The organism is Isoptericola sp. NPDC019693, assembly GCF_044389085.1.
In the GTDB taxonomy this organism is placed as follows: Bacteria; Actinomycetota; Actinomycetes; order Actinomycetales; family Cellulomonadaceae; genus Isoptericola.
Genome location: NZ_JBIRXP010000005.1, coordinates 273334 through 330104, shown reverse-complemented (window position 1 = coordinate 330104; position 56771 = coordinate 273334). Strand labels below are relative to the sequence as shown.

At 74.6% G+C, this 56771-nt stretch carries 48 protein-coding genes and 3 tRNA genes (1 of these 51 running past the window's edge); 29 read left to right on the top strand and 22 right to left on the bottom strand.

Annotated features, from left to right (window positions below; all coding sequences use genetic code 11):
- The 3 genes from orn to ACH436_RS16635 form a co-directional block, all read right to left on the bottom strand.
- On the bottom strand, nt 1-615 hold the 5' portion of the coding sequence (gene orn / locus ACH436_RS16645) for an oligoribonuclease (protein WP_430561301.1). Its footprint begins 24 nt before the window's first position; the window shows 615 of its 639 coding nt (coding positions 1-615); the start codon lies at nt 613-615; the stop codon falls past the left edge of the window.
- A gap of 187 nt (nt 616-802) precedes the next feature.
- Nucleotides 803-982 (bottom strand): hypothetical protein, encoded by a 180-nt coding sequence (locus tag ACH436_RS16640; RefSeq protein ID WP_430561300.1) that lies wholly within the window; start codon nt 980-982, stop codon nt 803-805.
- A 190-nt stretch (nt 983-1172) separates the two neighbouring features.
- Nucleotides 1173-1246, bottom strand: a tRNA-Arg gene (locus tag ACH436_RS16635).
- A 137-nt stretch (nt 1247-1383) separates the two neighbouring features.
- On the opposite strand from ACH436_RS16635, the gene ACH436_RS16630 reads away from it, so the two are divergent.
- The 6 genes from ACH436_RS16630 to ACH436_RS16605 all read left to right on the top strand — a co-directional run bounded on the left by ACH436_RS16630 (nt 1384) and on the right by ACH436_RS16605 (nt 8575).
- Complete coding sequence (locus ACH436_RS16630; RefSeq protein ID WP_430561299.1) at nt 1384-1845, top strand: hypothetical protein; 462 nt, start codon at nt 1384-1386, stop codon at nt 1843-1845.
- Between the two features lie 109 nt (nt 1846-1954).
- Nucleotides 1955-3619, top strand: coding sequence for a GTPase (locus ACH436_RS16625; RefSeq protein WP_430561298.1), 1665 nt, complete (start codon nt 1955-1957; stop codon nt 3617-3619).
- On the top strand, nt 3616-5205 hold the full coding sequence (locus ACH436_RS16620) for a GTPase (protein ID WP_430561297.1): 1590 nt from the start codon (nt 3616-3618) through the stop codon (nt 5203-5205). The genes ACH436_RS16625 and ACH436_RS16620 overlap by 4 nt, the downstream gene beginning before the upstream one ends.
- Before the next feature lie 49 nt (nt 5206-5254).
- Nucleotides 5255-5683, top strand: a complete 429-nt coding sequence (locus ACH436_RS16615) for a single-stranded DNA-binding protein (protein ID WP_430561296.1) — start codon at nt 5255-5257, stop codon at nt 5681-5683.
- A gap of 128 nt (nt 5684-5811) precedes the next feature.
- Nucleotides 5812-7494, top strand: a complete 1683-nt coding sequence (ettA, locus tag ACH436_RS16610; protein WP_430561295.1) for an energy-dependent translational throttle protein EttA — start codon at nt 5812-5814, stop codon at nt 7492-7494.
- Between the two features lie 112 nt (nt 7495-7606).
- On the top strand, nt 7607-8575 hold the full coding sequence (locus ACH436_RS16605; RefSeq protein WP_430561294.1) for an aminoglycoside phosphotransferase family protein: 969 nt from the start codon (nt 7607-7609) through the stop codon (nt 8573-8575).
- A gap of 127 nt (nt 8576-8702) precedes the next feature.
- Here ACH436_RS16605 and ACH436_RS16600 read toward each other — a convergent pair whose 3' ends face one another.
- A complete protein-coding gene (locus tag ACH436_RS16600) occupies nt 8703-8927 on the bottom strand; it encodes a hypothetical protein (RefSeq protein WP_430561293.1) in 225 nt (74 codons plus the stop codon).
- 148 nt (nt 8928-9075) lie between these two features.
- On the opposite strand from ACH436_RS16600, the gene ACH436_RS16595 reads away from it, so the two are divergent.
- The 3 genes from ACH436_RS16595 to ACH436_RS16585 are packed head-to-tail and all read left to right on the top strand — an operon-like array spanning nt 9076 to nt 13339.
- Complete coding sequence (locus ACH436_RS16595) at nt 9076-11082, top strand: dynamin family protein (protein ID WP_430561292.1); 2007 nt, start codon at nt 9076-9078, stop codon at nt 11080-11082.
- On the top strand, nt 11079-12791 hold the full coding sequence (locus ACH436_RS16590) for a GTPase (protein ID WP_430561291.1): 1713 nt from the start codon (nt 11079-11081) through the stop codon (nt 12789-12791). The genes ACH436_RS16595 and ACH436_RS16590 overlap by 4 nt, the downstream gene beginning before the upstream one ends.
- Nucleotides 12792-12835: 44 nt before the next feature.
- Nucleotides 12836-13339 (top strand): acyl-CoA thioesterase, encoded by a 504-nt coding sequence (locus tag ACH436_RS16585; RefSeq protein WP_430561290.1) that lies wholly within the window; start codon nt 12836-12838, stop codon nt 13337-13339.
- Nucleotides 13340-13496: 157 nt separating this feature from the next.
- Here ACH436_RS16585 and ACH436_RS16580 read toward each other — a convergent pair whose 3' ends face one another.
- The gene (locus tag ACH436_RS16580) at nt 13497-15515 is read right to left on the bottom strand and encodes a glycoside hydrolase family 6 protein (RefSeq protein WP_430561289.1); all 2019 of its coding nucleotides are present in this window, start codon (nt 15513-15515) and stop codon (nt 13497-13499) included.
- A 269-nt stretch (nt 15516-15784) separates the two neighbouring features.
- Here ACH436_RS16580 and ACH436_RS16575 point away from each other — a divergent pair, with 269 nt between their 5' ends.
- Together ACH436_RS16575 and ACH436_RS16570 are read left to right on the top strand one after the other, a co-directional pair.
- Nucleotides 15785-16183, top strand: coding sequence for a hypothetical protein (locus tag ACH436_RS16575; RefSeq protein ID WP_430561288.1), 399 nt, complete (start codon nt 15785-15787; stop codon nt 16181-16183).
- On the top strand, nt 16180-16404 hold the full coding sequence (locus tag ACH436_RS16570) for a helix-turn-helix transcriptional regulator (RefSeq protein ID WP_430561287.1): 225 nt from the start codon (nt 16180-16182) through the stop codon (nt 16402-16404). The genes ACH436_RS16575 and ACH436_RS16570 overlap by 4 nt, the downstream gene beginning before the upstream one ends.
- A gap of 49 nt (nt 16405-16453) precedes the next feature.
- Here the strand turns inward: ACH436_RS16570 and ACH436_RS16565 are convergent, their stop codons facing one another.
- Entirely contained in the window at nt 16454-17551 is a 1098-nt protein-coding gene (locus ACH436_RS16565) for a LacI family DNA-binding transcriptional regulator (protein ID WP_430561286.1), read from the bottom strand.
- Nucleotides 17552-17631: 80 nt separating this feature from the next.
- On the opposite strand from ACH436_RS16565, the gene ACH436_RS16560 reads away from it, so the two are divergent.
- A complete protein-coding gene (locus ACH436_RS16560) occupies nt 17632-20424 on the top strand; it encodes a substrate-binding domain-containing protein (protein WP_430561285.1) in 2793 nt (930 codons plus the stop codon).
- A 136-nt stretch (nt 20425-20560) separates the two neighbouring features.
- Complete coding sequence (locus tag ACH436_RS16555; RefSeq protein ID WP_430561284.1) at nt 20561-23296, top strand: glycoside hydrolase family 48 protein; 2736 nt, start codon at nt 20561-20563, stop codon at nt 23294-23296.
- 136 nt (nt 23297-23432) lie between these two features.
- Here ACH436_RS16555 and ACH436_RS16550 read toward each other — a convergent pair whose 3' ends face one another.
- Genes ACH436_RS16550 through ACH436_RS16540 form a run of 3 tightly spaced genes read right to left on the bottom strand, consistent with a single transcriptional unit; the run spans nt 23433 to nt 25813 of the window.
- Nucleotides 23433-24407 (bottom strand): DNA topoisomerase IB, encoded by a 975-nt coding sequence (locus ACH436_RS16550; protein ID WP_430561283.1) that lies wholly within the window; start codon nt 24405-24407, stop codon nt 23433-23435.
- A 48-nt stretch (nt 24408-24455) separates the two neighbouring features.
- Nucleotides 24456-25379 carry an acyl-CoA thioesterase gene (locus ACH436_RS16545; protein ID WP_430561282.1) on the bottom strand — a complete coding sequence of 308 codons (924 nt, stop codon included), beginning with the start codon at nt 25377-25379 and terminating at the stop codon, nt 24456-24458.
- Nucleotides 25380-25414: 35 nt separating this feature from the next.
- Entirely contained in the window at nt 25415-25813 is a 399-nt protein-coding gene (locus tag ACH436_RS16540) for a globin (protein WP_430561349.1), read from the bottom strand.
- Nucleotides 25814-25950: 137 nt separating this feature from the next.
- Between ACH436_RS16540 and ACH436_RS16535 the strand changes: the two genes are divergently transcribed.
- Entirely contained in the window at nt 25951-26199 is a 249-nt protein-coding gene (locus tag ACH436_RS16535) for a glucose PTS transporter subunit EIIB (protein ID WP_430561281.1), read from the top strand.
- Nucleotides 26200-26226: 27 nt separating this feature from the next.
- On the opposite strand, the gene ACH436_RS16530 is transcribed toward ACH436_RS16535, so the two are convergent.
- Entirely contained in the window at nt 26227-27297 is a 1071-nt protein-coding gene (locus ACH436_RS16530) for a mechanosensitive ion channel family protein (protein ID WP_430561280.1), read from the bottom strand.
- A 305-nt stretch (nt 27298-27602) separates the two neighbouring features.
- Between ACH436_RS16530 and malQ the strand changes: the two genes are divergently transcribed.
- Nucleotides 27603-29723 carry a 4-alpha-glucanotransferase gene (malQ, locus tag ACH436_RS16525; RefSeq protein ID WP_430561348.1) on the top strand — a complete coding sequence of 707 codons (2121 nt, stop codon included), beginning with the start codon at nt 27603-27605 and terminating at the stop codon, nt 29721-29723.
- A gap of 69 nt (nt 29724-29792) precedes the next feature.
- Here malQ and pepN read toward each other — a convergent pair whose 3' ends face one another.
- Nucleotides 29793-32360, bottom strand: coding sequence for an aminopeptidase N (gene pepN / locus ACH436_RS16520; protein WP_430561279.1), 2568 nt, complete (start codon nt 32358-32360; stop codon nt 29793-29795).
- A gap of 234 nt (nt 32361-32594) precedes the next feature.
- Between pepN and ACH436_RS16515 the strand changes: the two genes are divergently transcribed.
- Nucleotides 32595-33773 carry a hypothetical protein gene (locus ACH436_RS16515; protein WP_430561278.1) on the top strand — a complete coding sequence of 393 codons (1179 nt, stop codon included), beginning with the start codon at nt 32595-32597 and terminating at the stop codon, nt 33771-33773.
- Nucleotides 33774-33881: 108 nt separating this feature from the next.
- On the opposite strand, the gene ACH436_RS16510 is transcribed toward ACH436_RS16515, so the two are convergent.
- Nucleotides 33882-35894, bottom strand: coding sequence for a M13 family metallopeptidase (locus ACH436_RS16510; RefSeq protein WP_430561277.1), 2013 nt, complete (start codon nt 35892-35894; stop codon nt 33882-33884).
- Between the two features lie 87 nt (nt 35895-35981).
- On the opposite strand from ACH436_RS16510, the gene ACH436_RS16505 reads away from it, so the two are divergent.
- Nucleotides 35982-36449, top strand: coding sequence for a ribose-5-phosphate isomerase (locus ACH436_RS16505; protein WP_430561276.1), 468 nt, complete (start codon nt 35982-35984; stop codon nt 36447-36449).
- Nucleotide 36450: 1 nt separating this feature from the next.
- Entirely contained in the window at nt 36451-37473 is a 1023-nt protein-coding gene (locus ACH436_RS16500; RefSeq protein WP_430561275.1) for an Fpg/Nei family DNA glycosylase, read from the top strand.
- Between the two features lie 28 nt (nt 37474-37501).
- Here the strand turns inward: ACH436_RS16500 and ACH436_RS16495 are convergent, their stop codons facing one another.
- Complete coding sequence (locus ACH436_RS16495) at nt 37502-38803, bottom strand: GNAT family N-acetyltransferase (protein ID WP_430561274.1); 1302 nt, start codon at nt 38801-38803, stop codon at nt 37502-37504.
- Between the two features lie 166 nt (nt 38804-38969).
- Between ACH436_RS16495 and ACH436_RS16490 the strand changes: the two genes are divergently transcribed.
- Complete coding sequence (locus ACH436_RS16490; RefSeq protein ID WP_430561347.1) at nt 38970-39386, top strand: MGMT family protein; 417 nt, start codon at nt 38970-38972, stop codon at nt 39384-39386.
- Nucleotides 39387-39413: 27 nt separating this feature from the next.
- On the opposite strand, the gene ACH436_RS16485 is transcribed toward ACH436_RS16490, so the two are convergent.
- Entirely contained in the window at nt 39414-40550 is a 1137-nt protein-coding gene (locus tag ACH436_RS16485; protein ID WP_430561346.1) for an LLM class F420-dependent oxidoreductase, read from the bottom strand.
- 205 nt (nt 40551-40755) lie between these two features.
- On the opposite strand from ACH436_RS16485, the gene ACH436_RS16480 reads away from it, so the two are divergent.
- Nucleotides 40756-41145 carry an MmcQ/YjbR family DNA-binding protein gene (locus ACH436_RS16480; RefSeq protein ID WP_430561273.1) on the top strand — a complete coding sequence of 130 codons (390 nt, stop codon included), beginning with the start codon at nt 40756-40758 and terminating at the stop codon, nt 41143-41145.
- Nucleotides 41146-41172: 27 nt separating this feature from the next.
- Here the strand turns inward: ACH436_RS16480 and ACH436_RS16475 are convergent, their stop codons facing one another.
- The 5 genes from ACH436_RS16475 to ACH436_RS16455 all read right to left on the bottom strand — a co-directional run bounded on the left by ACH436_RS16475 (nt 41173) and on the right by ACH436_RS16455 (nt 44846).
- Nucleotides 41173-42192 carry a DUF1648 domain-containing protein gene (locus ACH436_RS16475; protein WP_430561272.1) on the bottom strand — a complete coding sequence of 340 codons (1020 nt, stop codon included), beginning with the start codon at nt 42190-42192 and terminating at the stop codon, nt 41173-41175.
- Entirely contained in the window at nt 42189-42545 is a 357-nt protein-coding gene (locus ACH436_RS16470; RefSeq protein ID WP_430561345.1) for a GntR family transcriptional regulator, read from the bottom strand. The genes ACH436_RS16475 and ACH436_RS16470 overlap by 4 nt, the downstream gene beginning before the upstream one ends.
- A 118-nt stretch (nt 42546-42663) precedes the next feature.
- Nucleotides 42664-43275 carry a serine O-acetyltransferase EpsC gene (gene epsC / locus ACH436_RS16465; RefSeq protein ID WP_430561344.1) on the bottom strand — a complete coding sequence of 204 codons (612 nt, stop codon included), beginning with the start codon at nt 43273-43275 and terminating at the stop codon, nt 42664-42666.
- Between the two features lie 70 nt (nt 43276-43345).
- Entirely contained in the window at nt 43346-44281 is a 936-nt protein-coding gene (cysK, locus tag ACH436_RS16460; protein ID WP_430561271.1) for a cysteine synthase A, read from the bottom strand.
- 494 nt (nt 44282-44775) lie between these two features.
- Nucleotides 44776-44846 (bottom strand) — tRNA-Gly (locus ACH436_RS16455).
- A 151-nt stretch (nt 44847-44997) separates the two neighbouring features.
- On the opposite strand from ACH436_RS16455, the gene ACH436_RS16450 reads away from it, so the two are divergent.
- Nucleotides 44998-45071: transfer RNA gene (locus tag ACH436_RS16450), tRNA-Pro, on the top strand.
- Nucleotides 45072-45132: 61 nt separating this feature from the next.
- On the opposite strand, the gene ACH436_RS16445 is transcribed toward ACH436_RS16450, so the two are convergent.
- Entirely contained in the window at nt 45133-45933 is an 801-nt protein-coding gene (locus tag ACH436_RS16445) for an alpha/beta fold hydrolase (RefSeq protein ID WP_430561270.1), read from the bottom strand.
- Nucleotides 45934-46155: 222 nt separating this feature from the next.
- Here ACH436_RS16445 and ACH436_RS16440 point away from each other — a divergent pair, with 222 nt between their 5' ends.
- Together ACH436_RS16440 and tig are read left to right on the top strand one after the other, a co-directional pair.
- A complete protein-coding gene (locus tag ACH436_RS16440) occupies nt 46156-46668 on the top strand; it encodes a DUF4190 domain-containing protein (RefSeq protein ID WP_430561269.1) in 513 nt (170 codons plus the stop codon).
- A gap of 226 nt (nt 46669-46894) precedes the next feature.
- Nucleotides 46895-48277: a trigger factor gene (gene tig / locus ACH436_RS16435; protein ID WP_430561268.1), complete on the top strand. Its 1383-nt coding sequence runs from the start codon at nt 46895-46897 to the stop codon at nt 48275-48277.
- A 46-nt stretch (nt 48278-48323) separates the two neighbouring features.
- Here the strand turns inward: tig and ACH436_RS16430 are convergent, their stop codons facing one another.
- Complete coding sequence (locus tag ACH436_RS16430) at nt 48324-49316, bottom strand: DMT family transporter (protein ID WP_430561267.1); 993 nt, start codon at nt 49314-49316, stop codon at nt 48324-48326.
- A gap of 34 nt (nt 49317-49350) precedes the next feature.
- Between ACH436_RS16430 and ACH436_RS16425 the strand changes: the two genes are divergently transcribed.
- The 4 genes from ACH436_RS16425 (at nt 49351) to clpX (ending at nt 52888) form a co-directional block, all read left to right on the top strand.
- Nucleotides 49351-49929 (top strand): TetR/AcrR family transcriptional regulator, encoded by a 579-nt coding sequence (locus tag ACH436_RS16425; protein ID WP_430561266.1) that lies wholly within the window; start codon nt 49351-49353, stop codon nt 49927-49929.
- A 136-nt stretch (nt 49930-50065) separates the two neighbouring features.
- Nucleotides 50066-50686 carry an ATP-dependent Clp protease proteolytic subunit gene (locus ACH436_RS16420; RefSeq protein ID WP_430547200.1) on the top strand — a complete coding sequence of 207 codons (621 nt, stop codon included), beginning with the start codon at nt 50066-50068 and terminating at the stop codon, nt 50684-50686.
- 83 nt (nt 50687-50769) lie between these two features.
- Nucleotides 50770-51456 carry an ATP-dependent Clp protease proteolytic subunit gene (locus ACH436_RS16415; RefSeq protein WP_430549947.1) on the top strand — a complete coding sequence of 229 codons (687 nt, stop codon included), beginning with the start codon at nt 50770-50772 and terminating at the stop codon, nt 51454-51456.
- Nucleotides 51457-51613: 157 nt separating this feature from the next.
- The gene (gene clpX, locus ACH436_RS16410) at nt 51614-52888 is read left to right on the top strand and encodes an ATP-dependent Clp protease ATP-binding subunit ClpX (protein WP_430561265.1); all 1275 of its coding nucleotides are present in this window, start codon (nt 51614-51616) and stop codon (nt 52886-52888) included.
- Between the two features lie 36 nt (nt 52889-52924).
- Here clpX and ACH436_RS16405 read toward each other — a convergent pair whose 3' ends face one another.
- Nucleotides 52925-54718 carry an AMP-dependent synthetase/ligase gene (locus ACH436_RS16405; protein ID WP_430561264.1) on the bottom strand — a complete coding sequence of 598 codons (1794 nt, stop codon included), beginning with the start codon at nt 54716-54718 and terminating at the stop codon, nt 52925-52927.
- Nucleotides 54719-54859: 141 nt separating this feature from the next.
- Between ACH436_RS16405 and ACH436_RS16400 the strand changes: the two genes are divergently transcribed.
- Together ACH436_RS16400 and ACH436_RS16395 are read left to right on the top strand one after the other, a co-directional pair.
- A complete protein-coding gene (locus ACH436_RS16400) occupies nt 54860-55249 on the top strand; it encodes a chorismate mutase (RefSeq protein ID WP_430561263.1) in 390 nt (129 codons plus the stop codon).
- Between the two features lie 131 nt (nt 55250-55380).
- Nucleotides 55381-56622 carry a hypothetical protein gene (locus ACH436_RS16395; RefSeq protein WP_430561262.1) on the top strand — a complete coding sequence of 414 codons (1242 nt, stop codon included), beginning with the start codon at nt 55381-55383 and terminating at the stop codon, nt 56620-56622.
- The last annotated feature ends 149 nt before the right edge of the window (nt 56623-56771 follow it).

Genomic DNA, 56771 nt, shown 5'->3' with positions numbered 1-56771 from the left:
GACGGACGTCTCGCTGACACGCTCGGCGACCGCCCGCGCCGTCTTCGTGTCCGGGCCGGGCTGCGGCACGAACAGGGCCTCGCGGTAGTACCGGAGCTCGTCGATGCTCTCGAGGATGTCCGCGAGCGCCCGGTGCCCGCCGTCCTTCTTGGGGGCCGCGAAGTACACGCGCGGGTACCAGCGGCGGGCGAGCTCCTTGATCGACGACACGTCGACGATCCGGTAGTGCAGGTGACCCACCAGCCCGGGCATGTCCCGGTCGAGGAACATCTTGTCCGTGCCGACGGAGTTGCCGGCCAGCGGCGCCTTGCCCGGGTCGGGCACCCACTCGCGCACGTAGTCGAGCACCGCCTGCTCGGCGTCGGCGAGCGTCATGCCGCCGTCGAGCTCCTCGATCAGGCCGGACGTCGTGTGCATGTCGCGGACGAAGTCGTTCATCTGCTCGACGGCGGCCGCGGGCGGCGCGATGACGACGTCCACCCCCTCGCCGAGCACGTTCAGCTCGGAGTCCGTGACCACGGCGGCGACCTCGACCAGGGCGTCCGCGCGCAGGTCCAGGCCGGTCATCTCGCAGTCGATCCACACGATGCGTTCGTTCGGGTTCGCGGGGCTCACGGGGCAAGCCTACGGTCCGCGCGCCGCGGCGACCGCTGACATGACTTCTGACATGACCGCTGACATGACCGCTGACATGACGAGGGCCCCGCTGCTCCGGACGGTTCGTGGAACGGTCCGGGCCGCGGGGCCCTCGTGGCGGTGTCGTCGCCGGGTCGATACCCGGCGGGCGCTCGCCCGGCGGGTGTCATGCGGTGAGCCGGTCGAACAGCATCCGGGAGAGTCCGGTGCGCTGCCGACGGGCGTGCGGCTGCCGGAGCTGCTTGCGCTGCTTCTGCAGTCGGCGGACGGTGCGTTCGCGCTCGGCCTCCTCGAGGCGCTCGCGCTGGATGACCTGCACGAGAAGCAGGTTTTCCGGGGGGAACATGGTGATGGTGTCCTTCGTGACGTGGGGTCGTCGGTCCGGGCCAGGGACCACCCGTGCGACCGGTGTCTGACCGGCCGCGCGTCACCGCGGTGCATGGACGAGTCTGCCGGGACGTCGTCGTCCGGCGCACGGCTTTTTCCCAGGGCGTGGGCACAGCCCACGATGGCCGTGCGCCATCGCTGCAGATCGGTGCCCCCGGCAGGATTCGAACCCGCGACCCGGTCATTAGAAGTGACCCGCTCTATCCAGCTGAGCTACGGAGGCAAGCGGCCCGAGTTTAGCCCAGCACGTGCTGGTCGCGGCCGCGCGGGCGGGCCGTGTGGGGCTGGCGATCGGACGACGGACAGTCACCGTGACCGGACACGGGACGCGGGTGTGGCGGTTCGCTACGCTCACGGCTCGTGACCGCAGACGACCGCCGAGAGCGCTCCTCGGTGAGTCGCCGGAGGTCGAGACGCGACGCGGGCCAGCTCGTCGGGCTCGGGGTGGTGCTCCTCGCCGGCGGCGTCTGGCTGAGCCTCGGCGGCTCGTTCGTCGGGGGTGGGGCGGTGGTCCTGTTCGCGGTCGCCCTCATGATCTCCGGGCTCGTGATGCGAACCGACGCCCGGACCGACGGCGGGAACCCGACCATGACGGCCGGACGACTGGTCGCGATCGGTGTCGCCTCGTGCCTGATGGCGCTCGCCTCCGCGGGCTTGGTCGTCCTGGCAGTCGTGCACCCGGAGGAGCTCTCGTACCGCACCTCGCCGTGGGTGACGTTCTGCGCGGGGGTGGCGGGGTTCGGCTTCTTCGGAGCCGGGACCGTGGTCGCGGTGATCCGCGCGGTCCGGGGAGGGCGGCGCGGGGGCGAGGGCCGACGCTGACGGCCGTCAAGACTGCGACCGGTGGGCAGAGGTGTCCGGGCGGTCGGCGTTCTCGCCCCGCACGGCGCGCGCGTTTGGCACGGAACGCGCCAGCGGGAAGGATGTGCCCGTGACACCTTCCCTGGAGACCCGCGCCTCCCGCCGCGCCGCGAGCAGGAAGGACGGCGGGGCGGGCGAGGAGATCGGCGTCACCGTCCACGACGTCGCACGAGACCTGCGTCGTGACGTCGCGGCGGTCGAGCTCCCGCTCCCGATCGAGGGGGCCGAGGAGGCAGCGGCGTCCCGCGACCGGCTGCTCGCACAGCTCGACGAGCACCTGCTGCCGCGGCTCAAGGAGCTCTCCTCGCCGGCGGTCGTCGTCGTGGCCGGGTCGACCGGTGCGGGCAAGTCCACGCTGTACAACTCGCTCCTGGGCGAGGCGGTCTCCGAGGCGGGCGTCCTGCGGCCCACGACGCGCGAGCCGGTGCTGGCCCACCACCCGGCGGACGCGGACGTCATGGCGCCCGGCCCGGTCGCGGAGCTGTCGCGGGTGGTGCAGCACGAGGGCGTGCCGCGCGGGACGGCGCTGCTGGACGCGCCCGACCTCGACTCGTTCGTGCAGCAGAACCGTTCGACGGCGCAGCAGCTGCTCGAGGCCGCGGACCTGTGGCTCTTCGTCACGACGGCCGCGCGCTACGGCGACGCGCTGCCGTGGCAGGCGCTGGCCCGTGCCACGGAGCGAGGCGCGTCGGTGGCGATGGTGCTCAACCGGGTGCCGAAGGAGACGCTGACGACGGTGCGCGGCGACCTGCTGCAGCGCCTGCGCGAGCACGGCATGACCGACGTCCCGCTGTTCGTGGTCCCCGACGTCGGGCCCCACGAGGGGCTGCTCGACCCGTCGGTGGTGCAGCCGGTGCGTCGGTGGCTGACCATGCTCGCCGGCCCGGACCGCTCGCGGGCCGTCGTCGTGCGCACCCTCAAGGGCGCGCTGGGTGCGCTGCCCGGCTGGGTCACCTCGCTCGCGGACGCGATCGACGCGCAGCAGGAGGCGACGCACGTGCTGCGCCGTCGCGTCACGGAGGAGACCCCCGCGGCGGAGCAGCTCGCCCGTGACGCCGTCGGGGCGGGCGTGGTGGCCGGGGCGTCGGTCGAGGCGCGGTGGCGGGAGCTGTCGGGCACGGTCGGCGTCGACCGGGTCAAGGTCCGCGGCGACCGCGCCCGCAGCACGCGCCGGGCCGGTCGCGCGCGGGAGGCCGCGCTCGAGGGTCTCCGCTCCGACGTCGTCGACGCCGCGACGCGCACGCTCGCCGCGTCCGGCGCCCGGGTGGAGGAGCGGCTGCGCGCGGTCCTCGCCGGGCCCGGCGCACCGGCCGGCGGCGAGGCCGTCGCGCCCGACGGCGCGGTGCGCACCGCGGCGCGCGAGGCCGACGTGCCGGGACGGGTCGCGCAGTGGGCCGATCGGTCGGACGCCGTCGTCGGTGAGCTCGCCGCCGACCCGGCGGCCGGCCCGCGCGTCGAGGCGGCCGTCAAGGCGTTCGGCGCCCGGGGGCTCGCGACGCTGTTCCTCGCCTCGGCCGCGGGCAGCGGCGACGCCGACCGCCTGCTGGGACGTGTCCTGGGGGACCTGGCGGAGGCGCCCGTCGCCACGTTGCGCGAGGACCTCGGCGACCGTGCGGCCGCCGTCGTCGACGCCGAGGTGCAGGCCGTCCTGGACGACCTCGGTCCGTCCGAACCCGCCGACGACGCGGCCGCGGGGCTGCGCGTGCGGCTCGCCGAGCTCAGGAGGCTGACATGACCGAGAGCCCGTCCCACGACGCGACGCTGCGCGCCCGCACCGAGGACCTCGCGCAGGCCCTCGAGATCGCCGGGCCGCGCCTCGACGACGCCACGTCGCGACGGGTCACGGCCGCGGTCGAGGGGGTCCGCGAGCGGCTCGCGCTCGGCGTCGACCACACCGTCGTGGCGTTCGCCGGCGGGACGGGCTCGGGCAAGTCCAGCCTGTTCAACAAGGTGTCGCGCCTGAGCTTCGCCGACGTCGGGGTGAAGCGGCCGACGACCGCGCGCGTCACGGCCTGCTCGTGGTCGGACGGCGCGGAGGCGCTGCTCGACTGGGTGGGCGTGGACCGCGAGCGCCGCATCACCCAGGGCGGGGAGCTCGACGGCGAGGACGAGGAGAAGCTCGCCGGGCTGGTGCTGCTCGACCTGCCCGACCACGACTCCGTCGAGCCGGCGCACCGCGAGGTGGTGGACCGGGTGCTGCCGCTCGTCGACCTGCTGGTGTGGGTGGTGGACCCGCAGAAGTACGCCGACGACGCGCTGCACTCCGGCTATCTCCGGGAGTCCGTCGGCTCCGAGTCGTCGATGGTCGTGCTGCTCAACCAGGTGGACACGGTGCCGGACGCGCAGCGGGGGAACCTGCTGGCCGACCTGGCGCGCCTGCTCGAGGACGACGGGCTGACCGGCGTGTACGTGCAGGGGGTGTCCGCGAGGACGGGCGAGGGGATCGACCGGGTCCGGGGGCTGCTGGAGGAGGCGTGCGCGCGCAGGTCGGTCGCGGCCGGACGCGCGGCGGCCGAGCTCGACGCCGCGGCGCGGCTGCTCCTGGCGCAGACTCCGGCGGAGGTCCCGTGGCAGATGGGCCCGGCCGTCGAGCGGGAGCTGGACGCGCTGGTGGCCGCGACGGGGCTGGACGCGGTCGCGAGCCAGGTGGGCAACGCGGTGCGCAACGGCTACGGCCGGCCCGAGGTGCCCCCGCCGGACCGCGACGCGGTGGCGCTGTCCCGTGCGCGCTGGCTGACCCGGGCGGGTGCGTCGCTGCGGCCGGGCTGGCAGCGGTCGCTCGCGTCGTCGGTCGCCGGGGCGGACCAGCTGCGCACCGCGGTGGCCGGGGCGTTGCGCGGCGTCGCGCTCGACACCCGGGGCCCGGCGGCGGCCCGCGCGCTGCGCCGTACGGCGTGGGTGCTCGGCGGCCTCGCCGCGGTGGCCCTGGTGCTGGGTGTCCTCGCCCTCACGGGCGTGCTCGACCTCGCCACCCCCTGGCCGGCCGTGGTGCTCGCGCTGGCGGGCGTCCTGGCCGTGGCCGCGGTGGTGGTCGCCCTCGCCGGGGCGGCGTCGCGCCGGGCCCTGGCGCGCAAGCGGGAGCAGGCGGTGGCGTCCGCGGGCCGGGCGGCGCTGGAGCGGGTGCTCGCCGAGGGGCTCGGCGAGCCGACCCAGAAGCTGCTCCACGACCACCGTCGGGTGCGTGAGCTCGCCCAGGCGGCGACCGAGCTGCCGACGTCGCAACCGCTCACCGGGTCGTTGAGGCTGCCCACAGGCCACGAGCTGGAGCCGTCGTCCACAGCAGGGCAGAAGACGGGGGCGCACCGGGCCTCGGGCGACTGATCCTGGGGGCCCGTCGGCGCGTGCCGACGGCCGGACCCAGGAGGAGCGCATGAACGAGGTCAGCATCACGGTGAACGGGTTCGTCGGGACGAAGCCGACGCTGAACCGGTCCGACGGCGGGGTGGAGTGGACCACCTTTCGGGTGGCGAGCACCCGGCGGGTGCGCGACCAGCGCAGCGGCGAGTGGTCCGACGGCCAGACCCTGTGGTTCACGGTGAAGTCCTTCCGCTCCGGCGCCCGCAACGTGGCGGAGTCGTTGGCGCAGGGCGACCCGGTGGTCGTCACCGGCCGTCTGTCCACCGAGGAGTGGACGGACAAGGAGGGCAAGGACCGCTGGCAGCTGGTGATCGACGCGTACGGCGTCGGGCCCGACGTGACCCGCGGGCTGGCCCGGTTCACGCGCGTGGTCGACCGCACGGAACCCGAGGACGCGCCGGAGCCCGATCGGGAGCCCGAGCCGGTGCCGGTCGGCGTGTGAGGCCCGGGGTCGCGTAGGCTGGTGGACCGGCCGCCATGCCGGTCCTCCAGCCCGCCCGCTGGAGCCTCGAACCTCTCGGACCCGATCCCTCGGGTCCGCCGCGCGATCGAACGGTGGAAGCAGAGCCAGTGGCTGAGTTCATCTACTCCATGTACAAGGCGCGCAAGGCGCACGGCGACAAGGTCATCCTCGACAACGTCTCGCTGAACTTCCTGCCCGGCGCCAAGATCGGCGTCGTCGGGCCCAACGGCGCCGGCAAGTCGACCATCCTCAAGATCATGGCCGGCCTCGAGCAGCCGTCCAACGGCGAGGCGCGCCTCTCCCCGGGGTACACGGTCGGCATCCTCATGCAGGAGCCGCCGCTCAACGAGGACAAGACGGTGCTCGGCAACGTCGAGGAGGCGGTCGGCCCGCTCAAGGCGAAGATCGACCGCTTCAACGAGATCTCCGCGCTCATGGCCGAGCCCGACGCCGACTTCGACACCCTGCTGGCCGAGATGGGCACGCTGCAGGAGGAGATCGACGCCGCCGACGCGTGGGACCTCGACTCCCAGCTCGAGCAGGCGATGGACGCCCTGCGCTGCCCGCCGCCGGACGCAGACGTCAAGGTGCTCTCCGGTGGTGAGCGCCGCCGCGTCGCGCTGTGCAAGCTGCTGCTGGAGAAGCCCGACCTGCTGCTGCTCGACGAGCCCACCAACCACCTGGACGCCGAGTCGGTGCTGTGGCTCGAGCAGCACCTGGCCACCTACCCGGGCGCCGTCCTGGCCGTGACCCACGACCGCTACTTCCTCGACCACGTCGCGGAGTGGATCTGCGAGGTCGACCGCGGCCGCCTCTACCCGTACGAGGGCAACTACTCCACCTACCTGGAGAAGAAGCAGGCCCGCCTCGAGGTGCAGGGCAAGAAGGACGCCAAGCTCGCCAAGCGCCTCAAGGACGAGCTCGACTGGGTGCGCTCCAACGCCAAGGGCCGCCAGACCAAGTCGAAGGCGCGTTTGGCCCGCTACGAGGAGATGGCCGCGGAGGCGGAGCGGACGCGGAAGCTCGACTTCGAGGAGATCCAGATCCCCGCCGGCCCGCGCCTGGGCAGCGTGGTCCTGGAGGCCAGCAACCTGCAGAAGGGCTTCGACGGGCGCCAGCTCATCGACGGCCTGAGCTTCACGCTGCCGCGCAACGGCATCGTCGGCGTCATCGGCCCGAACGGTGTCGGCAAGACCACGCTGTTCAAGACGATCGTCGGCCTGGAGCCGCTGGACGGCGGCGACCTGAAGGTCGGCGAGACCGTCAAGATCTCCTACGTCGACCAGTCGCGTGGCGGCATCGACCCGAAGAAAACGCTGTGGGAGGTCGTGTCCGACGGGCTCGACTTCATCAAGGTCGGCAACGTCGAGATCCCGTCGCGCGCCTACGTGGCGTCGTTCGGCTTCAAGGGCCCGGACCAGCAGAAGCCCGCGGGCGTGCTGTCCGGCGGTGAGCGCAACCGCCTCAACCTGGCGCTGACGCTCAAGCAGGGCGGCAACCTGCTGCTGCTCGACGAGCCCACCAACGACCTCGACGTCGAGACCCTCGGCTCGCTGGAGAACGCGCTGCTCGAGTTCCCCGGCTGCGCCGTCGTGGTCTCCCACGACCGGTGGTTCCTCGACCGCGTCGCGACGCACATCCTCGCGTACGAGGGCACGGAGGAGGACCCGGCGAACTGGTACTGGTTCGAGGGCAACTTCGCCTCGTACGAGGAGAACAAGGTCGAGCGCCTGGGCGCCGACGCCGCGCGCCCGCACCGCGTGACGTACCGCAAGCTCACGCGCGACTGAGCCCGCGCTCTCCGCGCACAGCGCGACGCCCCCGGCATCCCACGGTGCCGGGGGCGTCCTGCGTCCGGGAAATGCGTGGGGCACGGGTCTGCTCGTCGGCGATACTCCTGCGATGGACGTGACCACCGCCCGCACCCGACCCGTCTGGCCCGACCTGCCCGCCGTCGTGCGCGCGGGGATCGAGGCGCGGCTCGGGGCGCCGGTGACGGGGTGGACCAGTCACGACGGCGGGTACTCCCAGGGCCTGGCGTCCACGCTGCGCACCGACCACGGAGCGGTGTTCGTCAAGGCGGTCGGTCCCGAGCACTCCTTCACGGTGGGCCTGTACCGCCAGGAGGCGGAGCGCTCGGCCCTGCTGGGCGAAGGCGTGCCCGCGCCGCGCCTGCAGTGGCTCGCCGAGCTCGGCGTCGAGGAGGGAGCCGACTGGGTCGTGCTGGCCTTCGACGCCGTCGAGGGCCGTGCGCCGGCGCACCCCTGGCGCGAGGACGAGCTGCGCGCGGTGCTCGACCTCGCGGTCGAGGTGGGGACGCACGCCCTCGGCGCGGAGGTGCTGCCCGAGTTCGCCGACGAGCTGCCCGCGCAGCTCGTCGGGCGGCTCGCGGCGGAGCGCCCGGGTGGCCTCGCGTCGTACGACCCGTGGCTCGCCGGGCAGCTGGACCGCCTCGCGACCATCGAGCTCGAGGCGCCGGCGGCCGTCGCCGGCGACCGCCTCGTCCACGGGGACCTGCGCGGCGACAACGCGGTGCTCGTCGAGGGCGGGCGTGGGCGCGGCCCGAACGGGCTGCGCGCGCTCGCCGTCGACTGGGCGTACCCAGGACGGGGCGCGGGGTTCTGCGACCTGGTGGGCATGCTGCCTGCCGTGCAGGTCGAGGGCGGCCCGACGCCGGAGGAGGCGCTGCGCCTGCGCCCGCTGCCGGCAGGGACCGACGCCGACGCCGTGACGGCCTACCTCGTCGCGCTCACCGGGTACTTCGTGCACTCGTCGCTGCAGCCGCCGGTCCCGGGGATCCCGCACCTGCGGGCGTTCCAGCGCGCCCAGGGCGAGGCGTGCGTGGCGTGGCTCCGCCGTCGCCTGGGCTGACGGGCCGGACAGGAGGCGCGTCAGGACGACGCGAGCGGTAGCTCGCACACGTCCGAGTAGCCCTGGCTCTGCACGCCCGCGGCGGAGTACGACCGCGCCCGCATGTTCTCGACGGCGACCATCTCGGTCAGCTCGACCATCGCGGGGGAGCCGTCTTGAGGGTGGGGTCGAGCGACTTCCACCGCCCGATCTTCATCTCGAGCCCGAACATGGCGCGCATCGCGCGCGGGTGGTGAGCGAGGACGTACGCGCTGTCGGGCACCTGCCCGAACGTGCGCCGCGCGTACCAGGCGACGGCGCGGCCGTACAGGTCCGTGAGCTCCTTGCGGGGGATGCGGAACGTGCTGGTCACCTGCTGCCTCCAGGGGTCCGGTGGGCCGGCGCGCGGCACGCCGTCGTGCCGTCCCATTCCACCGCGGATCGGGCCGTCCGGGGCGGTCGGGTGCGTCATCTCACAGGTCGGCTCTGCACGGATCGTCCCTGATGGGCACACTGGGCACATGACCGACCCGGACACGCCCCCCGTCCCCGACCTGCGGGACGAGGCAGCGGCCCGGGAGCTGGTCGACGCGCTCGAGACGCTGCGGGCGCGGCTCGGCGCGCTGCGCCTGCCGCTGGAGACGCCCGGTGTCGGCGCCGCGCGGGCCGACCTGCACCAGGCCACCGACCAGCTCGACGACTACCTGCTGCCGCGCCTGCGGGCGGAGCGCGCGCCGCTGCTGGTCGTCGTCGGCGGCTCGACGGGCGCGGGAAAGTCCACCCTGGTCAACTCGCTGCTCGGTGAGCCGGTCTCGGCACCCGGCGTCCTGCGCCCCACCACCCGCGCACCCGTCCTGGTGCACCACCCCCTGGACGCCCGCTGGTTCACCACGGACCGGGTGCTGCCCGGCCTGGCGCGCGTGACGTCGGCGGGGCACCCGTCAGACGCTCGGCCCACCGAGCCGAGCCCGCGGACCGACCCGCCCGGGGCCGAGGGGTCCGCGGCGTTGCGGCTGGTCGCCAGCGAGGCGCTGCCGCAAGGGCTCGCGCTCCTGGACGCGCCGGACATCGACAGCGTCGAGACGGCCAACCGTGAGCTGTCCGCCCAGCTGCTGGGCGCTGCCGACCTGTGGCTCTTCGTCACGACGGCCGCCCGGTACGCGGACGCCGTGCCGTGGGACCTGCTCGCCCAGGCGGCGCGGCGCCGGGCGCAGGTCGCCATCGTGCTCGACCGTGTCGACCCCGGAGCGGAGGTCGTGGCCGACGACCTGCGCCGCATGACGGAGGAGCACGGGCTGGGCGACGCGCGCGTCTTCGTGCTCGGCGAGGCGGCCGAGCAGGGGCCCGGCGCCCTCGTCGACGGCCTGCTGCCGGAGGCCGAGGTCGCCGAGGTCGCGACCTGGCTGTCGGGGCTGGGCGGCGACCCGGAGGCCCGGGCACGTGTCATCGCCGCCACGCGCGACGGCGTCGTCGACGACCTCGTCCGGCGCGCCGTCGCGCTCGCGGAGACCGCAGACGGGCAGGAGGTGGCCGACGCCCGGCTGCGCGACGCCGTCCGCAGGTACCACGCGGAGGCGCTGGAGCAGGTGGAGACCGCGACGTCCGACGGCGCGCTGCTGCGGGGAGAGGTGCTGGCCCGCTGGCAGGACTTCGTCGGGACGGGCGAGTTCTTCCGCTCCGTCGAGGCGGGCGTGGGGCGCGTGCGGGACGCGGTGGCGCGGTTCTTCCGCGGCCGCCCCAAGGAGGCGCCGCAGGTGGAGCAGGCCATCGCGCACGGGCTGGAGTCGGTCATCCTCGACGCGGCGGAGCAGGCCGCCGAGCGCACCTTCGCGGCCTGGCGGGGCGACGGCGCGGGCGCAGCCCTCCTGGACGGCCTCGACCTGGCGCGGGTGCCCGCCGCGCTGCGCACCGAGGTCGCGGAGCAGATCCGCGGCTGGCAGGACGACGTGCTGTCCCTCGTGCGCGAGCAGGGAGAGTCGCGACGCGGCACGGCCCGCGCGGTCTCCTTCGGCGTCAACGCGCTCGGCGTCAGCCTCATGGTCATCGTCTTCGCCTCGACCGCCGGCCTGACGGGCGCGGAGATCGGCATCGCCGGCGGCACCGCGATCGTCGCCCAGAAGCTGCTCGAGGCGGTCTTCGGGGACGAGGCGGTGCGTCAGCTGGCGGCGCAGGCGAAGGAACGGCTGAACGGCCGTGTCGACGCCGTCCTGCGGGGCCAGGCCGCCCGGTACACGGCGCAGCTCGACGCCCTGGGCACCCGGGAGACCGGCGCCGGCGGCGTCCGGGACGCCGCCCACCGCGTCGCCGCCGCAGCCCGCGCCGAGCGTGCGGCGCGGGTCGCGCCGCCGGAGGGCGCCACCCGCCCGTGGAGCGGCGGGTTGCTGCGCGGCGCCGGCTCCTTCCGGCCGCCCGAGACCCCCGCGGGGCCCGAGGCGACGGCCGCCCCCGACGAGGAGGCCACGGCGCGGCGGGGTGGTTGGTGGTCACGGCGACGGTCGCGCGGGCGGCGCGAGGAGGGGGAGCAGTGAGTCGGATCGACCTCGCGGACCGGACCGCGGCGCTGGAGACGGCGATCGTGGCGGCGAGCGGCCGGCTCGACCGGGAGCTGCTCGACGACGCCCGCGGCGTGGTGAAGCGCGCCCGCGTCCGCGGCGGGCTGTCCGCGGAGCACACGGTGGTGGCGCTCGCGGGAGCGACCGGCTCGGGCAAGTCGAGCGTGCTCAACGCCGTCGCGGGCTCCGAGATCGCGACGGTGGGCGTGCGCCGGCCGACCACGTCCCACGCCGTCGCGGCGGTCTGGGGCGACGGCGCGGGCCCGCTGCTCGACTGGCTCGAGGTCAAGCGGCGCGAGGAGATGGCGGTGCCCGATGACGACGAGGCGGAGCGCCCCGCGCGGCGCGGGCTCGCCCGGCTGCGGGGTCGGCGCGCCCCCGCGGGGATCTCGACGGGGCTGGTGCTGCTCGACCTACCCGACCACGACTCGGTCGTCGTCGAGCACCGGGTGCGGGCCGAGCGTCTCGTGGAGCGGGCCGACCTGCTGGTGTGGGTGGTGGACCCGCAGAAGTACGCCGACGCTGCCCTGCACGAGCGCTACCTGCGCCCGCTCGCCGGGCGGTCCGAGGTGGTCGTGGTGGTGCTCAACCAGACCGACCGGCTGGCCGACGCGGAGACCGACGCGATGCTCGCCGACCTGCGCCGGCTGGTCGCCGCCGACGGGCTCGACGGCGCCCGCGTGCTCGCGGTGTCCGCTGCGACCGGGCGGGGGATGGACCAGCTCAAGGGCCTGCTCGCGGAGGCAGCCGCGCGTCGCGAGGCGGCGACCGCGCGGCTCGCGGCCGACGCCCGCGCCGCGGCGCAGCGCATCGCGGACGCCTGCGGCCCCAGCCCCGCGTCCCGGGCCGGGGAGCGGGCGGCCGACGAGCTCGTGGACGCGCTCGAGGCCGCCGCGGGGGTGCCGACCGTCGCCGACGCCGTGGCGGCCACGCACCGGCGCGACGCGCACCTGGCCACGGGCTGGCCGGTGACCCGGTGGGTGTCGCGTCTGCGGCGGGACCCGCTGCGGCGCCTCGGGCTGCGGCGACGGCCCGACGGGTCGGCCTCCGACGGCGCGGCTGCCGAACGCCCCGAGCTGGTGCGCAGCTCCCTGCCGACGACGCGCCCCGCCGTGCGTGCGGCCGCGGCGTCGGCCGTCCGCCGGTACGTCGACGAGGTGACGAGCGGCGCCCCCGACCCCTGGGTGCTGGTGGCACGCGCCCGCGCGCAGGACGCGATCGACCGGCTGCCGGGCGACCTGGACCAGGCGGTCGTCGGCACCCGGCTCGAGGCGGCGCGCCGGCCCCGCTGGTGGGCCGTGGTGGGGGCGCTGCAGTGGCTGTTCCTCGCGGCCGCGGTCGTCGGGCTGCTCTGGCTCGCTGCCGCCGCGGTGGTGGAGTACTTCCGGCTCCCGCCCCTCGTCCTGCCGGTGCTGACGCTGGACCTCACGAGCTCCGGCGGGGGAGTGCTCGAGATGCCGTGGCCGACCCTGCTCGCGCTGGGCGGGCTCGTCGTGGGCCTGCTGCTCGCGCTCGTCGCGCGGGCCTTCACGGCGTGGGGCGCGCGGCGCCGCGCGGCCCGTGTGCGCCGTCGGCTGCGCGAGTCCGTCTCGGCGGTGGCCGACCGGATGGTGCGCGTGCCGGTGGGGGACGAGCTCGCGGCGCTGGCCCGCTGCCGGGCGGCGGCGGCGATCGCGGCGGGCTGACCCGGATTCCGGCGCGCGGCCGGGGCCGTGCGACGATGCGGACCATGACCCGTCTGCACGTGCCCGTCCCTCTGCGCTGGTCGGACCTCGACGCCTACCAACACGTCAACAACGTTGCGATGCTCCGCCTCCTGGAGGACGCGCGCATCACGGCGTTCTGGCGGCACCCTGAGGCCGCGGACGGCGAGGAGTGGCCCACGGCGGTCCTCGACACGGGCCCGCACGCCACGTCGCACACGCTCGTGGCCGGGCAGCAGATCGAGTACCTGCGCCCGCTCGCCTTCTCCCGCACCCCGGTCCGGGTCGAGATGTGGATCGGTTCGATCGGCGGGGCGAGCCTGGAGGTCTGCTACGAGGTGCACGACGGCGTCCCCGGCGGCTTCGACCGCACGGGGCCGGCGTCCGGTGGCCAGGCGTACGTCAAGGCGGCGACGACGATCGTCGTCGTCGACGCCGCGACCGGTGCCCCGCGCCGCATCGCGGACGAGGAGCGCGCGGCCTGGAAGGCCTACCTCGAGGAGCCGGTGACCTTCCGACGCCGCGGCTGACGTCGAGGTAGTCCGAGCCGTGCCGAGGTAGTCCGCACTGTGCCGAGGTAGTTCTCCCCGTGTCGAGGTAGTGGTCTGGTCCACTACCTCGACGCGGTTCGAACTACCTCGGCACGGGGAGAACTACCTCGGCAGGATGGTGACTACCTCGGCGAGGTCAGCTGCAGGACAGCGGGCCGGCCGCGGGCGCGGTGCCGTTGGCGACGAAGCCCACCGTCGCGGACGCACCCGGGGCCAGGTCGGCGTTCCACGCCGCCCCGGTGATGGTGCCGCCCGAGAGCACACCGCCCCACAGGTTCGTGGTGGACAGCCCCGCCGGTGCGGTCACCGACCACCCCGGGGCACCGTCGTCACCCGCGGTGACCACGATCTGCCCCTGGTAGCCGCCCGACCACGAGTTCGTCGTGGAGTACACCGCCGTGCACGCACCCTCGACCGGACCCGGACCACCGTCGTCCGCGCCCGTGGTCACGCTCACCGGGGCGGACGCCGCCGAGACGTTGCCCGCCGCATCCCGCGCCGTGACCGTGATCTCGTAGGTGGTGTCCGGGTCCAGGCCGGTCAGCGTGGCGGACGTCGTCGTGGACGTCGTCGCGGCCTCGCCGTCGACCAGCACGCTGTAGCCCGTGACCCGGGTGTCGTCCGTCGACGCCGACCAGCCCACCGTCACGCTCGTGCCGTCCGCCGTCGCCGTCACGCCCTGCGGCACGCTCGGCGCCTCGGTGTCGGGGTCCGGGTCCGTGCCGGGGTCGGTGCCGCCGTCGCCGATGGCCGGGTACGCGTTGGTGACGAGCATCTCGAACTGCGCGTCGAACCACTTGCCCGACAGCGGCGCGTCGGGCAGCGCCCCGGTGAGGAGGCCGCTCAGCTTGGGCGAGTTGAACGTCGGGTCGCACATCCGGTCGAAGTGCTTGCCCTCGTCGTTCGGGATCTCCTTCGACGACCCGTCGGACTCGCCCGGGGGCTTGACCCACACGAACGCGTCGAGGTGCGACTCGGGGTAGCCGGCCGGAGTGGCCTGCGGCCGCTCGCCGATACCCGCACCGGCGGGGTTGCACCACGCGCCGCGGTGGTTGCGGCGGTCGACGCGGGACTCGTCGACGTAGGTGTTCAGGTCGGTCGACGTGCTCTCCGCCGTCGGCCGGTCGGGCCCGCCCCAGCCGTTGCGGGAGGTGTCGATCAGCATGCCGATCGAGGACGGGAAGCCCTCGGCGACGAGCAGGTCGTACAGGTGCGCGGTCCAGTCCGTCTCGTCGAAGTCGGCGTTCCACTCGTAGAACTCCGCCTGGCGCACGAAGCCGCCGCTGCCGAAGTTCCCGTCCTCGAGGAACGGCTCGGCCAGCGGCGTCGAGTTCGCCGTGTTGGTGACGAAGCCGGCCACCGAGTCGAAGCCCGCCTCGGTGCTGCCGACGACGTCGGCGAAGAGCTGCGCCGCGGGCTGGGCGTTGTTCGGCCAGCCGAGCCAGCCGGCGTGCGCGGCGTCGATGTAGCTGTACACGTTGCCGACGTCGTGCAGGCGGTCCAGCGCGTACGCGACGCCCTCGCGGTAGTACGGCGCGGCCTGCTGGCACAGCGGCTCGCTGCTGTTGGTCACGAGGTTCGGCAGCGAGTCCGGCTCGACGGTCGCCACGATCCGCAGGTCGTCGTAGGCGGGGTCGTCGAGGATGTCGACGATGGCGTCGATGTACTCCGTCTTGTAGCGCTCCATCCCGGCGTCCGTCGCGGGCAGCTCGCCGTTCGACGCCAGGGCGTAGCAGTCGCGTCCGGGCAGGTCGTAGATCACGACATTGAAGACGAGTGGTGTGTCGCCCTGCTTCTGCGCGACGGCCGCGTCGAGGTGGGTCCGCAGCCCGGGCCCGTCGGCGTTGCCCTCGATGGCGCTGATGCGGTCCATCCAGACGGACGTCGGCTCGTTCGCGATGGCGCGCATCGAGTCGCCGAGTGAGCCGCCGGCCCGGTCCGCGGCGGCCGTGACGTTGTCCGACCAGTACGCGTTGACATACTGGTCCGCGCCCGCGAACGGGTTGTCGACGCGGGGCTCGGCGGCACCCGCCGAGTTCGCGGCCGCGAGCGGCGCTGCGACGAGCGCCGCGACCGCGGCCGTGGTGGCGGTGGCACGGCCGCGGTGCCGTCCCCGTACCGGCGCACCCTTGCGCCGTTCCCTAGCTGATCGCACAGGAGCCTCCTGGATCGTCAGTGTCCGGGCACCGTGGCGGCGGCGGTGCCGCCCGGCGAGCCCGGCGTCGGGCCGTCGGCGCCGACGACCCCAACCTGGCAACGGCCGGCGCCCGGGGACAGCGCACGAAACGTTTAAGCGACGTCCTCGCGGCGGTGAGGACGCTCCGCGGCACCGAGACGGAACGGGCGAGGGCCCGTGGGTGCGGACGAGGAAACCCTGACAAGCGTGCTTGTCATTAAGGCAAGCGTGCTTTACCTTCGTGGCCCATGACGAACATGAGGGTGCGGGACTGGACAGGCGTCGTGACGGGCACCGTGGCGTGCGTCGCGGGCGCGGTCGCGGCCGGAGTGCTGCACGCGCGCGACTCGCTGCCGGCGTGGGCCGGGTGGGCGCTCGCCGTCGTCGCGATCGGAGGGCTGGTGCTGCTGGTCGCGACGACTGTACGGACTCTGCTGCGCGGGGATACCGAGGGGGTGGAGCGTCAGGATGCGGCGCGTGCCTCGATGGTGGCCGTCCTGGCGACCGTCGTCGCGGGTTTCGGGTACTCGCTGCTGGAGGCGTTCGCCGGTCTGCCGCGTGTCACCGCCGCGGTACCCGCCGCGTTCGCGGGTCTGACGTGGATGATCGCGTTCTCCTGGAACCGAGCGGCCGGTGAGCAGCGGTGATCGCCAACCGGCTCCCCGTGCTGCGCGCGGAGCGTCGGTGGAGTCAGTCCGAGCTCGCCGAGCGGATCCACGTGTCGCGCCAGACGGTCGTCTCCTTGGAGAACGGTCGGTACGAGCCGTCCCTGAAGATCGCGATGCGTCTGTCAGCGGTGTTCGAGCGGTCGATCGAGGACATCTTCACCGCCGACCCGGAAGACATCTCGCTCGTGCGCAGGGAGTGACAGGGCGACCATCATCGGCTGCGGCTTGACCGCCCGCGGCGCGGCGGCGTCAGGTACCCGGTAGGGCGGCAGCTCCCGAGGCCGGCGCGGGGGCGGTCGATCCTCGGATCACGAGACGCGCGACGGCGGGCGGTGTGGCGGCGCCGGCCTCTCCGCCGCCCAGCAGCGGGCGGACGACGACGGCGGCCGCGGCACCGAGCTCCGCCCAGGGGCGGGCCACGGCGGTCACGGCGGGGTGCACCAGCCGGCAGGTGGCGGAGTCCTCGAGCACCAGCACGGACAGGTCCCACGGCACGGTCAGGTCGCGGCGGCGGGCGGTCTCGAGCACGGCGAGCAGGGCGACGTCGCCGTCGGCGACGACGGCGGTGGGGCGGTCGCCGGTGGCGAGCAGCCGTGCCGCACCGGCCGCGGCGTCGTCGACCGTCCGATAGGCGACCCGCTCGACCGGGGTGCCGCGTCCCGCCTCCGTGCGGGAACCCTCGGGCGCGCCGAGCGCGTCGAGGAGCGTCGCCGCCGGCTCGCCGTGCTCGTCGCGCGCGAGGAGCGCGACGCGCGTGTGCCCGAGCTCGCGCAGGTACTGCGCGGCACGCTGCTCGGCGTTCCCGGCGAACCAGACCGCCGCACCGGCGCCGGGCCCGCTCGCGCGCGGCGGGCCGAGGGGCACGAGGGGGACCCCGCCCCGGTGGGCCGCGCGGTCCCGCGGGTCGTCGCGCGTCAGCCCCGCCACGACGAACGCGGCATGGCGCCGCTCGGTCCACGCGTGCTCGAGGTCGCGGGCGGCGGCGTCGCGGTCGGGGGCGACGTCGACGACGACGTCGGTGGCGGGCGCGTCGTCGCCCACCCGGAGCGCCGACCGCAGCCCGAGGGCGACGTCGGTGGCCCGGGCGGCCTCGGCGGGCCCGACCGCCTGGACCGACACGCTGTGCGGCGCAGAGCGCAACGACCGGGCGGCGGCGCTCGGGCGCCAGCCCAGGTCAGCGGCGGTGCGCAACACGTGGCGGCGGGTGCGGTCGGAGACTCCGGGCCGTCCGTTGAGGGCGTAGGAGACGACGGCGATCGACACGCCCGCGGCGCGGGCGACGTCGGTGATGGTGATGCGTCGGCTGCCGACGGCGGGCGCGGGCCCCGGACGGCTTGGCGTGGTCACGCTCCCACACTGTGCCGGGAATCGGTGCACAATGCACCCGGGAACGTGCACGGTACTCGACGGCGAGGACGGTGGTACGGATGACGACGGTCGGTGCTCAGGGAAAGGGCCCCGTCGGCGGGCCGCGGACGATCGGGGTGGTCAGCCCCGTGCTCGGTGGCTACTACTTCGGGCGGGCGCTCGCGGGCGCGGCCCGGGTGCTGCGTGCGGGCCGCCACCGGGTGGTGGCGCTGCAGACCTATCCGGCGGACCTGGACCGCGCCGAGTTCCCCGCCGCACCGCGCCGGCGCACGCTGGTCGGCGGGGCGAGGTGCGACGGCCTCATCGTCGTCACGAGCGCGCTCGAGGACGACCGGCTGCGCGAGATCCACGACGCCGGGACGCCCCTGGTGCTCGTGGGCGTCGGCCCGGTCGAGGGGGTGTCCGCACCGAGCCTCGGCCCCGACAACGCCGGGGCGGCGCGGGTGGTCGTCGACCACCTCGTCGCGCACGGCCACCGGCGCATCGGATTCCTCGGCGCAGCGGACCAGACGGACACGCGCGAGCGGTACGACGCCTACCGCGCGGCGCTCCTGGCGCACGGCATCGAACCGCGTCCGGAGTGGCTCTACCGCACCCGCGACAACCAGGAGGCGGGCGCCCAGGTCGTCGCGCGGCGGCTGCTGGAGGCGGGCGACGGGACGCTGCCGACGACGGCCACGCTGGCCGCGACGGACCGCAACGCCGTCGGGTTCATGCGCGGGCTGCGGGCCCAGGGCCTGCCCCTCCCAGAGGCGCAGGCCGTGGTCGGGATCGACCACTCCGACCTCGGGGCGCGGATCCGCCCGCGCCTGTCCAGCGTGGACCTCCTGCACGACGCCGTCGGCGAGCGCGCCGCGCAGCTCGTGCTCGCGATGATCGCCGGAGAGCGGGTGACGGGGGAGCACCGCCTCGGCCGCTCGGCGCTGGTGCTGCGCGAGTCGTGCGGCTGCGACGCCGGGGCCCGCGGGCACGTCGTCGTGACCGGCGCGAGGACCGGAGGCCGCGAGAGCCTCGCGGGGGACGGCGACGAGCAGTGCGGCCCGGACGGCGACCGGCCGGGGGCGTCGGCCGGCCTGCCGGGCGGGACGGGCGCGGACCCCGGGCTGGACGACGTGGCGCCCGTGGTGCTCGCGCGCGAGCACGGCCGTGACGTGTGGGTGGCCGCGGTGCGGCAGGTCCTGGCGGTCGCGGTCGACCGCGGGCTGCGTGCCCCCGCCCCGGCGCTGCGGGCCCTCGCCGACGCGACGGCCCGCCTGCGACCGTCCCCCGACGCGCTCGAGCAGCTGGTGCCCGCCCTGCACGTGGAGGCGGCGCGGACCGTCCGGAGCCACCGTCGCGCCGCCGCTCGCCGGCTGTCGAAGCAGGACGGCGCGCCGGACCCGGCCCCGTCCGCGGCGACGGCGCTCGGCCCGGCGGCCCGCCGGACGGCGCTCGAGACGACGGTGCGCGACGTCGTCGTCGCGCTCGCGCGCGGGACGGTCGCGGGGACGCTGGGCCGGGCCGGGCGCCTCGAGCGCGAGCTCGCGGAGCAGTACGAGGTGGACCTCGAGATGATGCGGGCGGACGGCGACGCGCTGCGGAGCCTCGACTGGCTGCCGCGCGGGCACGCCGGGGTGGCAGCCCTCGCGCTCTGGGTCGACGACGCGGACGTGCCGGGCGGGCGGGTGCTGCAGGTGGTGGGCGCACGCGGGGGCGCGACAGGACAGCGCCGCCTCGTCGGGTCGACGTACCCCCCTCAGGAGTTCCCGCCCCCGGAGCTCACCGACCCGGCGTCGCCGACCGTCGTCGTGCCCGTCGGCTTCGGCAGCTCCGACCGCGGCGTGCTGGTCGTGAGCGGCCTCGTCGACACCCGGGCCACGAGCACGCGCGCCCGCTACAACCACTGGGCGGCCATGCTCGGGGTGGCGCTCGACGCCGAGGACACGCTCAGCGCCCTGCAGGCCCAGCGGCGCGAGCTCGCCGACGCCGCCGAGCGGGAGCGGGTGCTCGCCCTCGAGGTCGCAGCCGGGCACGAGCGGACCGCGCTGGTGTCGATCGCGTCCCACGACGGCACCTGGGACTGGGACGTCGAGGCGGGCCGGGTGCGCTACTCCGACGCCTGGGCCCGCATCGTGGGGTGCGACCCCGCCGGTGTCGGCGACGACCCGCAGGAGTGGTTGGGCCGCGTGCACCCGGACGACGTCCGCCGCGTGCAGTCCGCGGTGGCCGCACAGCTGTCCGGGTCGCACCAGCCGCTCGACGTCGAGCACCGGCTGCGCGCCGCCGACGGGCGGCACGTGACCGTGCGCTGCCGCGCGGTCACCGTGCACGACGCGGGCGGCCGTGCCGCGCGCATGGTGGGGGCGATGGCGGTGGTCTCGGACGTCACGCTGTTCCGCAGCGAGCTGCGCGAGCGGGTGCTGGTGGACCCCGACACCGGGCTCGTGGCGCGCGAGCTGTTCGTCGACCGGTTGGAGCGGGCGATCTCCCGCGCCCGCCGGGTCGGGGCGTACGGCTGGCAGGTCGTCGTCGCCGGCTTCCCCGCGCCGCCGCCCGCACTGGCGCTGCGCAGGCTGCACGGGGAGCTCAATCAGGACGACTGCGCCTACGGCCCCGCGCCCCGCGACGTCGTCGTGCTGCTCGACGGCGTGGACGCCGCCGCGGCCCGTGCCCGTGCCGCGCGGCTGCGAGCCGTGCTGGGGGAGCAGACCGTCGTCGAGCACGCCGCCGGCACAGGGCACCCCGGGCCCGCGCCCGAGGGCCCTCTCGGGTCGCCGGGCCGCGGGGACGCCATCGAGGTGCTGCGGCGGGCGGGGGACCTGCTGGCCCGTCGCCGCACGTCGATGGCGCCGCCACGGACGCCCGGAGCCTGAGCGACACCTGAAACGTTTCCGTGCGTTGCCGGGGCGGCGGGGCCGCGACCAGCCTCGGAGGGTGCTCGACGCCCCCGTCGCCGCCGGCGGACCGCGGGGCGGGGCGAGCCTCCCGAGGATGAGAGGTGCACGCACGATGCGACGACCACTGCCACGAACACAGCCACGACCGCTGCCACGCACGACCCGGGCGCACCCGGAGCCGGGGCGCGTCCGCCGCGCCGTCGCCGTGGGCACCACGCTCGCGGCGCTGGCGGCGCTCGCCGCCGCCGGGCCGTCGGCAGCCGCGCTCGGCGCACCGGCCGCGGCGCCGCCCGCGGCGAGCGCGACCGCCGAGCGCACCCTGCTGGTGGACGGCGAGTACACCCAGCGGTTCCTGGAGCTCTACGACAAGATCCACGACCCCGCCAACGGCTACTTCTCGCCCCAGGGCATCCCGTACCACGCGGTCGAGACGCTCATGGTCGAGGCCCCGGACTACGGGCACGAGACCACCAGCGAGGCGTACTCGTTCTGGCTGTGGCTCGAGACGTCCTACGGCCAGGTGACGGGCGACTGGGAGCCGTTCAACCATGCCTGGGACACGCTCGAGCAGTACATGATCCCGACCACGGAGAACCAGCCGACCAACGCGGCCTACGATCCGGGCAAGCCGGCCACGTATGCGCCGGAGTTCGACCACCCCAGCCGGTACCCGTCCCAGCTCGACACCGGGGTGTCCGTGGGGCGCGACCCGATCGGTGCCGAGCTGAGGTCCACCTACGGCACCCCCGAGGTGTACGGGATGCACTGGCTGGCCGACGTCGACAACGTGTACGGGTTCGGCGCCGCGCCGGGCTCGTCCGAGCTGCTGGGGCCGGACCACGAGGGCACCTCGTACATCAACACCTTCCAGCGCGGCCCGCAGGAGTCCGTGTGGGAGACGATCCCGCAGCCGTCGATCGACGACTTCTCCTACGGTGGCGAGAACGGGTACCTCGACCTGTTCACCGGCGACGCGTCGTACGCGAAGCAGTGGAAGTACACCAACGCGCCCGACGCCGACGCCCGCGCCGTCGAGGCCGCCTACTGGGCCAACAAGTTCGCCGCCGAGCAGGGGCAGCCCGAGGCGGTGGCCGACACGGTCGGCAAGGCGTCGAAGATGGGCGACTACCTGCGCTACGCCCTGTTCGACAAGTACTTCAAGACGCCGGGCTGCGAGTCCACGTCGTGCCCGGCGGGCACCGGCCGCGACAGCGCGCACTACCTGCTGTCCTGGTACTACGCGTGGGGCGGGGCGCTCGACACCGCCTCGCCCTGGGCGTGGCGCATCGGCTCCAGCCACGCCCACTTCGGGTACCAGAACCCGATGGCGGCGTGGGCGCTGTCGAGCGACCCGGACCTCGCGCCCGCGTCCCCGACCGCGTCCGACGACTGGGCCACGAGCCTCGACCGCCAGCTCGAGCTGTTCCAGTGGCTCCAGGCGCCCGAGGGCGGCATCGCCGGCGGCGCGACCAACAGCTGGGAGGGGCACTACGCCGACCGGCCCGACGACGTCGCGACCTTCTACGGCATGGCCTACCAGGAGGCGCCCGTCTACCACGACCCGCCCTCCAACCAATGGATGGGCATGCAGGGCTGGGGCGTGGAGCGCATCGCGCAGCTGTACGAGGAGACCGGCGACGCGCGTGCCGAGGCCGTCCTCGACAAGTGGGTGCCGTGGGTGATCGACCACATCACCGTCACGGACGACTCGTGGCAGATCCCGTCGAACCTGTCCTGGTCGGGCCAGCCCGACGACTGGGACGCCGCGGACCCCGGCGACAACTCCGGCCTCTCCGTCGAGGTCACGGGCTATGGCCAGGACGTCGGCGTCGCCGGCGCGCTCGCCCGGTCGCTCATGTACTACGCGGCCGGCGGCGAGGGGGAGCAGCACGCGCAGGCGCAGCAGGTCGCGCACGACCTGCTCGACGCGATCTGGACCCAGAACAGCGACCCGCTCGGCGTCGCCACGACGGAGACCCGCGCCGACTACTCGCGGTTCGACGACGTCCTGTCCTCGCCCGACGGCGACGGGGTGTACGTCCCCGAGGGGTGGACCGGCACGATGCCGAACGGTGACGAGATCCGCGCCGGTTCCTCGTTCCTCGACCTGCGGTCGTTCTACACCGACGACCCGCAGTGGCAGAAGGTGCAGGACCACCTGGACGGCGGCCCGGCCCCGGAGTTCACCTACCACCGGTTCTGGGCGCAGACGGCGGTCGCGACAGCGCTCGCGGACTACGACCGGCTGTTCGGCGAGGACGCCACGCCCGACGACACCGAGGCGCCGAGCGTGCCGCAGGGCGTGACGGCCACGGCGGACGGCACGAGCGTGACGGTGGGCTGGTCGGCGTCGACCGACGACACCCGGGTGACCGGCTATCAGGTCAGCCGGGACGGCGAGGTCGTCGGCTCGGTGGGCGGCACGGCGACGTCGTTCGTCGACGAGGGTCTCGAGCCGGAGACGGCGTACTCGTACTCGGTCACGGCGCGGGACGCGGCGGGCAACGTCTCGGCGTCGTCCGCCCCGGTGAGCGTGACCACGGGCGCGGACGACGGCGGTCCGGGTCCGGTCGAGGGTGCGTGCACCGCGGTGTACTCCACGACGAACTCGTGGTCGGGCGGCTACCAGGGCCAGATCGTGGTCACCGCGGGCGACGACGGTGCTCCGGGGTGGACGGTGACCGCTCCGGCTGGCCTGTCCACCACGAACCTGTGGGGCGGTGTGCTCTCGGGCGGCACGATCACCGGGGCGGCGTGGAACGCCGACCTGGCCCCGGGTGCGTCCGCGACGGTGGGCTTCGTCGCCAACGGCACCGCGCCCGCGGCCGGCCCGCTGTCCTGCAGCTGACCTCGCCGAGGTAGTCACCATCCTGCCGAGGTAGTTCTCCCCGTGCCGAGGTAGTTCGAACCGCGTCGAGGTAGTGGACCAGACCACTACCTCGACACGGGGAGAACTACCTCGGCACGGTTCGGACTACCTCGCGTCAGCTCAGCAGGCCCAGCACCGCGCGCTCGGCGGCGGAGCGGGTGCGGGTCGGGCCGATGGTCTCGCCGTGCTCCCACAGGTCGACCAGGCGCGGGTCGATGTACGACGCGCGGGCGACCGCCGGGGTGTTGCCGAGCTCCTCGGCGACGTCGCGCACGATCTCCGCCACCACCCGCCGCCGCGCCCGCTGTGAGCGCGGCGGGGGGCCGACGTCGGCCAGCGCCCGCGCCGCCATCACGGTGGCGTGCCAGGTGCGGAAGTCCTTCGGTGTCGCGTCGTCGCCGAGGCGGTCCTTGACGGTGGCCTGCACGTCCGCGCTGGTCACGTCGTGCCAGCCGTCGGCGCCCTCCTTCCAGGCGAGGAGGTCGGTGCCGCCGCGGCGGCGCTTGAGGGTCGTGACGAGCGCGGCCACCACCGGGTCCTCGACGAGCACGTCCCGCACCTGCCCGGACTTGGCGGGGTACCGGAAGTGCACGGTCCCGTCGCGGCGCACGGTGGCGTGCTCCTTGCGGATGGTCGCGAGGCCGTAGCTGCGGTGCTTGGCGGCGTAGACCTCCCCGCCGGCCCGGAAGTACGCGTCGTCGAGCAGGCGGAACGCGAGGGCGAGCACGCGACGGCGCCCGGTGCCGTCGCGGTGCAGGTCGCGGGTGACGCCGGCACGGGCGGCCGGCAGCCGACGGCCCACCTCGAGGACGTGGTCGTGCTTGCGGCGGGCCCGCCGCGCCTGCCACTCCTCGTGGTAGAGGTACTGGCCGCGACCGGCGTCGTCGCGCCCGAACGCCTGCAGGTGGCCGTCCGGGTACGGGCAGATCCACACGTCGGTCCAGGCGGGCGGGACGGCGAGCCGCGTGCAGCGGGCCACCTCCGCCTCGTCGTCGAGCGGCACACCGGTGACGTCGAGGAAGACCCATCCGTCGCCCTTCGCGCGGCGCGCGTAGCCGGGGGAGGAGGCGGAGACGCGGCGCAGTCGCACGCGCACAGTGTGCGGCGGGCGCGGCGTCCCCGCAGCGCAGCCGGGACGTCAGGCGGGCAGCCGGATCATGCCCTCCTGCGCGATGCTCGCGACCAGGTGCCCCTCCCGGTCGTACACGCGGGCCAGGCCGAGGCCGCGCCCGCCCTGCGCCCCCGGCGACTCCTGCACGTACAGCAGCCAGTCGTCGGCGCGCGCGTCGCGGTGGAACCACATGGCGTGGTCGAGGCTCGCCATCGGCACGGCGCGGCCGACGTCGATCCAGGACCGCCCCGCCTGGCGCAGCACCGGCTCGAGCATCACCTGGTCGCACGCGAACGCGAGCAGCGCGCGGTGCAGCAGCGGGTCGTCCGAGCCGATGGCGTGCCGGGCGCGCACCCACACCTGCTGGGTGGGCTTCGGCTGCGGGTCGGGGCCCAGGTACAGCGAGCCGCCCACGTGGCGCAGGTCGAACGCCGACTCGTGCGACCAGAACTTCGCGGCCGGGTGGTCGATGCCGTCGAGCACCTCGATCGCCGACGGCACGTCCTCGGGCGCGGGGACGCCCGGCGGGGCGGGCTCCGCGGCCTCGTAACCGGGCTGGTCGGTCTGGAACGACACCGTCAGCGACAGGATCGGCTTGTTGTCCTGGATGGCGTGCGTGCGGCGGGCGCTGAACGACCGGCCGTCGCGCAGCCGCTCGACGGCGAAGTCGATGGGCGTGTCCAGGGCACCCTCGCGCAGGAAGTAGGCGTGCAGCGAGTGGGGCAGCCGGTCGTCGTCGACCGTGCGCCCGCACGCGAGCAGCGCCTGGGCCAGCACCTGGCCGCCGTACACGCGGCGGCCCGGGCCGGGGACGCTGTCCCCGCGCCACAGGTCGTCCTCGCCGCGGGGGCCCCAGCCGTCGACCTCACGCAGGTCGAGCGTCGCCAGGAGGCGGTCCAGCGCGTCGGGGATGCCCGCCGGGGCCGGGGTGGTGGTGGACGTCTCGCTCACGCGCGCTCCAGTCGGGGTGGCCGGGTGGGTCGGGGTCACTCGTCGAACGTGTTGATCATGCTGTACGCCGCCCGCTCCAGGTAGTCCCACAGCTGGGACTCGTGGATCGGCGCCAGGTCGAGCGCGTCGACGGCGGTGCGCATGTGCCGCAGCCAGCGGTCGCGCGCGTCGGGGTTGACCTTGAACGGCGCGTGCCGCATGCGCAGCCGCGGATGGCCGCGCTGCTGGCTGTACGTGGTGGGGCCACCCCAGTACTGCTCGAGGAACAGGGTGAGCCGCACCTTCGCCGGCCCGAGGTCCTCCTCCGGGTACATGGGGCGCAGCACCTCGTCGGTCGCGACGCCCTCGTAGAACACGTCCACGAGGCGCTCGAACGTGGCGTGCCCGCCCACCGCGTCGTAGAACGTGGCGGGCGACGTCTCGCGCGACGGCACGGGAGGCGTCGCGGGTGAAGTCTGGTCGGTCACGGGCTCATCCTCCCAGACACCCGTGGCGCCGCTGCTCCCGCTCTGCGCCCCGGGGCGTTACGCTGATCACGGACCTGCAACGACGCACTCCACGGGAGGCCCCCATGACCATCGCCCCGCACAAGGCCGACGACATCCTCGCGGCGCTCGGCGGAAGCCGGAACGTCGTCGAGCTCGAGCCGTGCATCACGCGGCTGCGGGTCGAGGTGAGCGACCCGGCCCTCGTGGACGACCAGGGGCTCAAGGCGTCGGGCGCGTTCGGCGTGGTGCGCTCGGGCCGCGTGGTCCAGGTGATCGTGGGCCCGGAGGCCGACGACCTGGCCGCCCAGATGGACCCGCTGCTCGTCCCCTGATCCCCGAACCTCCCGCCGGCCGGAGGCTCAGGCCTCGGTCCCCTGCTCGAGGACGGCCGGCTCTGCGTCTCCCGTCGCCACGAGGACGCCCGCGGCACGCAGCTCCGCCTGGGCGCGACGGCGCAGCTCGCGCGAGACCTCCCATTGGTCGCCGGGGCGCGTCTGCGCGTGCAGCGTGAACGACATCGTGATGTCGTTGACGGCGTCCACGCCGCGCACCGACGGCGCCTCGAGGAGCAGCGGGGACAGCTCCGGGTCGCCGTGCACGTCGTCGGCGGCGCGGCCCAGGGCGGTACGGATCACCTCGATGTCGGCGTCGACCGGCACGCGCACCTCCGCGACGGCGCGCGACCACTGCTGCGTCATGTTGCCGGCCCGCAGGATCTCGCCGTTGCGGACGTACCAGAGCGTGCCGTCGAAGGCGCGCACCTGCGTCACGCGCAGCTGCACCTCCTCGACGGTGCCCGTCGCGCCGGAACCCAGGTCGACGACGTCGCCCACGCCGAACTGGTCCTCCACGAGCAGGAAGATGCCGGAGATGAAGTCCTTCACCAGGGCCTGGGCACCGAAACCGATGGCGATACCGACGACCCCGGCGGAGGCGATCAGGGGAGCGACGTTGACGCCCACCTCCTCCAGGATCATCAGCAGCATGATCGTGCCGACCACGACGTTGGCGGAGGACCGCAGCACGGAGCCCACCGTGCGCGCCCGTTGCGCCCGTCGCTGCTTGGCCAGCGGGTTGGCCATGGCCAACGCGTCCTCCACGAAGGGGGCCCGGTTGAGGTACCGACGCCACGCCGTCGACGCCGAGGGGCCCTCCGTCGTCTTCGTCCCCGCTCCCGTGGCGATGCGCTCCGTGACGTGCGCGATGACCCGGCGCAGCAGCGCCAGGACGACGCCGCCGATCGCCAGGATGATGAGGACGTGCAGGGGCCAGTCGGTGAACCACTCCCAGAACGACGAACCGGCGTCCGCAGCGGCCTTGATGGTGTCCTCGACGCTCGACTCGGTGCTGGTGGTGCTCGGGCTGGGGGTGGGCTCCGGTGTCACCACCGTCGGGGCAGCGGTCCGGAGCATGGAGATCACGGGGGTCACCCGCCCACGGTAGCGAGCGCGCCCGCGGTGACGAAACGTCGGCGGGCCCCGCACCGTGCCGCGTGGGCGGACGGCCTGGTCGCGCGGGGGATGGCAGGATCGTCCCCGTGAGCAAGGAGCAGCCGACCACCCCGGACGACGCCCGCGACGAGTCCCCGGACGGCGTCCGGGACGATCCGGACGGCGCGTCCGAGACCGCGCGGGCCGTGCGGGCGGAGGAGGCGGGCTCCGAGGACGCCGGCTCCTCGGCGGCGGAGGCCGCGCCCGCACCGGCGGCCGGCACCCCGGACGACGCGAGCGCGGAGCTGCGCGAGCTGGCCGAGGCGTACGGCGTGCTCGGCGAGCACCACGGCTTCGGCGGCGAGCTGGTGGCCGCGCCGGCGTCCACCCTCGTGGCGGTCCTGGGCGCGCTCGGCGTGCCGGCGGGGACGCCCCAGCAGGTGACGCACAGCCTGCAGCGCGCTCGCGACGAGGAGTGGCGCGCCGTCCTGCCGCCCACGGTCGTCGTGCGCGAGGGGGCCGGGACGCAGGTGCCCGTGCACGTCACGGACGGCGCGGCCGTGCACGTGTGGCTCGAGCTCGACGGCGCGGAGCCCGCGGCTCGCGAGCACGCGGTGCGCCGCCGCCGCGACCTCGAGCAGCTCGACGTCCTCGTCGAGCCCCGCTCCGTGGACGGCCGGCGCGTGGGTCGCGCGACCTTCGCCCTGCCCGACGACCTGCCGCTGGGGTGGCACTCGCTGCACGCGCTCACCGAGGGGCACGAGTCCCGCGCCACGGTGGTCGTCACCCCGCGGCGGCTCGCGCTGCCCGCCGGGCTCGAGGACGACCAGTGGTGGGGGTTCCTCGTCCAGCTCTACTCGGTGCGCTCGCGCACGTCGTGGGGCGTGGGCGACCTGGCGGACCTGGCGGACCTCGCCTGGCTGACGGCGCACCGCGCGGGCGCGGACTTCGTGGGCGTGAACCCGCTGTCCGCCACCGAGCCCGTGACGCCCGTGACGCCGTCGCCGTACCTGCCGACCAGCCGGCGCTTCCTCAGCCCGCTGTACGTGCGGGTCGAGGACATCCCGGAGACGGCGTACCTGTCGGCGGCGGACCGCTCCCTCGTCGAGTGGGCGGCCGACCCCGTGCGCGACCTCGTGGCGGACCCGGGCGCCCTGGACCGCGACGCGGTGTGGGAGGCCAAGAAGGCCGCGCTCGAGGTGGTGTTCACCGCGCCGCGGCGTGCCGCGCGCGAGGCCGCCTATCAGGAGTTCGTCACGGAGGAGGGCGCCGGCCTGCGCGACTTCGCCACGTGGTGCGCGATCGTCGAGCACCTCGGCTCCCGCCCGCGGCCCGACGAGCTGGGCGACCCCGCGTCGCCCGCCGTCGCCGCGCTGCGCGAGCAGCTGGCCGAGCGTGTCGAGTTCTACGTGTGGCTGCAGTGGGTGGCCGACGAGCAGAAGCAGACCGCCCAACGGGTGGCGCGCGAGGCCGGGATGCGGATCGGCATCATGCACGACCTGGCCGTCGGCGCCCACCCGCAGGGCGCGGACGCGTGGGCGCACCGCGACGTCCTCGCGCGCGGCGTCTCGGTCGGCGCGCCCCCGGACATGTACAACCAGCAGGGCCAGGCCTGGTCGCAGCCGCCGTGGAACCCGCGGGCGCTCGCCCGCGCCGGCTACGCGCCGTACCGCGACATGCTGCGCACGGCGCTGCGGCACGCCGGCGCACTGCGCGTCGACCACGTCCTGGGGCTGTTCCGGCAGTGGTGGGTGCCCGAAGAGTCCTCGCCGGCGGACGGCGCGTACGTGCGCTACGACCACGAGGCGCTGCTCGGCATCCTGTGCCTGGAGGCGCACCGCGCGGGCGCCGTCGTGGTGGGGGAGGACCTCGGCGTCTTCGAGCCGTGGGTGCGCGACGAGCTCGCCGACCGCGGCGTGCTCGGCACCTCGGTGCTGTGGTTCGAGAAGGATGACGGCCGGCCGCTCGAGCCGGAGAGGTATCGGCGCATGTCGCTCGCGACCGTCGGCACGCACGACATGCCGCCCGCCGCCGGCTACCTCGCCGGGGAGCACGTGGACCTGCGCGAGCGGCTCGGCCTGCTCGCCGACGACGCCCAGGAGCTGCGCGCCGCGGCCCGGGCCGAGCGCGACCAGGCTGTGTTGGCCCTCGCCGTGCGCGGGCTCGTCTCCGACCATCCGTCCGAGCGCGAGATCGTCGAGGGGCTGCACCGCTACCTGCGGAGGTCGCCGGCCGCCCTGGTGGGCGTGCAGCTCACCGACGCCGTCGGCGAGCGGCGCACGCAGAACCAGCCCGGCACGGACCAGGAGTACCCGAACTGGAAGGTCCCGCTGGCTGACGGGTCGGGGAACGTCGTCCTGGTCGACGACCTCTTCGACAACGCCCGGCTGCGCTCCCTGGTCCAGGCTGTCCGCACCGCGCGGTAGCAGCGCCCCCGACGCACGGAACCCCGCCCGGTCGACCGACCGGGCGGGGTTCCGTGCGTCAGCGGCCCGTCAGCGGGCGTCGACGGCCTGCGCGGCGAGCGCCCGCTCGGTGCCGGCAAGCTGCTCCACGACCATGCGGCGCAGGGCGGCGGGCGCGTCGGCGTTCGCGTCGAGCCAGCCGCGCACGGCGTCACGCAGCGCGGCCGAGGCGAGCGGCGCCGGGTAGAGCCCCTCGATGAGCTCCTCCGCGATGTGGTAGCTGCGCGTGGTCCAGATCGGCAGCAGCGCGTCGACGTAGCGGGCGGCGAACGGCTCCAGCACGGCCGGGTCGGTCACGTGCACGAAGCCGGCGGCCGTGGAGCGGATGATCGCGTTCGGGACGTCCGCCTGGTCGACGACGGACGCGAACGCGGCCTCCTTGCCCGCGACGGTCGGCGTGGCCGCGCGCGCCCGGGCGGCCGCCTGCCGGCCGGTGGCCGTGTCGTCCTGCGCGAGGGCGGCGTCGATCTCGGCGTCGTCGGCCGCGCCGAGGAGCACGAGGCTCTCCAGCAGCTCCCACCGCAGGTCGGTGTCCACCGTGAGCCCGTCGAGCGCGACCGAGCCGTCGAGCAGACCGCGCAGCGGGGCCACGTGGTCGGACGTCGACGCGAGCTGCGCGAAGAACTTCACGAGCTGGAGCTGCAGGTCGGAGCCCGCGGCCGCCTCCTGCGCGAGGTCCCACAGCCGGTCGCCGATGCGCGCCAGCGTGGCGGCGCGGCGCTCCGGCGCCACGTACGACCGCGCCGCCAGGCCGAGCTGGTTGAGCGTGGTGCGCACCGTGGTGGACTCCGTCTCGGCGGCGATGTTGCCGAGCACGAGGTCGACGTACGCCGAGGCCGGGGTCTCGCCGTCGCGCACCGCGTCCCACACCGAGCCCCACACGAGCGAGCGGGCCAGCGGGTCGCTGATGCGCGACAGGTGCTCCAGGGCCGCGGCGAGCGACGCCTCGTCGAGGCGGATCTTGGCGTAGGCGAGGTCCTCGTCGTTCAGCAGCACGAGCGCCGGGCGCTCGCGGCCGACGAGGTCCTCCACCTCGGTGCGCTCGCCGTCCACGTCGATGACGACCTGGTGGGTGCGGGCCAGCGCCCCGTCGACCAGGTCGTAGAAGCCGATGCCGAGGCGGTGCGGGCGGATGGTCGGGTAGTCGGCCGGGGCCGACTGCAGCACCGCGAAGCCGGTGATGCGGCCCTCCGCGTCGACCTCGACCTCGGGGCGCAGCGTGTTCACGCCCGCCGTCTCGAGCCACGCCTTCGACCAGGCGGTCAGGTCGCGGCCGCTGGTCGCCTCGAGCTCGACCAGCAGGTCGCGCAGCTCCGTGTTGGACCAGGCGTGCTTGCGGAAGTACGCGGACACGCCGCTCAGGAACTCGTCCCGCCCGACCCACGCCGCGAGCTGCTTGAGCACCGACGCGCCCTTGGCGTAGGTGATGCCGTCGAAGTTGACCTGCACGTCCTCCAGGTCACGGATCTCCGCGACGATCGGGTGCGTGGAGGGCAGCTGGTCCTGGCGGTACGCCCACGTCTTCTCCATCGCGGAGAACGTGGTCCACGCGGCCTCCCACTCGGTGGCCTCGGCGGTGGCGAGGGTGGACGCGTACTCGGCGAACGACTCGTTCAGCCACAGGTCGTTCCACCACTTCATGGTGACGAGGTCGCCGAACCACATGTGGGCCAGCTCGTGCAGGATCGTCACGACGCGGCGCTCGCGGACGGCGTCGGTCACCTGGGAGCGGAACACGTACGACTCGGTGAACGTGACGCAGCCCGGGTTCTCCATCGCGCCCATGTTGTACTCGGGCACGAACAGCTGGTCGTACTTGTCGAACGGGTACGGCACGCCGAACGTGGACTCGTAGAACGCGAAGCCCTTGCGGGTGGTCTCCATGATGTAGTCCGCGTCCAGGTGCTCCGCGAGCGAGGAGCGGCAGAAGACGCCGAGCGGGATCGTGCGGCCGTCGGACGACGTCAGTTCTCCGCGCTGGACGGCGTACGGCCCGGCCACGAGGGCCACGAGGTAGGAGGAGATGCGGGGGGTCGGCTCGAACGCCCACGTCGCGGCCGGCGCGTCGGCGTCCGTCGCGTGCGTGGCCGGCGTCGGCTCGGGGGTGGGCTGGTTGGAGACGACCTCCCAGGCGGCGGGAGCCGTGACGGTGACCTGGTACGGCGCCTTGAGGTCCGGCTGCTCGAAGGTGGCGAACACGCGGCGGGCGTCGGGCACCTCGAACTGGGTGTAGAGGTAGACCTCGCCGTCCACCGGGTCCACGAAGCGGTGCAGGCCCTCGCCCGTGTTCATGTAGGCGCAGTCCGCGACGACCCGGAGCTCGTTCGTCGCGGCCAGGCCGGTCAGCGAGATGCGCGAGTCGGCGAACGCCTCCGCCGGGTCCAGGGCGACGCCGTTGAGCACGATCTCGCGCACGCTCGGGGCGACCAGGTCGACGAACGTGCTCGCGCCGGGGGTGGCGGAGAACCGGATGACGGTGGTGGACGCGAACGTGGTCGGTCCGGTGGTGAGGTCGAGGTCGATCGCGTACGACTCGACGTCGGTGACGACGTCGGCGCGCTCGATCGCCTCGGCGCGGGTCAGGTTCTCTCCGGGCACGGGTTCTCCCTCGTCTCAAGGTGGTGCAGCGCGTGATGGGCGCGCAGGCTCGCGCACGATGATGCCACCTCGGGCCTGCCCGGACGCACGGGATTCCCGGGCTGCGGCGCGGACGGGCGGGGGACGGGTTCGACCGCCGAGACCCGATCGTGACATCCTGCCCGGTGCGTCGCCGCCGCGGGGGTGCCCGCCACCGGCCGGGCGACGACCGAGGAGTGACTGGAGGGAGTCCAGATGTCCGGCACCGTTCCGCCGCCCCCGCCGGGGTCCGACGGCAGGCCGCCGTCCGTGCCGCCGGGGGTGCCGTCGACGTCGCCGGCCGGAGGGGTGCGGCGCGTCGCGTCCGCGTACCAGCGGCCCGCCGCGGTCGACCCCCTGGCCGGGGAGCCGTTGCAGCAGGTCACCGCGCCGGCGTCGGCCACGCCGCCCGCCACACCGCCCGCCACACCGCCCGCCACACCGCCCGGCCCGCCCACCACGCCGCCGGGCGGGGCGTCGACCGTGCACGCGCCGGTGCCCCCGCCGCCGGACGCGGCGGGCCCGCCGCCGTACCAGCCCGCCGGTCCCTCGTACCAGGCGTCCGCGCAGCACACGCAGCAGATGCCTCCGGTCGTGCCGTCGGCGCCCTCGGCGCAGTACCCGCCCGCCTACGCGGCGCAGCCGTCGTACCCGGCGCAGCCGTCCTACGCCCCGGCGCCGGTGGCCCCCGCGGCGGCGACGCAGGTCCAGCAGCCCGTGCCCGCGCAGCAGCCCGTGCCCGCGCAGCAGCCCGTGCCCGCGCAGCAGGCGGCGCCGGTGTACGCCGCCCCGGCCGCGGTCGGCGCACCACCGCCCCCGCCCGCCGCGCCGTCCCCGCCGGCCGCGCCACGTCGCCGCCGGCGGCTCTCGGCCGGGTGGATCGCGTTCATCGCGGTGGACGCGGTGCTCATCGTGACGATGGTCGTGCTCGCCGTGCAGATGTTCGGCGGGCCGGCGCCCACCGCCCCGCAGGCGGGAGGCGGGGCTGCGGTGTCGCAGGAGCCGTCGGCGTCGGCGTCGGAGGAGGCGCCGATGCAGGGCGAGGCGGTGGCACACTTCGCGGCGCCGTCCAAGAACATCACGTGCTCGATCTACGCCGACGGCGCGTCCTGCGGGATCGCGCAGCTCAACCAGCAGCCCGCCCCGATGGAGGGCTGCGACGGCACCACCGGCTACGTGGTGACCGTCGACGGTGAGGGCAAGGTCGCCCAGCCGTGCGTCCCGAAGGGCGAGCAGCCGAAGGCCGCCGGCGGCGACGTGGACGTCCTGGAGTACGGCGACTCGATCACCGAGGGCGACTACACGTGCACCAGCGAGGAGACCGGCATGTCGTGCACGCACGACCCCACGGGCAACGGCTTCTCCCTCGCCCGGGCGGGCATCGGCACGAGCTGAGACCGGACGTCGCCGAGACCCGGACGCGCCACCCCTGACGCGCCACCCCTGACGCGACGAAGCCGCCGACCGTGAGACGGTCGGCGGCTTCGTCGCACCGGACGGGACTCACCAGATGCGCACGCGCTCCTCGGGCGCGAGCCACAGCGCGTCGTCGGGGCCCACGCCGTAGGTGGCGTGGAACTCGTCGAGGTTGCGGACCACGCCGTTGCAGCGGAACTCGTTGGGGGAGTGCGGGTCGGTGGCGATGCGGCGCACCACCTCCTCGTCGCGGCCCTTGGACTGCCACACCTGCGCCCAGCCGAGGAACACGCGCTCGAGGCCGGTGAGGCCGTCGACGACGGGCGCCTCGTCCAGCGTCGTGCCGAGCGCGATGCGGTACGCCTTGATCGCGATGGACAGGCCGCCGAGGTCGCCGATGTTCTCGCCGATCGTCAGCGCGCCGTTGACGTGCGGGCCGTCCTCGGGCAGCTGTGCCGGCCGGAACGCGTCGTACTGCGCGATGAGGGCCTGGGTGCGCTTGTCGAACTCGGTGCGGTCCGTCTCCGTCCACCAGTCCTCGAGGCGGCCGTCGCCGTCGTACTTCGAGCCCTGGTCGTCGAAGCCGTGGCCGATCTCGTGCCCGATGACGCCGCCGATGCCGCCGTAGTTCACGGCGTCGTCCGCGTCGGGGTCGAAGAACGGGGGCTGCAGGATCGCGGCCGGGAAGACGATCTCGTTCATGCCCGGGTTGTAGTAGGCGTTGACCGTCTGCGGGGTCATGAACCACTCGTCGCGGTCGATCGGGCGCCCGATCTTGCCGAGCTCGTGGTCCTGCTCGAACGCGTGCGCACGACGGACGTTGCCCACCAGGTCGGCGGCGTCGACCTCGAGGGCGGAGTAGTCGCGCCACTTCACCGGGTAGCCGACCTTGGGGGTGAAGCGCTCGAGCTTGGCGAGCGCCTTCACCTTCGTCTCGGGCGTCATCCAGTCGAGGGCCTCGATGGACTCGCGGTACGCGGCCACGAGGTTCGCGACCAGGGTGTCCATCCGCTCCTTGTGGTCCGGCGGGAAGTGGCGGGCCACGTACTGCTCGCCCACGGCCTCGCCGAGCGCCCGCTCGACGAGCGCGACGCCGCGCTTCCAGCGGTCGCGCACCTCCTGAGCGCCCGACAGCGTGCGGCCGTAGAAGTCGAAGTTCGCCTCCACGGTGGCGTCGTCCAGGTACGCGGCACGGGCGGTGACCAGGTGGAAGGCGGCCCACAGCTTCCAGTCGGCGAGCGGCTCGGTGCGCCACAGCTCCGCGAAGCCGGTGGCGAACGACGGCTCGCGCACCACCAGCGCGTCCAGCGCACCGGCGGGCGCGCCGAGCGCGGTCGCCCACGCGCGCCAGTCGAAGCCCGGGGCCCGGTCGACGAGGTCGGCGAGCGTCATCGGGTTGTAGGTGAGGTCGGCGTCGCGGTCGCGGACGACGTCCCAGTGGTGCCCCGCGAGCTTCGTCTCGAGGGCGAGCACGCGCTGCGCCGCGTCCTCGGGGTCGGCGCCCCACCCGGACGTGGCGGAGACGCCGGCGATGCGCAGCATGCGCGCCAGGTGCGGGGCGTACTTCTCGCGCACGGGCGCGTACTGGTCCTCGCGGTAGTACGCCTCGTCCGGCAGGCCGAGGCCGCCCTGCACGAGGTAGGTCACGTAGGTCTCGGGGTCCTTGGCGTCGTTGTCGACGTAGAACGCGACCGCGCCGCCCCCGCCCGTGCGCTGCAGCGCACCGAGCACGTCGACGAGCTCGGCGGGGGACGTCGCCCCGGCGATCTGGGCGAGCTCGTCGGCGATCGGTCCGGTGCCCAGCTGCTGCACCCGCTCGGTGTCGAGGAAGCTCGCGTACAGCGCGCCGATCTTGGCGGGGGTGGACGAGGGGTCGAGGTCGTCCGTGGCGGCCAGGTCCGTGATGATCTCGCGGACCCGCTCCTCCGACAGGTCGTGCAGCGCACGGAACGCGCCGTCCATGGCGCGGTCGGCGGGGATCTCGTGCTGGGCGATCCAGCGCCCGTTGACGTGACGGTAGAGGTCGTCCTGCGGGCGGACGGCCCGGTCGAGGGCGCTGAGGTCGATGCCGGACCGCAGCCCGGTGGCGTCGGCAGTCATGGCGTCACCCTACGGCGCTCCCCCCACGCGCGGCGCGGGCCGGGCACGGCGGGCGACGCGGGGCGGGACGTGGGGGAGAATGGCGTCATGCGTCTGCACATCGCCGCCGATCACGCCGGATACGAGCTCAAGACCCACCTGGTGGACCACCTGCGCGCCGCGGGCCACGACGTCGTCGACCACGGCGCCCACGAGTACGACGCGCAGGACGACTACCCCGCGTTCTGCATCGCCGCCGGCGAGGCCGTCGTCGCGGAGCCGGGCTCGCTCGGCATCGTCATCGGGGGCTCGGGCAACGGGGAGCAGATCGCGGCCAACAAGGTGGTCGGCGTGCGCGCCGTCCTCGCCTGGTCGCTGGAGACGGCGACGCTCGGGCGCCAGCACAACGACGCCAACGTCATCGCCGTCGGCGGGCGGATGCACCCGGTCGAGGAGGCGACGGCGTTCGTCGAGGCGTTCGTCGCCGAGCCGTTCAGCGGCGACGCCCGCCACCAGCGCCGCATCGACAAGATGGCCGCGTACGAGGCGTCCCACGACGTCTCCGCCATCGCCTGACGTGCCCGAGGGGCACACCGTCCACCGCCTCGCGCGGGCCCTGGACGGGCTGTTCGGCGGCGAGGTCCTCGCCGTGTCCAGCCCGCAGGGCCGGTTCGCCGGCGGCGCCGCGCTGCTCGACGGGCACCGACTGGTGGCCGCCGAGGCATGGGGCAAGCAGCTCTTCTGCGCGTTCGCGCCCGACCTGCCGGACGTGCCTGCCCGCGTGGGCCGGGAGCCCGGCGGCCCGCACGAACTCCGCTGGCTGCGGGTGCACCTGGGCCTGTACGGGGCATGGTCGTTCGCCGGGGACGGCAGCGCCGACGTCGTGCACGCGATCGGGGCGCCCCGGCGGCGCATCGGGGAGCGCGAGACGACGCCGGACGACAGCGGTGACGACGGCGCCGGTCCCGGCGGGGGATGGGCGCCGCCCGAGCCGCGCGGCGCCGTCCGCCTACGGCTGCTCGGCGCGCACGCCGTCGCCGACCTGACGGGGCCGACGGCGTGCGAGGTCCTCACCGGGGCGGAGAAGGCCGCCGTCGAGGCGCGGCTGGGCCCGGACCCGATCCGCGCGGACGGGGGCCGGGCCACGCCCGAGGCCGCCCGGGACGCGTTCGTCGCGCGTGTGCGCCGCTCGCGCGTGACGGTCGGCCAGCAGCTCATGGACCAGGCGGTGGTCGCGGGCGTCGGCAACATCTACCGGGCCGAGGCGCTGTTCCGCGCCGGCGTCGACCCGCTGCGTCCCGGCCGCGACGTGCCCGAGGCGGCCCTCGCGGGGATCTGGGACGACCTGGTCGTGCTCATGCGCGACGGCGCGGACCGCGGCGCGATCGTCACCACCCGGCCCGAGCACCGGGAGCCGGACGGCGGGGGCGCCCGCCCCACGCGGCAGAACACGGACGGCGAGCCCGGCGCCGTGCCCCGGGACGCGTCGTTCTACGTCTACCACCGCGACGGGCTGCCGTGCCGTGTCTGCGGTGCGCCCGTGCTCACCAAGGAGCTCGCAGGCCGCAACCTCTTCTGGTGCGGGGTCTGTCAGGTCTGAGGACCCGCGGGACCGGTGCCGCCCACGGTCAGAACACCCAGCCGCAGGCGGGAGCGAGCGGCCAGCCGAACGCCGCGGCCGCCCGGGCGAGCGCCCAGGGCGAGTGCTCGGCGACGAGCCCCGCCGCGGCCAGCGCGGCGAGCGACGTCCCGCCCAGGTAGGCGGCGCCGAGCTCCCTGACGTCGAGCTCCAGGTCGGGTGCGGCGTCGGTGCGCTCGCACGTCGCCTCGCCGAACGCGGCCGCGCGCAGCCGCCACGAGCCGGCGTTGTCGGGCAGCCGGTGGTCGGTGACGCCGAGGACCAGGTCGACGTCGGACTGGTAGCGGCGTCCGGCGAGGGCGGCCCGCACGTCGACGACCCGCACCCACACGTTGTCGGTGATCCGGGCGCCGGCGGCCCGCGGGTCGACGAGCAGGCTCATGACCGCGTCGTCGACGGGCAGCAGGAACGGGTCGGTGCTGCTCATGAGGTCCAGGTCGAGCAGCACGCCCCACAGGGCGCGCGCCGCGGCGGCGTCGAGGGCCACCACGTCGCCCAGGTGCACGGTGCCGCGGGGACCGGTGACCTGCCAGTCCATGGTGCGGCGGAAGGTCGCGTAGCCGCGCGGCTCGCCGTCGCGCTCGACGACGACGACGCGCAGCGACTCGCGGCCGCCCGCGCGGAACGCCTTCGGGTCGGCCCAGTAGCTCTCCCACAGCGCGTCGCTCTCCCGCGTGGCCCAGCCGGGCCGGTTGGGCGTCCCGCCGGAGGGGAGCCCGGGCGCCCGGTGCAGGCGCGCGACGAGCTCGCCGTGCCGGGCACGGTCGGCGTGCTCGACGCGCACCGTGTGCTCGTCCGCGCCCGGCACGTCGCGCAGCGCGGCCCCGCGAGGGACGGTGAGGCGCAGGTCGTCGGCCGCCTTGCCGTACCCGAACCGCCCGTAGATGGCGGCCTCGGCGGCGAACAGCGCGGAGAGCGCCTCGCCCCGCTGCCGGCACTCCTCGAGGTGGTGGTCGATCATCGCGGTGAGCAGACCCCGGCGGCGATGCTGGGGGTGCACGCCCACCCAGGTGAGGCCGGCCGTGGGCAGGGTGGCCCCGGGCACGGGGAAGCGGGAGAACGCGTAGGACGCGTGGATCGCGGCGAGCCCGCCGCCGGCCGCGTCCTCGTGCTCGACCCCGACGGTTCGTTCCCAGGTCAGGGGCAGCGGCAGCTCGCCGAACTCCGCGACCGAGTGCGGGTCGGGGAACGCCCAGGTGTCGAGATCGAGCAGTGCGTCGCGGTCGTCGGCGGTGAGGCGGCGGTGGTGGTAGCCGTCGGGCAGGACGGCGTGAGAACGATCGAAGGTCACCCGCTGATCGTGGCGCGCGCCCGGGCCGGAGGCCAGCGGATATCCGGGCCGCCGGGCACGACGCCGGCGGTCCGTGGGACGCACCGTCGTCGAGGTCGGACGTCCGCCGTAGGGTCGCCGTGTGCACGCCGCCGACGAACCAGCCACCGGGCCGACCGAGGAGCCGATCGAGGAGCCGACCGAGGAGCAGACCGGGGACCCGCTGGACGGACCCGACGAGTACGCGTCCGCGGTGCTCGCCCTCGTGCGCCGCATCCCGTCCGGCCGGGCGATGACGTACGGCCTCGTCGCCGAGATCGTCGGTGAGCGGCTCGGGCGCGGCGGGCCGCGGCAGGTCGGCAACGTCATGGCCGGCTCGGGCGACCGCTACGCGCACCTCGTGCCGGACGGCGCCGCGGTGATCGGGCCCGTGCAGGACAACCATCCCGTGCCCTGGTGGCGCGTGGTGAACGCGTCCGGCGCACCGCCCGCGCGGCACCTCACCGCGGCGCTCGACGCGCTGCGCGCCGAGGGCTGCCCGCTGACGCGCGACGGCCGGCGCGTGGACCTGCGGCGTGCCGTCTGGTTCCCCGAGGACGACTGACGCCGGGGAGGTCCGGCCGGGGCGGCGTCAGGCCTTCTTCGGCGCCACACGAGCAGCGGCCGCGCCGGCCGTCGCGCGCACACGGGCGCCCAGGGGCGTGCCGCCGCCGGCGTCCGTGCGGGCCGCCTGGGAGGCGGCGAGCACCGTGAGCATCGACGACGGGTCGCCCTGCAGCAGCATCGTGGTCAGCGCCGTCCCGTCCCAGCGGGTCAGGTCGCGGGCGACCTTGTCCGCGGGGCCGACCAGGGCCACCTCCTCGACGAGCTCGGTCGGGACGGCGCGGGCGGCGTCCTCCCGGCGTCCGGCCAGGAACAGCGCCTGGACCTCGTCGAGCTCCGCCGCGTAGCCGAGCCGGTCCAGCGAGGCCTTGTGGAAGTTCGCCTCCTTCGACCCCATCCCGCCGGCATACAGGGCGATGTGGGGCCGGATGACGTCCGCGGCCGCCTCGACGTCGTCGCGCACGACGACGGGCACCGTGGCGAGCACCTCGAACTCTGACGAGGGCGTGCGCCGGTCCGAGCGCTGCGCGAACCCGGAGGCGAGCAGCTCGCGGTGCTCGGCGTCGGCCCGCGGCGCGTAGAAGCCTGCCATCCAGCCGTCGGCGATCTCGGCGGCGAGGGCCACGTTCTTGGGCCCCTGGGCGGCCAGCACGATCGGGATGTCCGCCCGGCGCGGGTGCACGGTCGGCTTGAGGGCCTTGCCGAGGCCGGTGGCCCCGGGGGCGTCCGCGGGGAGCGGGAGGCGGAAGAACTCGCCGTCGGCGGTCACGGGGCGCTCGCGGGCGAACACCTGCCGCACCACGTCGACGTACTCGCGGGTGCGGGCGAGCGGGCGGCGGTACGGCTGCCCGTACCAGCCCTCGACGACCTGCGGGCCCGAGGCCCCGAGCCCCAGCACGAAACGACCGCCCGAGAGGTGGTCGAGGGTGATCGCCTGCATGGCGGTGGCGGTCGGGGTGCGGGCCGCCATCTGCGCGATGCCGGTGCCGAGCCGGAGCCGCCGCGTGCGCGAGCCCCACCAGGCGAGCGGGGTGAACGCGTCCGAGCCGTACGCCTCCGCGGTCCAGACCGAGTCGAGGCCCAGCGCCTCGGCCGCGACGAGCGCGGGCACGACGCCCTTCGGGGGCTTGCGAGACCAGTAGCCGGTCTGGATGCCGATGCGCAGGGTGCTCATGGGGCGGGGTGCTCCTCGTCGAGATGGTGCCGTCGTCCCGATGTGTCCGATACCAGGAGTACGGGGTAATGCCCGTCACACCCTAACCGACGTCGTGCGCGCGGCGGACCAGGGCGACGGCACGTCCACACGTCCACATCGCCGTCCACCTCCGCGTCCACCTCCGCGTGCGGCGGCCAGGGGCTAGGTTCGGAGGATGGTGACGATCGACGACGCGGCCCGGGCCGCTGCGGCGCTGCCCGAGGTCACCGAGACGACGACGTTCCGGAACCGGGCGTGGGCGGTGGCCGGTCGGGTGTTCGCGTGGCACCGGCCGTTCAGCAAGGCCGACCTGAAGCGGTTCGGCGACGAGCCGGTGCCCTCCGGGCCGATCCTCGCCGTCGTCGTCGAGGACCTGGGGGAGAAGGAGGCCGTGCTCGCCGCCCGCCCCGAGACGCTGACCATCCCGCACCTCGACGGTGTGCCCGTGGTGCTCGCCCGCCTGGACGCGGTCGACGACGCCGCGCTGCGCGAGCTCCTCGTGGACGCGTGGTTCGCGAAGGCGCCACGGCGCCTCGCGGAGGCGCACCGGGGCCTGCTCGCCTGAGACCGTCCTCTGGGCGAGGCGGCGGGCTCAGCCGCGGCGGGAGCGGTCGGCCATGGCGTTGAGCAGGGCCGCCGCGTCCGCGGCGTCGTCGACCGTGACCGCGAACGACCGCCCGCCGGTGCGCTCGACGAGCAGCGCCTCGCCCGACCGCAGCACCACGCCCACGCGCCCGTCGCGAGCGGTGCGCCAGCCCCAGCCGCCGTAGTCCCGCAGCGGCCGCACCTGGGTCACCGAGGCGCGCACCACCTCGCGGGCCGGGACGTGGGTGCCCGGCCACCGGACCGCCGACCGCACCGTGAGTCCGGTGGCGTCCACGCGCACCGTGAAGGCGAACATCGTGGCGAACAGCGCGGCGAGCACGGCGGGCACGACCAGCATCGTCCACTCGCCCGTGAGGGCCGAGGCGAGCGCGGTCAGCGCGACGGCGACCGCGCCGACGGCGAGGCCGGGGCCGCCCGTGGCGCGGCGCAGCCAGACCGCGCGCTCGCCGTCCCGCAGCTCGGCCCGCGGGGCGTCGTCCGGCACCGGCTGGCGGGCCGGCATCGCGGGGTCGCCCGGGACGAGCGCGGCGGCGATCCCCGCCGGCACGAGCGGCAGGAGGATGCTCGCCAGCATCGTGCCGCCGGACAGCTCGACCTGGGAGGCGTCCGTGAGGCCCCGCTGCGGGGCGAGCGTCCCGACCACGATCGCCGCCATGAACGCGCCCGACCACACGCAGCCCGCCGCGGCGATGCGGCGCGTGGAGGCGGCGGCACCCTGCGTGATGCCGATGGCGGCGAAGAGCGCGCAGAGGCCGATCGTCGTCGCGAGGCCCACGAGGGCGATCGCGGTCGGTGCCATGAAGCCGTCGGGTGCGCCGCTGCCGCTCCAGTGCGAGGCGATCTGCGCCGGCAGCTCGTCCCGCCACGCCAGGACCACCGCAGCCGCGCCGAGCGCGAACAGCAGGCCGACGAGCGACGACCATGCCATCGCGCGGCGCGCGCGCGGGCGCCACACCTCCGCGGCGGAGGCTGCTCGCGGGGTGCCGGGCGGGGGAGCGGTGGTCATCGGTGCATCGCCTCCGTGACGAGGGTGGTGGTGGTCTGGACGGAGAGCCCGGCCCGGTGGGCCGCGGCGGCCAGCTCGGTGACCGCGCGCTCGACGTCGGCGAGGTCGACGGCGGGGGCGGCGGACGCGACGACGGCGCCGCGCCCCCGGCGCAGCTCGAGCGTGCCGTCGTCGCGCAGCACCTGGTAGGCGCGCAGCACGGTGTGCATGTTGAGCTCGAGCGAGGCCGCGAGCTCCCGGGCCGCGGGGAGCCGTTCGCCCGGGCGGAGCGTGCCGTGCGCGACGGCGAGGCGCACCTGCGCGACCAGCTGCGCGTACAGCGGTTCGTCGCTCGTCGGGTCGATGCGCCACATCACGGCGGCAGGCTAGTTGTTCTACGACTACTAGAACAAATCGCGAGCGAGCCCGGACGACGACGGCCCGTGCGCCCGCCGACGAGGCGGTGGGCGCACGGGCCGTGGCGGCGGGCCGTCAGATGACGTACTCGAGCAGCTCCGAGGCGTCCTCGACGTGCTGACCGTGGTCCGGGCGGTGGCCCGGGGTGCGGGCGTGCGCGGGCACCCCCACGGCCACCATGCCGTTCGGCACGTCACGGGTGACGACGGCGTTCGCGCCGATCTGCGCGTCGTCCCCGATCCACAGCGGGCCCAGGATCTTGGCGCCGGCGCCCACCATGACCCGGTCTCCCAGGGTCGGGTGCCGCTTGCCCCGTGTCATCGACCGCCCGCCCAGGGTGGACCCGTGGAACAGCACGCAGTCGTCGCCGACGACCGCCGTCTGGCCGATGACCACGCCCATGCCGTGGTCGATGAAGAGCCGCCGACCGATCCGCGCCCCCGGGTGGATCTCGATCCCGGTGATCCAGCGGGCGGCCTGCGACAGCAGCCGTGCGGGCAGGCGCAGGCCGGGCCGGTGCCACATGCGGTGGCTGACCCGGTGCGCCCACACGGCGTGCACGCCCGGGTAGCCCAGCGCGACCTCGAACCGGGAGCGGGCCGCCGGGTCGTGGGCGTGCGCCGCCTCGAGGTCCTCGGCGAGGATCTCGACCAGGTGGCGCAGGCCCGGCCGGTGCCCGGCCGGCATCGGGTGGTCGATGTCGCCGTCGAGGTCCTCGTGGGGAGCCCCGGCGGGAGCGGTGCGGCGGCTCGACACGTCAGTCCAGCAGGTCCGAGTAGAGGATCGTGGACAGGTAGCGCTCGCCGAAGTCGGGGATGACGACGACGATCAGCTTGCCGGCGCTCTCGGGCCGCTTCGCGACCTCGAGGGCCGCCGCCAGCGCGGCGCCGGACGAGATGCCGACCAGCAGGCCCTCCTCCTTGGCGGCGCGTCGCGCGAGCTCGACGGACGTCTCGGCGTTGACGTCGACGACCTCGTCGTAGACCTCGGTGTCGAGGATCTCGGGCACGAAGTTCGCGCCGATGCCCTGGATCTTGTGCGGGCCGGGGGCGCCGCCGTTGAGGATCGCGGACTCCTCGGGCTCCACCGCGACGACCTTCACCTCCGGCTTGCGCTCCTTGAGCACCTGCCCGACGCCCGTGATCGTGCCGCCCGTGCCGATGCCGGCCACGACGACGTCGACCGCGCCGTCGGTGTCCTCCCAGATCTCCTCGGCGGTGGTCTCGCGGTGGATCTTCGGGTTGGCCTCGTTGGCGAACTGGCTGGCGAGGATCGCGCCCGGACGCTCGGCGGCGATCTTCTCGGCGGCCGCGACGGCGCCCTTCATGCCCTCCGCGCCCGGCGTGAGCACGAGCTCCGCGCCGTACGCGCGCAGCAGCGCGCGGCGCTCCTTGGACATCGTCTCGGGCATCGCGAGAACCACGTTGTAGCCGCGCGCGGCGCCGACCCAGGCCAGCGCGATACCGGTGTTGCCGGAGGTGCCCTCGACGATGGTGCCGCCCGGCTGCAGGGCGCCCGACGCCTCGGCGGCGTCGATGATCGAGACGCCGATGCGGTCCTTGACGGAGTTGGCGGGGTTGTAGAACTCGAGCTTCGCGACGACCGTCGCGTCGAGGCCGGCGGCGAGACGGTTCAGCCGGACGAGCGGGGTGCGGCCGATGAGCTTCGTCGCGTCGTCGTAGATGCGTGCCATGGGTGATGTTCCTTCTCGAGGGTGCGTGCGGGCGAGGTGGTGCGGGTGTGCCGGCGTGTGCGGGGCGAGACCTCGAGCGGTTCTCGGGGAGTCGCAGCGCAGGGGCGCCGGCGAGGTCGGGCGAGCGCCGCACGGTCGTCGGGGACCCGCCGGCGGGCGGGTCGGACGTGACGTGGACGCTCTATCGACAGCATCGCGGCGTCGTCGCCGCGGCGCACGCCGGGGTGCGGAGCGTCGACGCCGGCACCGTCCTCCCGTGGGAGGCGAGGGCGGACGAGGGGGCGACGCGGCGGACGTTCGTCATGGCCGGCCCTCCTCGTGATGGGTGCGGTTGCTGCTGCTGTCGTGCTCGTGCCTGTCTCAGGCTGCGGCGCCGAGCCTAACCAGGAGCCGACCGATCGACAAGGAGCATCCCATTCATCGGCGGTGTCGATCGGTCACGAGACACCTCGGGCCCGGGTGGTCCAGGGGAGGTGGGGGAAGGTAAGGAGGGGAGCGGGCGACGGGAATCGAACCCGCGTAGCCAGTTTGGAAGACTGGGGCTCTACCATTGAGCTACGCCCGCACGGCCACCCCGCGACGTCGTCGCCGGGGTGGGAACGCGGGCCAACCCTAGCAAAGGTCCGGGGCCCCCGAACCGGCCGTCCGTGCACGTCGTGGCACCGCCCTGACCCGGCGGCACTACACTGACCGAGGCCCCGCCCGACGGCGGGCCGCGGGGTGTGGCGCAGCTTGGTAGCGCATCTGCTTTGGGAGCAGAGGGTCGCTGGTTCGAATCCAGTCACCCCGACCGAGAACGTGGGCAATCTCCGGGTCTCACCCGGCAGGTGCTCTCCTGTGCGGTCGGTACGTCATCCCCCGTAGAACGACCGCAGCAGCGGTGCCAGGAGCGCGGGGTCGGGGACGTGCCCGGGGGCGGCGACGGTGGCTCGCGCCCCACGCGGGATCAGCTCGGCCACGGCGTCCGCGGCGGCGCCGAAGAAGTCGACGGGGAGCCCTGCGGAATGGGGGTCCGGCGTGACCCCGGTGGTCAGCAGCACCTCCCGGGTCACCTCCGCCAGCCGAGCGGGGGGCGCCCCGTCCCCGAGACAGGCGGCGTCGTACCTCAGCGTCGGGGCGAGGGCGCGCAGCGCCGGCCAGAACCCGGAGCGCTCGGCCTCCGCGACGTCCTCGTCCGAGGAGCCGGCCAGATGCATGAACAGCCGCAGGGCCTGGTCACGGTCGCCCGCGTCGAGCGCCTCGGCGAGCCGAGCGGTGTAGTCCGTCCAGGCGCCGAGGAGCTCGTCGCCGACCAGGTACGGGACCTCGTGGGCGGCGATGCGGCCCACCGGCAGGCCGCTCGCCGCCGCCTCCAGGGCGAGCGCGCCGCCCGTCGACGCGCCGAACAGGTGCGCGTGGCCACCGGTGGCCCTCACGACGGCGGCGAGGTCCTCGACCTCGCGCTGCAGGGCGTACGGCAGGGTGTCGCCGCTGTCGCCTCGGCCGCGGCGGCGATATACGACGACGGAGAGCACGTCCGCCAGTTCCTCGCCCAGGGCGAGGTTCTCGGTGCCGTCGTCGAGGCCGCCGCCGACGAGCACCAGCGTCGGGCCTCGGTCGCTCAGCCGGTCGTACCCGATGGGCGTGCCGTCGGCCGAGATCACCTGAGCCATCGCTTCCTCCCTCGTCGACGACGACACGGACCCTTCGAGGCGCTGGGAGCTCCTACGGTAGGAGTGCGCAGCCCTTCTCCGGAAGGCCTGGTGGGGCGGAGGCGTCGCGACCTGTGCGGGTCTCGCGGCTCGCCCGTCGATCGGCCGCCGTCGAGCGCGCTGATCTGGAAGGATCTGCCCCCGATCGCCGACGGACGGCGACCGACGTGCGAGGAGAACCTGATGACCACCCCGGACCCCTACACGCCAGGCACGCCCGAGCCGGGGGCGACGCCCTCCGGTGGTCGCGAGCCCCAGCAGCCCGCCCCGGGTCAGCCGGCGCCGGGCCAGGCCTACCCCGGCCCGACGGACGCCGGCCAGGCCTACCCCGCGGCCCCGCAGGGCCCCGGGCCGTACCCGGCGGCCCCGCCGCCCGGGCAGTACGCCCCGGCTTACGGGCAGCCGCCGCAGAACCCCGGCAAGACGCTCGGCATCGTCGGTCTCGTCCTCGGCTTCTTCGGGCCGCTGTCGCTGGTCGGCCTCGTCCTGTCGATCGTCGGCCTGGTGAAGTCGCGCAAGGTCGGGCAGCCGAACGGTGTCGCCGTCGCGGGCATCATCGTGAGCGGCCTGGTGCTCGTCGGGACGGTCATCGTGGGCGTCGCCCTGGGCGTCGGCGTCGCGCACATCGTCGAGACGTGCGGTGATCTCGGCCCGGGCACCCACGTCGTGGACGGCATCACCTACACCTGCTCCTGACGCGAGATCTCCCCACGACTCTCCCCACGACGTCGGGGCGACGAGGGCCGTCCGGTGCGCGTGCCGGTGTGACACGCACGGCTGCCGGGCGGCCCTCGTCGTGGCGTAGGATGGACGGGTTGCCCGTACGCCCGTCGTACGGTCCCGCACCCAGCGCCGCAGCAACCAGGCCGGCTCTCGCCGGTGAGACGCGCGCGCAGCACCCGAACCGTTGGAGACCATCGAAGTGAAGAGCGCCGTCGAGACCCTGGAGCCCACCAAGGTCAAGCTGACCGTCGAGGTGGAGTACGACGAGCTCAAGCCGAGCATCGACCACGCGTACAAGCACATCGCCGAGCAGGTGAACATCCCCGGGTTCCGCAAGGGCAAGGTTCCCCCGCGCATCATCGACCAGCGCGTCGGCTGGGGTGCGGTCGTCGAGCACGCGGTGAACGACGCGCTGTCGAACTTCTACCGCGACGCCGTCACGGCCGAGTCGCTGCGCCCCCTGGGCCAGCCCGAGGTCGAGGTGACCGAGATCCCGGCCAAGGCCGGCGAGGGCCAGCTCGCGTTCACCGCCGAGGTCGAGGTCCGCCCCGAGATCACGCTCCCCGAGCTGTCCGGCATCGACATCACGGTGGACTCCACCGAGGTGAGCGACGAGGACGTCACCGAGCGCCTCGACGCGCTGCGCGAGCGCTTCGGCACCCTCGTGGGCGTCGACCGCCCGGCCGCCGAGGGCGACTACGTCGTCATCGACCTCAAGGCCGTCATCGGCGACGAGGAGATCGACTCGGTCTCCGGCGTCTCCTACCAGATCGGCGCCGGCAACATGCTGGAGGGCCTCGACGAGGCGCTCACCGGCCTGTCGACGGACGAGACCACGACCTTCGCCACGAAGCTCGCCGGCGGCGAGCACGAGGGCGAGGAGGCGCAGGTCACCGTCACGGCCACGGCCGTCAAGGAGCGCGACCTGCCGACGCCGGACGACGACTTCGCCCAGCTCGCCTCGGAGTTCGACACCCTCGACGAGCTGACCGCGGACCTGCGCGAGCAGGTCGCGTCGATCAAGACCTCGAACCAGGCGGTCGCGGCGCGCGACCTGCTGCTGGAGAAGCTGCTCGAGGCCGTCGAGGTCCCGGTGCCGTCGGGCGCCGTCGAGGCCGAGGTGCACCGCCACCTGGAGTCGGAGAACCGGCTCGAGGACGACGAGCACCGTGCCGAGGTCACCGAGGACGCCACCAAGGCCCTCAAGAACCAGATCCTCCTCGACACGCTCGCGGAGAAGCTCGAGGTCCAGGTCGGCCAGGGCGAGCTCGTCGAGTACCTGGTCCAGGCGTCGCAGCAGTACGGCATGGACCCGAACCAGTTCATCTCGACCCTCGACCAGGGCGGTCAGATCCCCGCCATGGTCGGTGAGGTCGCGCGCTCCAAGGCCCTCGCCGTGGCGCTGCGCGAGATCGAGGTCAAGGACTCCGACGGCAACGTCGTCGACCTGACCGAGTTCATCGGGACCGAGGAGGACGACGCCGCGGCCGCCGAGGTCGAGGAGCCCGCCGAGTCCACCGACGCCGCCGCGTCGTCGGACGAGGCGGCGGCGGAGGCTTCCGAGGAGACGGCCAAGGCCTGACCCCCGGGGTCGCCACGACCCGCACCGCCGACGGCCCGCCTCGTCCTCACGGACGAGGCGGGCCGTCGGCGTTCTCGCGCCGGCGTCGCGCCTCGCCGCGCAGCACCGCTGCGACACCGAGGCCGCTCAGCGCGAGCCCGGCCCCGGTGGCCGGGGAGAGCGGCTCGCCGAAGAGCGCGGCGCCGGCGAGCGTGGTGGTCGGGACGACGAGGAAGAGGAGCGCATTGAGTGTCGTGACGTCCACGCGCCGCAGCAGCGACCAGTAGAGGCCGTAGGCGGCCAGCGACGGCACGAGCGCGAGGAAGACGGTCGACACCCAGAAGTCGGCGTCGGCTGGGGGCAGAGCCGTCCCCGTCACGAGCGCGAGGACCGAGAGGGCGAGCGCGGCCACCGTCGCGTGCAGGGCGAGCATGGGCACGGCCGGCGCGGCCGGCACGTCCGCCGGACGGCGCCGCTCCAGGAACGTCGCGGCCACCAGAGCGGCGACGGCGGCGACGGGGAGCGCATACGCCCACGCGGGCGCGGAGGTGACCCGCAGGTCGGCCGCCACGAGCACCGTGACGCCGGCGAGGGCCGTCCCCAGGCCCGCCCACTGCAGCCGGCGCACGCGCTGCCCGAGCAGCGGTCCGACCAGCGTGGCGACCAGCACGGGCTGCACGGCGTCCACCAGCGACGTCGCGCCCGTGCTCACGCCCAGGGCGATCGCGCCGTAGACGGGCAGCACGTACCCGACCTGGGAGAGCAGCCCGACGACGACGTGGTGCGCCGTGACGCGGGGCGGGGCGAGGAGCGTCGCCGCGCCGGCGCCCGGGGAGGGCCGCGGGGCGCGGCGCCGCCGGCGGTGGGCGAGACGGGCGACCCCGAGGGCGACGCCGAGCGTCGCCACGACGACCACGAAGCGCCACAGCAGCAGCGTCGGCACCGGTGCCTGCCCCGTGCCGAGCTTCGCGCCGACGAAGCCCGAGCTCCACGACAGCACGAACGCGACGGACGCGAGGGTGGTCACGACCCCCGCGGGTATACCGATCTGTTTACTCATCGCTAGGACTATACAGATCGGTATAGTGGGTCGCATGTCCGAGCAGACCACCCTCACGCCCGCCGCGCGCAGGATCCTCGACGCCGCCTCGCGGCTCTTCTACGCCCGCGGGCTGCACGCCGTCGGCGTCGACACCATCGCGGCGGAGGCGGGGGTCACCAAGAAGACCCTGTACGACCGCTTCGGCTCGAAGGAGGCGCTCGAGGTCGCGTACCTCCGCGCCCGCGACGCCCGCTGGGAGGAGCGCCTGCGCGAGAGTCTCGCCGCGCACCCCGCGCCCGGAGTCGAGCGCGTGCTCGCCCTCTTCGACGCCGTCGACGGCTGGATGGCCGTGGAGGGCGGGCGCGGGTGCGCGGCGATCAACGCGCGGGCGGAGGTCGACGACCCGGCGCACCCGGTCGCCGTCGAGGTCGCCCGCCAGAAGGCGTGGGTGCGGGAGCTGGTGCGCGCGGAGTGCCGGGCGGCCGGGCTGGCGCGTCCCGACGAGCTGGCCGAGGCTCTGGTGCTCCTCTACGGCGGCGCCCTCGCGGCCTCGGGCGTCGGTACCCCGCCCGAGCCCTTCCGCGCCGCGCGCACCGCCGCGCGGACGCTGTGCGAGGCCCACCGTCCGTGAGTCGTGGCGGCGCCCCGTCGGGGCGTGTGCGCCAGCAGCGAAAAGGACCGTCGCCGGGACGTTTCGCGTGCCCACCGCACGTTAGGGTCGATCGACGGCGATGACGAAGGAGACGGACGTGAACGACTTGCTGCGGATGGACGGTGCGACGCCGGTGGCGCGCGCCGATGGCCCGGGCCTCGGCCTCAACGACTCCATCTACAACCGGCTCCTCAAGGAGCGCATCATCTGGCTGGGCTCGGAGGTGCGCGACGAGAACGCGAACGCCATCTGCGCCCAGATGATGCTGCTGGCCGCGGAGGACCCCGACAAGGACATCTGGCTGTACATCAACAGCCCGGGCGGCTCCATCACGGCCGGCATGGCGATCTACGACACCATGCAGTACATCAAGCCCGACGTCGCGACCATCGCGATGGGCATGGCCGCCTCGATGGGGCAGTTCCTGCTCTCCTCGGGCGCGAAGGGCAAGCGCTACATCACCCCGCACGCCCGCGTGCTGATGCACCAGCCGTCGGGCGGCGTGGGCGGCACCGCGACCGACGTGCGGATCGGCGCGCAGCTGATCATGCACATGAAGAAGGTGCTCTCCGAGCTGACGGCCGAGCAGACCGGGCAGTCGCTGGAGACGATCCTCAAGGACAACGACCGCGACAAGTGGTTCACCGCGGACGAGGCGCTCGAGTACGGCTTCGTCGACCACGTGGTCACCAACGCCGCCTCGGTCTCGGGCGGTGGCGGCGCGTCGGGCTCCTGACCCGAGCCCACCCGCCCCCGGAACCCACCGACTTCCCACCCGAGGAGAACACCGTGAGCTACTCAGACGAGTACCAGTTCGCAATGCGGGCCCAGAACCTGGCGGGCGCCGCGGCGCGTCCCGGCGGCGTCGCGCTCCCGCACGGCGCTCCGACGTCGCGCTACGTGCTGCCCCAGTTCGAGGAGCGCACCGCGTACGGCTTCAAGCGCCAGGACCCGTACACCAAGCTGTTCGAGGACCGCATCATCTTCATGGGCGTCCAGGTCGACGACGCGTCGGCGGACGACATCATGGCGCAGCTGCTGGTCCTGGAGAGCCAGGACCCCGACCGCGACATCATGATCTACATCAACTCGCCGGGCGGGTCGTTCACGGCCATGACGGCGCTGTACGACACGATGCAGTTCATCAAGCCGCAGATCCAGACGGTGTGCCTCGGCCAGGCGGCGTCCGCCGCGGCCGTGCTGCTCGCCGCCGGCCAGCCGGGCAAGCGCCTCGCGCTGCCGAACGCCCGCGTGCTGATCCACCAGCCCGCGATGGAGGGCGGCGGCTACGCGCAGGCGTCCGACATCGAGATCCACGCCAACGAGCTCATCCGCATGCGCGAGTGGCTCGAGTCGACGCTGGCGGCGCACACGGGCAAGTCCGAGGAGCAGGTGCGCGAGGACATCGAGCGCGACAAGATCCTCACCGCCGCGCAGGCGAAGGACTACGGTCTGGTGGACCAGGTGCTCGAGAGCCGCAAGCCGGCCGCTCTGGCGCCGCGCTGACCTGCACGTTCGTGGGGTCCGCGGCCTCCCGGGAGGGAGGTCGCGGGCCCCGCGACACGACGCACCGGGGCGCTCGGCTGACAACGACGCCCCCGTGGTGTGGAATGGACGCAGGACCCAGTACTCAGGACGTGCACTCACGAGATGGAGGCTCCCGGTGGCTCGGATCGGTGACGGCGCAGACCTGCTGAAGTGCTCGTTCTGCGGGAAGTCGCAGAAGCAGGTCAAGAAGCTGATCGCCGGACCCGGCGTGTACATCTGCGACGAGTGCATCGACCTGTGCAACGAGATCATCGAGGAGGAGCTCGGCGAGGCGGCCGAGCTGGGGCTCACGGAGCTGCCGAAGCCGCGCGAGATCTTCGACTTCCTCGAGCAGTACGTCATCGGCCAGGAGCCGGCCAAGCGCGCGCTGGCCGTGGCGGTCTACAACCACTACAAGCGGGTCCAGGCGGGCGAGGCCCAGCGCGACGGCGACGACGCCGTCGAGATCGCGAAGTCCAACATCCTGCTCATCGGGCCCACCGGCACCGGCAAGACCTACCTCGCGCAGACGCTGGCCAAGATGCTCAACGTCCCCTTCGCCATCGCGGACGCCACGGCCCTCACGGAGGCCGGCTACGTGGGCGAGGACGTCGAGAACATCCTCCTCAAGCTCATCCAGGCCGCCGACTACGACGTCAAGAAGGCCGAGACGGGCATCATCTACATCGACGAGGTCGACAAGGTGGCCCGCAAGGCGGAGAACCCGTCGATCACTCGCGACGTGTCCGGCGAGGGCGTGCAGCAGGCGCTCCTGAAGATCATCGAGGGCACGACGGCGTCGGTGCCCCCGCAGGGCGGGCGCAAGCACCCGCACCAGGAGTTCATCCAGATCGACACCACGAACGTGCTGTTCATCGTGGCGGGCGCGTTCGCCGGCCTCGACGACATCGTGGCCTCCCGCGCCCGCAAGCGCGGCATCGGGTTCAGCGCCCCCATGGAGACGGTCGTCGACGACGACCTGTTCGCCGAGGTGCGCCCCGAGGACCTGCAGAAGTACGGCCTCATCCCCGAGTTCATCGGGCGCCTGCCCGTCATCGCGTCCGTGTCCCCGCTGGACCGTGACGCGCTGGTCCGGATCCTCACCGAGCCGCGCAACGCCCTCGTCAAGCAGTTCCAGCGCATGTTCGAGATCGACGGCGTGGAGCTCGAGTTCGAGCAGGACGCCGTGGAGGCGATCGCCGAGCAGGCGCTGCTGCGGGGTACCGGCGCGCGCGGCCTGCGCGCCATCATGGAGGAGGTCCTCCAGCAGGTGATGTTCGACGTGCCCAGCCGTGACGACGTCGAGCGGGTGGTCGTGAGCCGCGAGGTCGTCATGGAGAACGTCAACCCGACCCTCGTGCCCCGCACCTCGCCCGTGCGGCGCCGCACGCCGCGGGAGAAGTCGGCCTGACCGAGGCCGGGCCGGCGGGTCGCCGGCCCCCGGGCCTCAGCGGGCGTAGAGCGCGTCGATCTCGTCCGCGAAGTCGCGCAGCACGGCGTCCCGCTTCACCTTCAACGACGGCGTCAGGTACTCGTTCGCCTCCGTGAAGTCGCCGTCGAGCACCCGGAACTCGCGGATCGACTCCGCGCGGGACACAGCTGTGTTGGCCTCCTCGACGGCGGCGTCGAGCGCCGCCAGCACACGCGGGTCGGTGCGCGCGGAACCCACCGACATCGGTGGGATGCCCTGCGTGGCGAGCCAGCCGGGCAGCATCTCGGCGTCCAGGGTGACGAGGGCGCCGATGAACGGGCGCTTGTCGCCCACGACGACCACCTGGGACACGAGCGGATGGGCGCGCACCCGGTCCTCCAACGGCGCCGGGGCCACGTTCTTGCCGCCCGCGGTGACGATGATCTCCTTGGTGCGGCCCGTGATGCGCAGGTGCCCCTCGTCCAGGGCGCCCAGGTCCCCCGTGCGGAACCAGCCGTCCACCAGCGCGTCGGCGGTGAGGTCCGGGCGCCCCCGGTACCCGCGGAAGAGGTGCGGGCCCGCGACGAAGACGGCGCCGTCGTCGTCGATCCGCACCGACGTGCCGGGGAACGGCGGCCCGACCGTGCCGATCCGCAGGTCGGACGGCAGGTTCACGGCCGTCGGAGCGGTCGTCTCGGTGAGCCCGTAGCCCTCCAGCACGGTGAGCCCCGCGCCCCGGAAGAAGTGGCCGAGGCGGTCACCCAGCGGCGCACCGCCCGAGATCGCGTACCGCAGCGAGCCGCCCATCGCGGCGCGCAGCTGCGACAGCACCAGCCGGTCGGCCAGTGCGTGCCGGGCCCGCAGCGTCGCCGGGACGCGTCCGGTGTCGAGGGCGCGCGAGTACTGGCCGGACACGCGCGCGGCCCAGGCGAACACCCGCCGCCGGGTGCGTGACCCCGCCCGCTGCTCGGCCGAGTTGTAGACCTTTTCGAACACGCGCGGGACGGCGAGCAGGAACGTGGGCCGAAACGTCCGGAGGTCGTCGGTGAGCGTCCTGACGTCGGGCAGGTGGCCGAGCACCGCGCTGCTGGCGATCACCGCGACCTGGATGAGCCGGGCGAAGACGTGCGCCAGCGGCAGGAAGAGGACGGTGCGCGCGCCGTCGGCCTCCATGAGCTCGGGCAGGGCGAGCCGGGCGTTCATCGCGAGGTGCGCGAAGTTGCCGTGCGTGAGCTCGGCGCCCTTGGGGCGGCCCGTGGAGCCGGAGGTGTAGACGATCGTGGCGAGGTCGTCGCGGCGCACGGCGTCGCGCCGGGCGGCGACGTCCCGGGCCGGCACGGAGCTCCCCGCCTCGCGCAGGTCGTCGACGGCGCCCGTCGCGATGACGAGCACGTCCTCGAGGGCGGGCAGCTCGTCGTCCACCTGGCGCACGGCGTCGGCGTGCGCCGGCGTCTCCACCACGACGACCCGGGCGCCGGAGTCCTCGAGGATCCAGCGCACCTGCTCGGGGGAGGAGGTCTCGTACACCGGCACGACGACGGCGCCGGCCGCCCAGGCGGCGAAGTCGAGGAGCGTCCACTCGTAGCGGGTGCGGGACATGATCGCGACCCGGTCGCCGGGCTCGATCCCACGGGCGACCAGACCACGGGCCACGGCCATGACGTCCGCCTGGAACTCGCCGGCGGAGACGGGCACCCAGGCGCCGCCGGAGGCCGCGCGCCGCTCGACGAGCGGCCGGTCGCCGGCCCGGGCGACCCGGTCCGCCAGCAGCGTGCTGATGCTCGTATCCTCGGGGACGTCCACGAGGCTCGGGGTCGTCGCGACCGTCATCTGCTCTCTCTCCGTGCGTGCGGGGTGCGGGGCGGCGTCCTGCAGCCTCCGGCGGGCCCACGGGGTGCCCGACCGGTCCCCGGTCGGCGTGCGGGCCGACGTGGGACCTTACACGCTCGGCGCGCCTCGTAGGATCGAGTCATGCCCGACACCCCTCACGACGTCCCCCAGGACTCCGCCCCGCGTCCCGCGACGGACGGGATGCCCCAGGAGATCCTGGAACTGCGCGCCAGCATCGACAACATCGACGCCGCGCTCGTGCACCTGCTGGCCGAGCGCTTCAAGATGACGCGGCGCGTGGGCGAGCTCAAGGCCGTGGGCGGGCTGCCGCCCGCCGACCCGTCGCGCGACCGCCAGCAGGTCGACCGTCTCAAGGGCCTCGCGGAGGGCGCCGGGCTCGACCCCGAGTTCACGGAGCAGTTCCGCAACTTCATCGTCTCCGAGGTGATCCGGCACCACGAGCGCATCGCCGCGGAGCACGCCGCCGGGCGCCTCAAGGGCGAGCTGCCGGCCCTGGACACCTACGCTTGAAGAGGTGAGATCTGACCTGGTCCGGTCCGGGTCGGCGGGGTCGCGCCGCTTCGCGTGACGGGGTGGCGTCCGGCGCGTTTCCGTCGCAGGCTGGAGGCTCAGCCCGACGACGGACACCTGGGGGACCACGGATGAAGATCGACTGGCTCAAGCCCCTCGTCGGACGCCCCGGACCGTTCGCGACCGTCTACCTGGACGCGACGCCCTCGGCCGAGGCGGGCGACAGGGACGTCGCGAACCGGTGGCGGGCGGTGCGGCGCTCCTTGGAACGGCAGGCCGCGCCCGCGGGCGTGCTGGACGCGCTCGAGGCCGCCGCCCTGCGACCCACGCGCGCGGCCGGCGCCCACGGCCGCGTGCTCATCGGCTCGGACGCGGGCGTCGCGGTGGACCGCGTGCTGCGCAACCCGCCGGCCGTCGCGACCGGCGCCTGGCTGCCCGTGCCGGTGCTGCTGCAGGCGGCCCAGGCGACGGACGAGGCGGTCGACGCCCTCTGCGTGGCGGTCGACCGCAGCGGCGCGGACTTCTGGCCCTGCGACGCGGGCGGACGGCCCGGCGGGGCCCGCGAGACGTTCGAGGGCCCGAACGACGAGGTGAGCAAGACCTCCAGCACGGGGACCAAGCGCGCGATCATCGAGTCGCGGGCGGAGGACTCCTGGAAGCGCAACGCCGCGGCCGTGGCGACCGAGATCGACCGGCGCGTCGCCGAGGGGAACCCGGAGGTGGTGCTGCTCACGGGTGACGTGCGCGCGGTGAACCTGGTGCGCGGGGAGCTGGGGCAGGAGGCGGCACGGCGGACCGTGGAGGTCGCGGGCGGCGGGCGGGGCCCGGGCGTCCGCGCGGACACGTTCGAGGCCGGCGTCGAGGACGCCCTCGACTCCTTCCGGGAGCGTCGGCGCGAGCTGGTCCTGGCCGAGTACCGCCAGGACCAGGGCCGCGAGGAGGGGGCCGTGTCGTCGGTCGACGACGTCGTCGCCGTCCTCGCCCGCGGCCAGGTCAAGGCCCTGGTGCTGGCCGAGCAGATCGCGATCGACTCGGCGTCGGCCCTGGCGGCCACCGCCGGGGGAGCGGGCGGGGCCGACGGACTGCTCGGCGGGCGCACGCTGTGGATCGGGCCGGACCCGATGCACATCGCGACCTCCCGGGCGGACCTCGTGGACCTCGGCGTGACCGACGGCCTCGAGGAGCTGCCCGCGACGTCCGCCCTCCTGCGCGCCGCCATCGCCCAGGACGCCGAGCTGACGTTCGCGCCCGAGGGGTCCGTCGACCTGATGGACGGCGTCGGCGCCACGCTGCGCTGGCACGACGACGGCACGCCGAAGGAGGTCGCCGCCACCATGAGCGGTGACGGGGAACGGTTCACCACGCCGAGATAGAGAACCCGGACCCGCGAGATAGAGAGGGGGGCGGGGCGCGCCCGGTGGGGGGCCCCCCCCCCAGTGTCTGCGCCGCGGAGGCCGTGGGGGGGGGGGGCGGGGGGGCGCCCCCCCCCGCCGCGGGGGGGCCCGGGGCCCCCCGCGCCGCC

Excerpts from the sequence above, each read along its gene's own strand:
- ACH436_RS16505 (WP_430561276.1), top strand. The coding sequence starts at position 35,982 with ATGCGTCTGCACATCGCCGCCGATCACGCCGGATACGAGCTCAAGACC.
- ACH436_RS16640 (WP_430561300.1), bottom strand. The coding sequence starts at position 982 with ATGTTCCCCCCGGAAAACCTGCTTCTCGTGCAGGTCATCCAGCGCGAG.
- ACH436_RS16510 (WP_430561277.1), bottom strand. The coding sequence starts at position 35,894 with ATGACTGCCGACGCCACCGGGCTGCGGTCCGGCATCGACCTCAGCGCC.
- ACH436_RS16560 (WP_430561285.1), top strand. The coding sequence starts at position 17,632 with ATGACGACGGTCGGTGCTCAGGGAAAGGGCCCCGTCGGCGGGCCGCGG.
- cysK (WP_430561271.1), bottom strand. The coding sequence starts at position 44,281 with ATGGCACGCATCTACGACGACGCGACGAAGCTCATCGGCCGCACCCCG.
- ACH436_RS16415 (WP_430549947.1), top strand. The coding sequence starts at position 50,770 with ATGCGGGCCCAGAACCTGGCGGGCGCCGCGGCGCGTCCCGGCGGCGTC.
- ACH436_RS16555 (WP_430561284.1), top strand. The coding sequence starts at position 20,561 with ATGCGACGACCACTGCCACGAACACAGCCACGACCGCTGCCACGCACG.
- ACH436_RS16480 (WP_430561273.1), top strand. The coding sequence starts at position 40,756 with ATGGTGACGATCGACGACGCGGCCCGGGCCGCTGCGGCGCTGCCCGAG.
- ACH436_RS16425 (WP_430561266.1), top strand. The coding sequence starts at position 49,351 with ATGTCCGAGCAGACCACCCTCACGCCCGCCGCGCGCAGGATCCTCGAC.
- ACH436_RS16400 (WP_430561263.1), top strand. The coding sequence starts at position 54,860 with ATGCCCGACACCCCTCACGACGTCCCCCAGGACTCCGCCCCGCGTCCC.
- ACH436_RS16615 (WP_430561296.1), top strand. The coding sequence starts at position 5,255 with ATGAACGAGGTCAGCATCACGGTGAACGGGTTCGTCGGGACGAAGCCG.
- ACH436_RS16575 (WP_430561288.1), top strand. The coding sequence starts at position 15,785 with ATGACGAACATGAGGGTGCGGGACTGGACAGGCGTCGTGACGGGCACC.
- ACH436_RS16515 (WP_430561278.1), top strand. The coding sequence starts at position 32,595 with ATGTCCGGCACCGTTCCGCCGCCCCCGCCGGGGTCCGACGGCAGGCCG.
- ACH436_RS16475 (WP_430561272.1), bottom strand. The coding sequence starts at position 42,192 with ATGACCACCGCTCCCCCGCCCGGCACCCCGCGAGCAGCCTCCGCCGCG.
- ACH436_RS16605 (WP_430561294.1), top strand. The coding sequence starts at position 7,607 with ATGGACGTGACCACCGCCCGCACCCGACCCGTCTGGCCCGACCTGCCC.
- ACH436_RS16595 (WP_430561292.1), top strand. The coding sequence starts at position 9,076 with ATGACCGACCCGGACACGCCCCCCGTCCCCGACCTGCGGGACGAGGCA.
- ACH436_RS16470 (WP_430561345.1), bottom strand. The coding sequence starts at position 42,545 with ATGTGGCGCATCGACCCGACGAGCGACGAACCGCTGTACGCGCAGCTG.
- epsC (WP_430561344.1), bottom strand. The coding sequence starts at position 43,275 with ATGCCGGCCGGGCACCGGCCGGGCCTGCGCCACCTGGTCGAGATCCTC.
- ACH436_RS16405 (WP_430561264.1), bottom strand. The coding sequence starts at position 54,718 with ATGACGGTCGCGACGACCCCGAGCCTCGTGGACGTCCCCGAGGATACG.
- ACH436_RS16620 (WP_430561297.1), top strand. The coding sequence starts at position 3,616 with ATGACCGAGAGCCCGTCCCACGACGCGACGCTGCGCGCCCGCACCGAG.
- ACH436_RS16535 (WP_430561281.1), top strand. The coding sequence starts at position 25,951 with ATGACCATCGCCCCGCACAAGGCCGACGACATCCTCGCGGCGCTCGGC.
- ACH436_RS16420 (WP_430547200.1), top strand. The coding sequence starts at position 50,066 with ATGGACGGTGCGACGCCGGTGGCGCGCGCCGATGGCCCGGGCCTCGGC.
- ACH436_RS16430 (WP_430561267.1), bottom strand. The coding sequence starts at position 49,316 with ATGAGTAAACAGATCGGTATACCCGCGGGGGTCGTGACCACCCTCGCG.
- ACH436_RS16395 (WP_430561262.1), top strand. The coding sequence starts at position 55,381 with ATGAAGATCGACTGGCTCAAGCCCCTCGTCGGACGCCCCGGACCGTTC.
- ACH436_RS16585 (WP_430561290.1), top strand. The coding sequence starts at position 12,836 with ATGACCCGTCTGCACGTGCCCGTCCCTCTGCGCTGGTCGGACCTCGAC.
- ACH436_RS16440 (WP_430561269.1), top strand. The coding sequence starts at position 46,156 with ATGACCACCCCGGACCCCTACACGCCAGGCACGCCCGAGCCGGGGGCG.
- ACH436_RS16445 (WP_430561270.1), bottom strand. The coding sequence starts at position 45,933 with ATGGCTCAGGTGATCTCGGCCGACGGCACGCCCATCGGGTACGACCGG.